This window comes from Promicromonospora thailandica, from assembly GCF_024171955.1.
Lineage (GTDB): Bacteria > Actinomycetota > Actinomycetes > Actinomycetales > Cellulomonadaceae > Promicromonospora > Promicromonospora thailandica.
This window is the reverse complement of record NZ_JAMTCS010000003.1, coordinates 1-57,671: the sequence shown is the minus strand read 5'-3', so window position 1 is coordinate 57,671 and position 57,671 is coordinate 1. Positions and strand designations below refer to the sequence as shown.

The window sequence follows — 57,671 nt, the reverse complement described above, 5'->3', positions numbered from 1 at the left end:
CGCGCGAGGGTTTCCTGCTGACGGGCCACTCGGGCTCGGGCAAGTCGTCGGTGGTCGACGCCGTGGCCGCCGTCCTGACCCCGCCGGAGCACCTCCGGTTCAACGCCGCCGCGGCGGGCACGGGCACGACGGAGCGCGAGGCGGGCGACCGCGACGTCGTCTCCTACGTGCGCGGCGCCTGGCGGCACCGCACGGACGAGAGCACGGGCGAGGTCGTGGCCGACCATCTGCGCCCCGGTGCGACGTGGTCGGGCGTGCTGCTGCGGTACGCGAACGGCGCCGAGGGCCCGGGTTCCGTGGTGACGCTGGTGCGGCTGTTCCACCTGACGCGCGGTTCGTCGGCGCCGGCGACGCTGCACGTCGTGGTGCCCGGTGAGGTGGGGCTGCTGGACCTCGAGCGGTACGTGCGGTCCGGCCCCGACGCCGCGGGCGTGTCCGCCGCATGGCCGGAGGCGACGGTGAGCGAGCGGCACGGGCCGTTCGCGGCGGCGTTCACGCAGGCCCTGGGCATCGGCTCGGAGCAGGCGCTGGTGCTGCTGCACCGCACGCAGTCCGCGAAGAACCTGGGCAGCCTGGACGACCTGTTCCGCGGGCACATGCTGGACGAGCCCGGCACGTTCGAGCTGGCCGCCCAGGCCGTGGAGCAGTTCGCGGACGTGGCACGGGCCTACGCCGACATCGAGACGTCGCGCCGCCAGATCGAGCACCTGAGCCGTCTGGCGTCGCTGACCAAGGCGTACGACGAGGGGTCGGCGGCGGGTGTGCGCGCCGCGACCCTGCGCGGGTCGCTCGAGACGTTCAAGGACGCCTGGAAGCTGGACCTGGCGCACCGGGCGCTGGCCGAGGCCAGGGCGGCCGAGGAGCGGGCGCAGCACCACCGCAAGGCGGCGGACACCGAGGTCGACGTCGCGGCGAACACCCACCAGCAGGCGGTGAACGTGCTGGGCGCCCGCGGCGGGCAGGCCCTGGCCACGCAGGCGGACCGGCTGCAGCGCGCGGGCGAGATCGCGGCGCTGGTGCGGACCCGGCGCGGCGAGCTGGCCACGGACCTGGAGTCCGTGGGCATGAACATGCCGGAGACGTTCGCGGAGTTCGCGGCGCTCAAGGAGAAGGCCCGCTGGGAGCTCGGTGGCACCAAGCCGCCCGCGACCGGCGCCGTGCCGACCCTGACCGGCGCCGTCCCGGCCGTGACCAGCGGGCAGGTGCCCGCGGTGACGGGGGCGACGCCGTCGGTCGAGACGGGGGCCGTGCCGTCGGTGGTGACGGGTTCGCTGCCGTCGGTGGCGACGGGCGCGCTGCCGTCGGTCGCGACGGGGGCCGTGGCGGCCGTCGGCAGGCAGCGGGCCCCCGAGGCGCTCGACGCCGGCATCCGGGAGGCGCTGGCGGCGCGCTCCGCTGTCGGGCTGCGGCACGAGGCCGTGGCCTCGCGGATCCAGGCGGTACGGCAGAACCGCACGAACGTGCCGGCCGACCTGGCCGCGGCACGCCGGGCGGTGGCCGAGCGGGCGGGGCTCGACGTCTCGGCGCTCCCGTTCGCGGCGGAGCTGCTGCGCGTCCGCGAGGACGACGCCGCCTGGCGCCCCGTGATCGAGGCGGTCCTGCGGCCGCTGGCCACGCTCGTGCTCGTGGCCCCGGCCCACCGCGCGGCCGTCGCGGGCGCCGTGGGGGCCGGGCCGGGTCTGCGCTACCGCGTGGTGGGGGTGCGCAACGACGCGCCCCGGTCCGCCGACGACGCCTCCCTGGTGCACAAGATCGAGGTGGCCGAGGGCCCCATGGCGGGCTGGCTGCACCGCCGGCTGTCCGAGCAGTACGACTACCTGTGCGTGGACGACCCGTCGGGCCTCGACCTGCACGAGCGGGCCGTGACCCGCGACGGGCTGGTCAAGCACGGCCCCGAGGAGATCGAGCAGCCCGAGCTGCCCGGTGTCGAGGACTGGGCGCTCGGCTGGGACGCCGACGACCGGCTCGACCAGCTCCTCGAGCTCGCGCGCGCGACCCAGGCCCGGCTCGCGGAGGCCGACGCCGCGGTGGCCGACGCCGTCGCCGAGCAGCGGGAGGCCGTGCGCCGACAGCTCACGCTGCGGCACGTGGCCCGCCGGGAGTGGCGCGAGGTCGACATCGACACCGCCGAGGCCGACCTGACCGACGCGCAGGCGTCGTTCGACCGGCTGCTCGACGGCACGATGGACCTGCTGCAGGCGTCGCAGGACGTCGCGGCCGCCGAGACCCGGCTGGACCAGGCGCGTGCGGCGGCCGCCGAGGCGGCCGACACGCTCGCGGAGGCCCGTGCGCACCGCCGCTCCCTGGAGCGCGTGGTGGCCGAGCTCGGTGACGCACCGACGACGGCGATCCCGCTCGCGCACCGGGAGGAGCTCGAGAAGCGGTACGCCGCCGTGCGCACGACGGTGACCCACGAGGTCATCGACGACGTCTCGCTGGCCGTGTCGCGCACGCTCGACGCCGAGCGGGAGGCCGGGCTGCGCTCGTCCGCCGCCGCGGAGCGGGAGATCGTCGGGCTGCTGTCGGAGTTCCGCCGGCGCTGGCCCGCGATCACGCGCGACCTGACGGCACAGGTGGGCGACCGCACCCGGTACCTGGAGGTGCTGGAGCGCATCCGCACCTCGCGCCTGCCCGAGCAGGAGGCGCGGTTCTCCGACCTCCTGACCGACCAGGCGCGCCGCGCGCTGCGCAAGCTCGCCGCCGAGATCAGGCAGGCGCCCGCGACCATCCGCGAGCGGATCGTGGGGGTCAACACGGCGCTGCGTCGGTCCCCGTTCGACACCGACCGGTACCTGGAGATCCGGGTCAAGGAACGCCGTCCGGCCGCGGTCGAGGAGTTCCTCTCGACGCTCGACACGCTCACGGGCGAGGCCGAGCCCGAGTACGAGGTGCTCGAGCGGCTGGTGCGGCGCCTCGGGTCGAGCGACCCCGCCGACCGTGCGTGGCGGGCGCTGTGCTTGGACACGCGCCGGCACGTGCACTTCACCGGTGTCGAGGTCACGGCGGGCGGCATCGCGCTGGCCGTGCACGACTCCTCGGCGGGCCTGTCCGGCGGCCAGCGCCAGAAGCTCGTGGTGTTCTGCCTCGCGGCGGCGCTGCGCTACCAGCTCGCGGGGACGTCGGACTCGGCCGCCCCGGCGTACGGCTCCATCCTGCTGGACGAGGCCTTCGACAAGGCGGACACCGCGTTCACCCGGACCGCCATGGACACGTTCGCGGCGTTCGGCTTCCACATGATCCTGGCGACGCCGCTCAAGCTGCTCCAGACCCTGGAGGACTACGTGGGCGGCATCGGCCTGGCCACCTGCCGGGAGATGCGGGAGTCGCGCGTGGACGTGGTGCTGCTCGAGAAGCCGCTGCCCGAGGTGGACCCGGTGCCGTCGGCGACGCGCGGCGGGACGGGCACGGCGGCCGGTGGGGTGGGCACGGCGGCCGGCGCGACGGGCACGGCGGCCGGCGGGGTGGGCGCCGCCGAGCCGGCCCGCCCGGGTGGCGACGGCGCCGTCGGGCCGCAGCGCGCGACCGCACCGGTACCGCCGCCTCCCCCGCCGCCCCCGGCCACCGAGGCACCGCGACCGACCGGGACGCACCCGTCGTCGCCGGTGCCTGACCCGGCGGGAGCCGACCGGTCGGCGCCGCCGGGAGGCGCCGGGACCCCGGCGTCGCCGTCGGCTCCGGCCCCTGCGGCGGCGGCTCCGGCTCCGGCCGCGGTTCCGGCTCCCGCTGCGGATACCGACGCCGGGGCGGCCGGCGACGGGCCCGAGCCGGACTGGTCGGTCACCGTGCCGGCACCGACCGACGCCGCCCCGGGGACGGACGAGTCGTCGCCGGTCACGCGGATCACGTCCCGCCGTCCGACGATCTAGCCCCGCCGCCCGATCACCGCACGTCGCCCGGGAGGCGCCTGGACCCGCGCGAATCACCTTCGAGACCGAGGTTGCTTGGCTTTGCGGGCCCGCAAAGCCAAGCAACCTCGGTCTCGAAGGTGAGGGGCGGGCGTCAGTCCCGCGCCGCGCGGCCGTCCGACAGCCCGCGGGCGTAGGCCTCGGCCGATCCCTCCCGGAACAGGTCGTCGGCGCTGCCCCGTACCAGCACGCGGGCGCCCGGGCCGTCGTCGTCGGTCACGTGGTGACCCATGCCGCGGACGACGGCGACCGCCCGCCCGCTCGACTTGCCCCGGACCAGCTCGGACGCCGCGGCGATCTCGTCCACCACCGCGGTGACGGTCACGTTGAGCGGGCGTCCGTGGCTGTCGGCGCTGCCGCGCAGGTCGTCGGTGGGTGCGATGCCCGCGCAGCCGATCGCGATGTCCACCAGCGCGTCGCGCCAGGGCCGGCCGGCGGTGTCCGTGACGACGACGCCGATCCGCCGCAGGCCGAGCCGCTGGGTGAGCGCCGCGCGGATCGTCCGGGCCGACGCGTCCGGGTCGACGGGCAGCAGCAGCACCGTCCCCTCCGGGGTGTTGCTCGCGTCCACCCCCGCCGCGGCCATCACGAGGCCGAGCTTGTTCTCGACGATCCGCAGCGGCGGCTGCCCGGGCCGCTCGCGCCGGGCCACGACCCGCACCGTCTCGGACGTGATCGCCTCCTCGCGGTCGGCGGCGGCCACCACCCGGCCCTCGGCCTTGGACACGATCTTGGAGGTCACGACGACGACGTCGCCGTCCTGCGGCCGGTCCTGCTCGTCGAGCCCGGTCAGGAGGTCGGCGACGAGCCCGCCGAGGTCGTCGCCCGGGGTGATCTCGGGCAGGCCGTCAGGGGCCCAGACGCTGAGTCGTTCCACGGGTCCATCTTTCTACAGCGCAGGCGCTGGCCCGTGCGATATCGTTTTGGGCGCAGAATCCGAATATGTCCGGTTAACACGATCCGACCGTGCCGACCGTGACCGACAGGGGGAACGTCCGTGTTGCAGGATCCGCCCCGGCGGACCGCGTCGATGCCCGAACCTGCGGCACTGCGCTCCGGAGAACCGCGCACGATCGGCCCGTTCCGCGTCCGGGCCCGGCTGGGCAGCGGTGGCATGGGTGACGTCTACCTCGCCACCGGACGCCGCGGCCGCAAGGTCGCCGTCAAGCTGATCCGGGGCGCCCAGCTGCACGACGACGAGTTCCGCGCCCGCTTCCGGCGAGAGGTCCGGGCCGTCGCCACGGTACGCAGCCGCCACATCGCCAACCTGGTCGACGCCGACCCCGAGGCCGAGCTGCCCTGGCTCGCCACCGAGTACGTCGCGGGCCCGACCCTCTCCCAGTCGGTGGCCACCGACGGGCCGCTGGCCGAGCGCGACGTCCTGGAGCTGGTCCGGGGCGTCGCCGAGGCGCTCCGGGCGATCCACCGCGCCGACCTGGTGCACCGCGACGTCAAGCCCGGCAACGTGATCCTCGGGCCCGACGGCCCGCGGCTGATCGACCTGGGTGTGGTCGCCACGACCGACGCGACGCGCGTGACGATGACCGGGCAGCCCGTCGGCACGCCGATGTACATGGCGCCCGAGCAGGCGGCGGGCAGCCGGGCGACGTCGGCCGCCGACGTCTGGGCGCTCGGCGCCCTGGCGTACTACGCCGCGACCGGCCACCACCTGTACGAGGGCGACCACCCCGCCGTCGTGCTGTACCGCGTCTCGGCGCACGACCCGTCGTACGACGACGCGCCCGCCTACCTGCGGCCCTTCCTCGACGCCTGCCTCGTCAAGGACCCGGAGCAGCGCCCGTCGCTGGACGCGATCCTGCGCTCGCTCGGCGTGCCCGACCAGTCGGCGCTCGCGACGCTGCCCGTCGCAGGGCCCGGCCTGCTCCCCTACCCACGGTCCGGGGCACCGGCACGACGTCGCCCGCGCCGCGCCCGCGCGGTGCTGGTCTCCGCGGTCGTGGCGACCGTCGTCCTGGGCGGCGCGGCCGCCGGCCTCTGGGACTCGCTCGGGGACGACCCGCGCGGCGGCGGGGAGCAGGCGGCGACCAGCGGCACGAACAGTGGCCCGGGCGACACGCCGGAGGATCCCGGTGCGTCCCCCGAGCCGAAGGAGACCACCGGGGCGAGCGACGGCGCACCCGCGGCCGACCCGGACGGGAGCGCCTCGTCCCCGTGGCCCCAGGGTTCCGCGCGACGGCTCGGCGACGACTCCTGCTGGATCGCCTCGGTGGCCGCGGTCCAGGGGCCGCAGGCGGTGCTGACCATCTCGTGCGACCAGGCGGGCACCTCGTCCTACGGCACCCCGACGCCGCGCGAGTGGCTGGACGTCTACGCGGTCGGGCAGGACGGGACGGTCGCGCAGGCCACCGCCGCGTCGGCCACCGACTGGGACACGTTCTGGAGCCAGGGGCACCTCACGGACCCCTCGACGGTCACCGTCACGATCACGCTGCCCGACGTCGGCCCCCTGGCCGCCGTCGAGATCCGGCACGGACAGGGCTACGGCTGGCACTGGGCCGCCGGCCGCTGAGCCGGCGGACCCTCCTCCTACCGCACCAGCGCGGGCAGCACCTCGCGTCCGAAGGTCTCGATCCACGCGCGCTGGTTGCGGCCCACGTTGTGCAGGTAGATGCGGTCGAAGCCGAGGTCGACGTAGCGCTGGATCGACGCACGGTGCTCGTCCGGGTCCGCCGAGACGAGCAGCCGTCCCTCGAAGTCCTCGGGGCGCACCATCCGGGCGAGCTGCGCGAAGTCGTGCGGCGAGCGGATGTCGGACCGCGGGAACCGCATGCCGCCCACCGGCCACTCGGTGAGGGCGTTGGCCACCGCCTCCTCGTGCGTCGGCGCCCAGGACAGGTGCAGCTGCAACGCCTTCGGCATGGTCGCCGGGTCGCGGCCCGACTCCTTCGCGCCGTCCGCGAACCGGGTGAGCAGCGCCGCCATCCGCTCGGGCGGGGCCGCCTGCGTGATCAGCCCGTCCGCGGTGCGGCCCGCACGGCGCGCGGTGACGGGTCCCGCCGTCGCGACCAGGATCTCGGGCGCCACCTCGGGCATGGTCCACAGCCGCGTGGACTCCAGCCGGAAGTAGGTGCCCGCATGCTTCACGTCCCGGCCCGCGAGAGACCCGGTGAACAGCTTCCGGATGATCTCGACGGCCTCGAACATGCGGTTGATGCGTTCGGCCGCCTCGGGCCAGTACCCGCCGACCACGTGCTCGTTGAGCGCCTCCCCCGAGCCGACGCCGAGCCAGTGCCGGCCCGGGTTCATCGCCGCGAGGGTCGCCGAGGCCTGCGCCACGACGGCCGGGTGCCACCGGAAGGTCGGGGCGGTCACGGGCCCCAGGTCACCGGTCGTGTGCTCGGCGGCGGCCGCGAGCACGTTCCAGACGAACCCCGCCTGCCCCTGCTGCGGCGTCCACGGCTGGAAGTGGTCGGCGGCCATGACGCCGGAGAAGCCGTGCGCCTCCGCGAGCGCCGCGAGCTCGACGGCCTCGCGGGGCGCGAACTGTTCGAGCATCGCGGCATAACCGATGGTCACCACGCGGGACAGCCTACGGCCCGGCGCACGGACGGGTCAGAGACGTCCGTGCCGCCGGAGCGCCGCCAGGGCCCCGAGGGTGACGATGCCGCGCCAGTCGACGGTCTGACCGGGCGACCAGTGCAGGAAGTCGAACTCCCAGCCGCCGTCGTCGAGCTGCTCGTGCTCGAGCCGGTCCAGCTCCACGGCGATCTGCGCCGTGGTGTACAGGGCGCGGCTGGGGGTGCCGGGACGGGGGGAGATGGTCAGCGGCCGCAGGACCTCGCCGTCCTGCCCGCCGTCCACCGGGATGGTGCCGTCCGCGCGCAGGGCGGGGCGGAGCCGTTCGACGGCGGCGGCCGCGCGGTCCGGTTCGGGCACCGCGTCGAGGAACGCGACCGCGAAGTGGACCGTGTAGCCGCCCACCATGGCCTCGCCGTCGAGCTGTCGCCAGCACCACGCGGTGGCGGCGTCGAGCCACGGGTGCTCCACGCCGAGCTCCCACAGGTGGGCGGCGATGCCGAAGGTGAGCATCCCGCCGTCGTTGGGCACCATCCACGGGGCCGCGGGGTACCCGGCCGCGGTGGGCAGCACGTGCGGTACGCGGCCGTCGGGGAGGCTGACGGAGGACAGCCAGTCTGCGGTCTCGCGGGCCAGGGCCTGGACCTCGGGACCGGTGCCAGGGCCCAGCTCCGCGAGCACCTCCAGCGCGGACAGGGCACCGGAGACCTGGCTGTCGGGGCCGCGCAGGTCGGGTTCGAGGGCGTGCCCCCAGCCGCCGTCGTCGTTCCGGTAGGGACGCAGGGCGTCCAGGACAGGGGCGGCCGGGGCACCGTCGAACAGCACGGCGACGCGGTGCCGCTCCAGGAGTCGGGCGTCGTCGTAGAGGAACCGGCGGGCGGCCGCGAGGTCGATCGTCGTCGGTCCGGTCATGTCTGCGGTCCTGTCTGTGCTCGTGTCCGTGCCCATGTCGGTGACGTTAGGCGGCGGTCAGGGTGGCGTCTTCCAGGAATCGGACGGGGGTGAGCCCGGTGAGCCGGCGCACCTCGTCCGACATGTGCGCCTGGCTGGCGTAGCCGGCGGTGAGGGCGCGCTCCGCGAGCGGCGACGTCCTGCCGAGTCCGACGAGGCGGCGCAGGCGGGCCACCCGGCCGAGCGTCTTGGGCCCGTACCCGACGGCGTCCACGGTGCGCCGGTGCAGGTGGCGCTCGCTCACGCCGAGCTCGGCGGCGACAGCCGAGATCCGGGCGCCGGGCGCGCCGAGCCGTCGCGCGGCGGCGGCCACGAGGCCGTCGCGTTCCGCCCGCCGGCGCAGCACCGCCCGCGCCAGGAGGTCCAGCCTGCCTGCCGGGCCCGCCGCGGCGAGCGCCTCCGCGAGGGCGGGGGCGACGTCGGGCCACACCTCGGCGAGCGGCACCCGCCGGTCGCGCACCTCGGCCGCGGGGAGGCCGAGGACGGCGCCGGCGGCACCCGGGCGCAACCGGATCCCACTGGTGCGCGACGCCGGTGCCGTTCCCGACCGGGCGACCACCGGGCCCGTGTCGGCGCCGACGACCACCAGCTCGCCGTCGAGCCGGACGAGGTCCACGCAGCCGTCGGGGATGATCCGTTGCTCCCCGCCCGGCGCCACCTGGTGCTCCCACAGGCACGCCACGACCGGCAGCAGGCCGGCGGGCGGTGCGAGCTCTCGGTACGTGGTCATGGCCGCCACGGTACGCGCGACCACCGACACGGCATCGCCGGCACGCGTCGGGCCTGGTCGAGGCCGGACGGGGGTGGATGTCAGTGGCGGGTGGCAGGGTCGTGCCGTGCCTCCCCTCCTGCCCCGGCCGAGACGCCGGACCGTGCCACGCCGCGCCGGACGCCGCTCCGTGTGGCGCCGTCGTGCGCTGCGGGTTGCCGCCGTCGCGGTCCCGGCCGCGCTGCTGGCCGCCGGGGCCTCGGCGTACGCGGCGGTCGTGACGGGCCGGATGGCGGCGCACCCGACCCGGGACACGCTGGTGGTGCTCGCGGTGGTGAGCGCCACGGTCGTCGTGCTGGACGCCGTGACGTGGCTCGTGGTGCAGCGTGCGACGGCCCGCGCGGAGGCGGTCCTGCGCGCGGACCTCGCCGCCGCGGCCCTGGGGCAGCCCCTGCCGGAGCTGGAGGAGCAGGCGGTGGGCGAGCTGCTCGACCGGGTGAACGGCGATCCCGAGCGGCTCACCCGGGCGATCAGCGGCATCGGCATCACGCTCGGCCAGGCGGGGATCAGCCTCGTCGTCGGCTGGGTGACCGCGGGCCTCGTGTGGTGGCCGGCGTGGATCGCGTTCCCGGTGGTGGCGGCCGTCGTGCTGGCCCTGGCGCGGCGGTCCGCCCGCCCGTTGCGCGACCTCAGCCGACGCAGCGCGGAGGCGGGCTCGGAGCACATGGCACAGTTCGAGGAGGCCGTGGCGGCCCGGGACGACCTGCGCACCGCCCACGGCCAGCGGTATGTGCTGCGCCGGTACGCCGAGCTCGCCGCGCGGCAGATCCGGCTCCGGGAGCAGTGGTCCGTCACGTTCTCCCGCGTCCGGCTCCGCACGGAGCTACCGCTGGACGCCCTGGTGGGCGCGGTCCTGGTGGGCGGGGTGTGGGCGGTCACCGGGGGCGCGCTCGACGTGGCGCGCCTGGTCACGCTGTGGTTGCTGGTCACCGGGTTCGTGGGCCGCGTCGACGTGCTGGGCGCGCTCCTGCCGCGTGTCGAGGAGGCGATCGGCACGTTCCACCGGGTCCGGGACCTGCTGGGCGCACGCCAAGAGGCCACCGGCGGCGACCCCTTCCCCCGGGCCGCCGACCTGGCCACGAGCGCGTCCGGCGCCAGGGTGGGCGTCGACCTCGAGCTGCGTGACCTGCGCTTCGCCTACGGCGAGGGTTTCACGCTCGGCCCGCTGTCCCTGACGGTCCCGGCGGGCAGCACGTGCGCCCTGGTGGGACGCACGGGATCGGGCAAGACGACGCTCACCAAGGTGCTGTCGCGGGCGGTCGAGCCGCCCACCGGCACGGTGTTCCTGCGCGGGCGGGACGTCACCACTTTCGACGTCGGCGAGCTGCGCAGCCGCGTGGGCGTCGTCGGGCAGCGCACCGAGATCCTGGCCGCGTCGCTGGCCGACAACGTCACCCTCTGGGCGCCCGTCCCCCGCGCCCGGGTCGAGCGTGCGATGGACGCCCTCGGCCTGACCGCGTGGGTCGCGTCGCTCCCCGAGGGCCTCGACACCCGCCTGGGCCCCGACGGCGTCACGCTGTCGGCGGGCGAGGAACAGCTCGTCGCGTTCGCGCGGCTGCTCGTGCGCGACGTCGAGGTGGTCGTGCTCGACGAGGCGACCGCGCGGATGGACCCGGCCACCGCGGAGCGGGTCACGCGCGCCGCCCGGACGCTCCTGGCCGGGCGCACCGCGGTGGTCGTGGCACACCGGCTCGCGACGGCCCGGCACGCCGACGCCGTCGCGGTGCTGGATGGGGGCCGCCTCGTGGAGCACGGCCCGTGGGACCACCTGGCGGCGTCGGAGGGGCACTTCGCCCGGCTGCTGGCGGCAGCGGGGCCCGGCGACGCCGGCACGGTGCCGGCGGGCGCGGCCGCACACTTCGACCGGACGCACGGGCCAGGCACCGACGGTCCGCCGAGAGGCGGGCCGGACGCCGACCGCCTGCCGCGCGGCGGGACGGACGGCGGGACGGACGGCGGGAGCGGCACGTCCACCGGCCCGGGCCGCACGGGACCCGGCCCCGCGCGGCAGCGTGCGGCACTCCCGCGCCGGGCCCTGGCACGGGCCGTGTGGAGCACGCTGCGCGCCCGGCCCGCCGGGCTGGTGCTGCCCGCCGTCGTCTGGGAGGTGGGTGACTACCTGACCTCCAGCGGCCTGCTGGTCGGCTGGCTGTGGGCGTCGCTCGTCGTCGGCCTCGAGCAGGGCGGCGCACCCTGGCTCCCGGCGGTCGCCATCCTCGTGGCGATCGCGGCCAACACCCTGCTGCCGCTCACCGTGCGGCGTACCAGTGCGCGCTGGTGGGCCGACTCACGTCTGCGCGTGCGGCTGGCCCTGCTGCGCGGGCAGACGGCCCAGCGCCGCACCGTGCGCGACGCCCCCGGCGAGATCACGGCCCGGGCCCAGGAGGAGTACCGCCTCACGGGCCACAGCCAGGCGTGGCGCGAGCTGCTCACGGCGCCGTTCACCCTGGCGCTGCTCGTCGTGCTCAGCGACAGCCTCCTGGCGGGCGCGATCGGGCTCACGATGGCGGCGGTGATGTTCGCGACCCAGGTGCTGGGCAGCCGCTACGTCGCGGCCGCCGCCCGCCGGGCGGGCGACGCCGCGGCCGAGCTGGGCCGGCTCCTCGGCTCCGCCCTGGACGCCGTGCGCACCGTCAAGCTCGCGGCGGCAGCCGAAGGCGTGCTCGGTCAGGTCGCCCGGGTGGACGGCCGTCGTGTCGAGGCGTCGCTGCGGGAGGAACGCACCGGGTTCCTGGTCGGGCTCGCGCCGTCCGTGCTGAGCCGGGCGGCGACGGTCCTGGCCTGGGCCCTGCACCTCGGCGGTACGTGGTCGCTGGCCACGACGCTCCTGGTCAGCACCTCGATCGGCACCTTCAGCTGGATCGGGTACGGGCTGGGGCAGCTGGTCACGAGCGGGGCGACCGCCCGGCGCTGGGTCGACGTCAGCGCCCGCTACGCCGGCACGGCGCGGCTGGCGGACGTCCCCCGCGACGTCGACCTGTTCGCGGGCACGGCGATCCCGGACGGCGGCACGCCGTTCGCCGCGCAGGAGGACGCAGGAGCGCTCCGTGAGCTGCGGCTCGACGGCCTGACCGCGGTCCACGACGACGGCACCGTGGGTGTGGCGGACGTCGACCTCACCGTCCGCCGCGGCGAGCTGGTGCTGGTCGTCGGGCAGGTCGGCGCCGGCAAGTCGTCGTTGCTCGGAGCGCTGTCCGGGCTCGTCGACACCGACGGCCGGATCGCGTGGAACGGCGCCGCTGTCGACGACCCGGAGACCTTCCTGCGCCCGCCCCGGGTGGCGCACGTGGCGCAGGTGCCGCACGTCGTGTCGGGCTCGCTCGCGGACAACGTGCGCCTCGACCACGACCGGCCCGTCGAGGAGCCGCTGCGGTCGGCCGGGCTGGAGCGCGACGTGGCGGAGGCGGGCGGCACCGGCACCCTGGTCGGCCACCGCGGCCTGCGGCTGTCGGGCGGTCAGGTGCAGCGCCTCGGTCTGGCCCGGGCCCTGGCCACGGGCTCCGACCTGCTCCTCGTGGACGACGTGTCCTCCGCCCTCGACGCCGTCACCGAGGCGGAGGTGTGGGCGGGGCTGCGCGCGACAGGCACCACCGTGCTGGGCACGACGTCGCGCGCCGCGACCCTCGCCGTGGCCGACCGCGTGGTGGTGCTCGACGGCGGGCGCGTGGCCGCCGTCGGACCATGGCACGATCTGGCCCCGCGGTGGTCCCACCTGGCCGGCTGACAGGCCGCCTCGTCCCCGGCCGCGCCTGTGGACGACGTGCTCTCGGCTTGCCCGGATCTGGGACACTGGTGCGCATGAGCATTCCCTCCTCCTCCGGGCCGACGGACCCGGCAGCGACCACACCCGCACACGAGACGACACCGATCCCCGCCGCGCCCGCGGTACCGGGCACCGACGTCGTACGCGCGGTGGTCAAGGAGGTACCGGACAAGGTCAGCACGGACGGTCTGGAGACCAAGTTCGACGAGCGCTGGACGGCCGAGCGCACCTTCGCGTTCGACCGCACGCGCACGCGCGACGAGATCTACTCGATCGACACCCCGCCGCCCACGGCCTCGGGCTCCCTGCACGTGGGGCACGTGTTCAGCTACACGCACACCGACATCGTGGCGCGCTACAAGCGCATGCGCGGCCTCGAGGTCTTCTACCCCATGGGCTGGGACGACAACGGCCTGCCCACCGAGCGCCGCGTGCAGAACTACTACGGCGTGCGCGTTGACCTGTCGCTGCCCTACGACCCGGACTTCACGCCGCCGTTCGAGGGCACGGACAAGAACGTCAAGGCCGCCGACCAGGTGCCCGTCAGCCGACGCAACTTCGTCGAGCTCTGCGAGCGCCTCACGGCCGAGGACGAGAAGCAGTTCGAGGAGCTGTGGCGGCGCCTCGGCATCTCGGTGGACTGGGCGCAGACGTACCAGACCATCGGCGACTCGTCGCGGGCCACGGCGCAGCGTGCGTTCGTGCGCAACCTGCGTCGCGGTGAGGCGTACCAGGCCGAGGCCCCGGGCCTCTGGGACGTCACGTTCCAGACCGCCGTGGCGCAGGCCGAGCTGGAGGCCCGGGACTACCCGGGGCACTTCCACAAGGTCGCGTTCCACCGGGCGGACGGCGAGCCCGTCTACATCGAGACCACGCGCCCGGAGCTGATCCCCGCGGTGGTCGCCCTCATCGCGCACCCGGACGACGAGCGCTACCAGCACCTGTTCGGCACCACGGTGACGTCGCCGCTGTTCGGCGTCGAGGTCCCGGTGCTCGCGCACCACCTGGCCGAGCCGGACAAGGGCGCGGGCATCGCGATGTGCTGCACCTTCGGCGACCTGACCGACGTGCAGTGGTGGCGCGAGCTGCAGCTGCCGACGCGCTCGATCATCAACCGCGACGGCCGCATCACCCGCGAGGTGCCGGAGTGGCTCGCGGGCGGTCCGGGCGTGGAGCTGTTCGAGGCCGAGGTGGCGGGCAAGACCACGTTCAGCGCCCGCAAGGCGATCGTGGAGGCGCTGACGGCGTCGGGCGACATGCCCACCGAGCCTGTGCCCACGCAGCGCAAGGCCAACTTCTTCGAGAAGGGCGACAAGCCCCTCGAGATCGTGACCTCGCGCCAGTGGTACATCCGCAACGGCGGCCGGGACGAGGCGCTCCGGGAGGAGCTGCTGGGCCGGGGCAAGGAGCTCGACTTCCACCCCGACTTCATGCGGGTGCGGTACGAGAACTGGGTGAACGGCCTGAACGGCGACTGGCTGGTGAGCCGCCAGCGGTTCTTCGGCGTCGCGATCCCGCTGTGGTACCCCGTGGGCGCCGACGGCGAGGTCGACTACGACAACCCGATCGTGCCCGACGAGGCGTCGCTGCCGGTCGACCCGACGTCGCAGGCGCCCGCCGGGTACACGGAGGACCAGCGCGGCCAGGCCGGCGGTTTCGTCGGGGACGCCGACGTCATGGACACGTGGGCCACGTCGTCGCTGACGCCGCAGATCGTCTCCGGCTGGGAGCGCGACCCGGACCTGTTCGAGCGCGTCTACCCGATGGACCTGCGCCCGCAGGGCCAGGACATCATCCGTACCTGGCTGTTCTCCACCGTGGTGCGCTCGCACCTGGAGAACAAGGTGCTGCCCTGGAAGAACGCGACGATCAGCGGCTGGATCCTGGACCCGGACCGCAAGAAGATGTCGAAGTCCAAGGGCAACGTGGTCACGCCCATGGACCTGCTCGTCGAGCACGGCTCCGACGCGGTGCGGTACTGGGCGGCGTCGGCCCGTCTGGGCACGGACGCGGCGTTCGAGGTGGGCCAGATGAAGATCGGTCGCCGCCTGGCGATCAAGGTCCTCAACGCCTCGAAGTTCGCGCTGTCGTTCGGCGGCGGAGCGGGCAGCGAGATCGCGCTCGACCCGGCGGCGGTCACGGTCGCCCTGGACCGGTCGATGCTCGCCGGGCTGGCGGGTGTGGTCGAGCAGGCCACGGCCGCGCTCGAGACGTACGACCACACCCGCGCGCTGGAGCTCACGGAGACGTTCTTCTGGACGTTCTGCGACGACTATCTCGAGCTCGTCAAGGACCGTGCCTACGGTGCGGGTGCCGACGCCGCGGAGGTCTCCGCCGATACTGCCTCGGCGCGGACGGCGCTGGCGATCGCGCTGGACACCATGCTCCGCCTGCTGGCGCCCTACCTCCCGTTCGCCACGGAGGAGGTCTGGTCCTGGTGGCGCGAGGGCTCGGTGCACCGCGCGCCGTGGCCCGTGGCCGAGCCCCTGCGCGCGGCCGGCGGCGACGCCGACCCGGCGGACCTCGCCGCGGCCGGCCACGCCCTGGCAGCGCTGCGCAAGGTGAAGTCCGAGGCCAAGGCGTCGATGCGCACGCCGATCCTCGCGGCGGAGCTGGCCGTGCCTGCCGCGTCGCTGGCCGCGGTCGAGACCGCGGTCGAGGACGTCAAGGCCGCTGGACGCGTCACCGGCACGCTCGGCCTCGTGGCCGCGGCCGACGGTCAGGGCGACCCGGCGGTCCAGGGCGGCATGGTGGTGACCTCCAGCGAGCTGGGTGAGGCCCCGCCGCGCAACAAGGGCTGACCCCCTCGCCGAAGTAGAACCGTGGCGAAGTAGAACTGGGGCGAGGTAGAACGGGGGCGGAGGTGCTGATCAGCACCTCCGCCCCCGTTCTACCTCGCCACGGTTCTACTTCGCCGTAGTTCTATCTCGCCACGGTTCTACCTCGGCGGGGTCAGTTGAGCATCAGCACCACGGCGTCGCCGGCCTCGGCCGCCGCGCCGTAGAACGCCGTCAGCTCCCCGTAGGCCTTGCCGAGCCGCTCGGCGTCGGTCTCGGCGGTGTGCTCGGCCGGGTCCGGGCAGACGTCCTCGTCGCAGACGTGCCGGGCGTCGGCCAGCGGCGCCAGCGTGTCGAACGACGTGCCGACCAGGAACGCGGCAGCCTTCGCCACATCCTGGGGGCTGAGGTACCGCACGGGCGTGATCCCGTCCGCGGGCCCCAGCTCGACACCGCCCTGGACCGGGTCGACGGGCATTTCGCCATGCACCCGCAGCACGGTGTGGAGCGGGCCCCACACCGTGCCGATGCTGAAGTATCGCGCCTCCTGCACCGGGAGGTCTTTCTGCACCCATTCCCCGGCGAGCTCGTCGATGTGCTCCAGCGCCCAGGTCAGGTCGGTCCGTGCCTTGTCGAAGTCGTCGGCGGCCAGCCGCGCGTACTCACAATGAATCATCCCCATGGCCCGAGACCGTACCGATAATGCGTTTCCGTGTGTATGGGCAAACCGGACACATTTCGATGCAACAAAGTCTCATACGCGGTAAAACGGAAATACCAGCCGATTCGCTGTCCGTTCTGGGGGCTTTTCACCGCGCGCGGCTGGCCGACAATTGACGCCGATTTAACAAGCGGCCGTCAGGAGAGCCTGCGGTCGTCGCCCGACATGCTCGCGAGCGCCTCCGTCGGCGTGCCGTCGTCGCGCCACCGGAGCGTGGCCGCGACGCCGTCGATGAGCCCCACCGACCCCTCGGGGGCGAACGTGAGGCCGGCGTCCTGCCCCACCGCCGCACGCACCAGGGCCACCGACGCCGGCAGCTCCTCCAGGCCCTCGGTCACGCCGAGGTCCTCGAGGTCCGAGCGGTACGCGGCGATGTGCTTGGGGTCGGGGCCGATCCAGAGCTTGCGCCCGTTCGTCGCCGCGCCGGTGCCGTACTCCTCGGCGAGCACCAGGTCCTTGACCTGGCCGCGCGCCAGCACCGCGACGACGTCGTCCACCGAGGTCACCGCGTTCGACTCGCGACCCAGCTCCTGACGCAGCTCCGCCAGCACGCGCTCACGCCGTCGTTCGCGGTAGGAGTCGAGCGCCTCCCCCACGCGCTCGGCGAACGCGCTCTCGTTCACGCCGCCCGCGCGCCCGCCGCCGGGCACCTCCACGACCATCTCGGCGGTCGGCGCCGTCAGCGCCCCGCGGGTGAGCGACACGGCCCGCACGTCCCCGGTGAGCAGCACCAGCTCCGGCCGGGTCTCGGACACGTGGCGCTCGATCTCCGCCGCGATGGCCGCAGCGTTGCGCGCCCACGAGTCCTCCGCGCGCGACTCGATCCTGGCCCGCTTCGTCCCCGGGGACCCCGTCTTCTCGATCTCGTCGTGGGGCGCCTGGAAGGTGCTGTGCACCTTGCCCTCGGGGCCGACGCGCGCGAAGTCCGCGCCCGCACGGTCCACCGCCACCTTGAGCAGCTCGACCGACTCGTCGGCGGCCAGCGCGGCCTGCAGCAGCGCCGGCACCTGGGCCCAGGAGCACGTCGTCCCCGTGGGCGGATTGCTCACCACCCGGTCCACGAGCACGCCCGACTCGTCGGCGATCACGACCCGGCCGTGCGGGCCCGGGACCCTCGTGGGTCGCAGCACCACCTCGGCGATCGCGTCCAGCACGGCAGGGGTGGCACCCTGCTGCGCCAGCTCCCTGCGGGCGGCGTTCCACCGGCCCTCGACGTCGCGTTCGGCGGCCTGCTCCGACGGCGTGGCGTCGAGGTGCAGGGTCGCGAACGGACCCTGGTGGCCGAGGAGGGGCTTGAGCCAGTCGATCTTCATTCGAACCTCCGCGTCTCCGCCGAGGTCGAGGACATGCCCTGCCGCACGCCCTCGCCCCGACATCCCCTCCAGGAAACGACGGATCTCGGGCGCGCGCCACCCTTGTGCCGGAAATGGTTGTGACCTGCGCACCGAATTTCCACGCCTCGGCGTCGACCCGCATTCAAGAGCGGGCAAAGTTGCACCAAGGGGGCTTCACCTTCAAGCGTAGGTGTCGACCTCGGGCAGGTTGTCCCCCTTGTGCTGCGCGGCGATCAGCTCGTGGTGGCGGATCACCTCGCTCACGATGAACTGACGGAACTGCTCGGCGAAGTCGGGGTCCAGGCCCGACTCCTCGGCGATCCGGGTCAGCCGCGCGATCTGCTCCTGCTCGCGCGAGGGGTCGGCCGGGGGCAGGCCGCCCACCGCCTTGAGCTCGCCGACCCGCCGCGTGACCCGGAACCGCTCCGCCAGCAGATAGACCAGCGCCGCGTCGATGTTGTCGATGCTCCCGCGCAGCCGGATGATCTCGGACGGCATCTCGGGGGGCACCGGAGCGCCGGTCGGTTCGTTGTCAGACACAGGTAGACACTAACCCTCCTCGACCGTCCCCCGACGAAGGCTGTTCCGACCTGAGACGCCGATCGGCTACAGTCTGCCGAGCAGGCACGCAACTTGGTGAAGGCCATGAACTTCGGCTCACACCTTCAATGACTTCAACGGAGAGCAGCAGATGACACTCGTCTCGTCGCCGGCCTTGGTGGAGGTGCCCGAAGGCACCAGCATCAACACCATCCTCGCGGACCGCGTGGCCCGCACCGGGGACGAGACGCTCATCGAACGGCGCGACAGTGCCGACGGCCCGTGGATCGAGGTGAGCGCTCGCCGGTTCGAGGACGAGGTGCTCGCCGTCGCGCGCGGCCTCGTCGCCCGCGGCATCGAGCCCGGCGACCGCGTCGCCATCATGTCGCGCACACGCTACGAGTGGACGCTGCTCGACTTCTCGATCTGGGCCGCCGGCGCCGTGGCCGTACCCGTCTACGAGACCTCGTCCGCCGAGCAGGTGCAGTGGATCCTGTCGGACGCCGACGTCCGGCTCGCCGTCGTCGAGACCGCCGCGCACGCCGCGACGGTCCAGCAGGTGCGCCACTCCCTGCCCGGCCTGGAGGACGTGCTCGTGCTCGACGACGGCGCCCTGGCAGCCCTTCGCACGGCGGGTGCGGGCATCTCCGCCGGCATCGTGGGCGAGCGCCGCACCGCCGTCCGCCGCGACGACCTCGCGACCGTGATCTACACCTCCGGCTCGACCGGCCGGCCCAAGGGCGTCGAGCTCACGCACGGCAACTTCGCGCACCTGACGATGAACTCCGCCGTCGGCATCCCGGAGGTGCTGCAGGCGCCGGGCGCCCGCACGCTCCTGTTCCTGCCGCTGGCGCACGTGTTCGCGCGCTTCGTCGAGGTGGCGACCGTCGCGGGCAACGCGGTGCTGGGCCACGCCCCGGACATCAAGAACCTCGTGGGCGACCTCGGCTCGTTCCGGCCCACCTACCTCCTGGCCGTGCCGCGCGTGTTCGAGAAGGTGTACAACAGCGCCGAGCAGAAGGCGTCGTCGGGCCTCAAGGCCACGATCTTCGCGTGGGCCGCCCGGACCGCCGAGGCCTGGTCGCGTGCCCTGGACACGCCGTCCGGCCCGGGGGTGGGCCTCAAGGTGCGGCACGCGATCGCGGACCGCCTCGTCTACGCCAAGCTCAAGGCCACCATGGGCGGTCAGCTCCGGTGGGCCGTCTCCGGCGGGGCGCCCCTGGGCGAGCGCCTGGGTCACTTCTTCCGCGGCTCGTGCGTGACCATCCTGGAGGGCTACGGGCTCACGGAGTCCACGGCGCCGACGTCGGTCAACCGGCCCGGCCAGATCGTGATCGGCTCCGTGGGGCCCGCTTTCTTCGGCACCGACATCTCCATCGCCGACGACGGCGAGGTGCTCCTGCGCGGGCCCCACATCTTCCGGGGCTACCGCAACCAGCCCGAGCTCACCGCCGAGGTGCTCGTCGACGGCTGGTTCCGCACGGGTGACCTCGGGCGCCTGGACGAGCACGGGCACCTGCACATCACGGGGCGCAAGAAGGAGATCATCGTGACCGCGGGCGGCAAGAACGTCGCCCCGGCGGTGCTCGAGGACCGGATGCGCGCCCACCCGCTCGTCAGCCAGGTCGTGGTCGTAGGCGACCAGCGGCCGTTCATCGGCGCGCTCGTGACGCTCGACGCCGAGATGCTGCCCGGCTGGTGCGCGGCGAACGGCCTGCCCGCGCTGTCCGTCGAGGAGGCTCGCGTGCACCCGACGGTCCTGGCGGAGCTCGACAAGGCGGCCGCGGTGGCCAACGAGGCGGTGTCCAAGGCCGAGTCGATCCGCAAGATCACCGTGCTCGACATCGACTTCACCGAGGCGAACGGCTACCTCACGCCGTCGATCAAGGTGAAGCGTGCCCAGGTGCTGGCCGACTTCGCGGACACCATCGACACCCTCTACGGCGCGGCCGCCCCGGCGGCGAACACGCTTCAGCCGAGGTAGAACTGTGGCGAGATAGAACGGGGGCCGGAGCGCTGATCAGCGCTCCGGCCCCCGTTCTATCTCGCCACAGTTCTACCTCGCCACGGTTCTATCTCGGCGGGGGGCTACGCGCTCTTCTCTCGGGGCTGGCGGCCGCGGACCGGGCTCTTGCGCGGGACGACCGTCGGGTTCACGTTGTCGAGCACCACGTCGCGCGTGATGACCACGCGCTCGACGTCGTCGCGGCTCGGCACGTCGAACATGACCTGCTGGAGCACCTCTTCCATGATCGCTCGCAGGCCGCGCGCCCCGGTGCCCCGCAGCAGGGCCTGCTCGGCGATCGCCTCGACGGCCGGCTCGTCGAACTCGAGCTCCACACCGTCGATCTCGAACATCCGCTTGTACTGCTTCACGAGCGCGTTCTTCGGCTCCGTGAGGATCCGGACCAGCGCGTCACGGTCCAGCGGCGAGACCGAGGCGATGACGGGCAGGCGCCCGATGAACTCGGGGATCAGGCCGTACTTCTGCAGGTCCTCCGGCCGCACCTCGGCGAACAGGTCCTCGTCGCGGGCGATGGACTCCATCGGGGCGCTGAAGCCGATGCCGCGCTTGCGGGAGCGGGCGGCGACGATGTCGTCCAGGCCGGCGAACGCGCCGGCCACGATGAACAGCACGTTCGTCGTGTCGATCTGGATGAACTCCTGGTGCGGGTGCTTGCGCCCGCCCTGCGGCGGCACCGAGGCCGTGGTGCCCTCGATGATCTTCAGGAGCGCCTGCTGCACGCCCTCGCCGGAGACGTCCCGCGTGATCGACGGGTTCTCCGCCTTGCGGGCCACCTTGTCGACCTCGTCGATGTAGATGATGCCCGTCTCGGCCTTCTTGACGTCGTAGTCGGCCGCCTGGATGAGCTTGAGGAGGATGTTCTCCACGTCCTCGCCCACGTAGCCCGCCTCGGTGAGCGCTGTCGCGTCGGCGATGGCGAACGGCACGTTCAGCATCTTGGCGAGCGTCTGCGCGAGGTAGGTCTTGCCGGTGCCCGTGGGGCCGATCAGCAGGATGTTGGACTTCGCGATCTCGACCGCGTCCTGGTCGTCCGGGCTGATCGACCGGCCGGCCTCGCCCGCCTGGATGCGCTTGTAGTGGTTGTAGACAGCCACCGCCAGCGCACGCTTGGCCGGGTCCTGGCCGATGATGTACTGCTCGAGGAAGTCGAAGATCTCGCGCGGCTTGGGCAGCTCCGTCAGGCCGAGCTCGGCCGCCTCACCGAGCTCTTCCTCGATGATCTCGTTGCAGAGCTCGATGCACTCGTCGCAGATGTAGACGCCCGGACCGGCGATCAGCTTCTTCACCTGCTTCTGCGACTTGCCGCAGAAGTTGCACTTCAGCAGCTCCGCGCCGTCACCGATTCGCACCACTACCTGTCTCCTCGCCTTGTGCACCCTCACGGAGTCCCGCACAGGCCGGTTGACCCAGCAGATCCGCAACGTCGAGCGGTCTCAGATCCATTCCACACCACCCGTGGCCTGTTGTCAGCCCGGCGACCCGGCGGGTCGTCGAGCCGACTTTCACCACTTCATGACAATTTTGTCATGAAGTATGCAGCAGGTCCCACAATGCCCGACGCCGGGGCCCGCGTCCAACCACTGCTGGTGGAGCTGCCCCGGCGTCCGCCGGCCTCGACAGGCGGCCGCGGACGTCAGTTCGTGACGACCGTGACCGGCTTGCGCGACTGGAGCACCTCGTCGACCAGGCCGTAGTCCTTCGCCTGCTCGGCCGTGAGGATCTTGTCGCGCTCGATGTCCTCGCGGACCTCCTCGACCGACTTGCCGCTGTGGGTCGCGAGAGTCAGCTCGAGCCACTCGCGCATGCGGATGAGCTCGTTGGCGTGGATCTCGATGTCGGAGGCCTGCGCGTAGCCGCCGCCCTCCATCGCGGGCTGGTGGATCAGCACGCGCGAGTTGGGCAGCGCCAGACGCTTGCCCGGCTGGCCGGCCGCGAGCAGCACGGCAGCGGCCGACGCCGCCTGGCCCAGCACCACCGTCTGGATCTGCGGCTTGATGAACTGCATGGTGTCGTACAACGCCGTCATGGCCGTGAACGAGCCACCCGGCGAGTTGATGTACATCATCACGTCGCGGTCCGGGTCCTGGGTCTCGAGGACCAGGAGCTGGGCCATGACGTCGTCCGCGGACGCGTCGTCGACCTGGACCCCCAGGAAGATGATGCGGTCCTCGAACAGCTTGGTGTACGGGTCCTGGCGCTTGAAACCGTACGCGGTGCGCTCCTCGAACTGCGGGAGCACGTAGCGGGCGGACGGCATCGCGCCGGCGGCGCCGTAGGGCAGCCCCGCACCCGACTGGGCGCGCACGCCGGCGAGGCGCTCTGCTGCTGCGACGAACTGGGCTTCAGGACTCACGGTGGGTCTCCTCTGAGAAAGTCTGGTGTACGTGTCGGGGGGACGGTCAGCTGGCCATACCGCCGCCGCCGGCCAGCGCCGCGGTCTCGACGACGTGGTCGACGAAGCCGTACTCCAGCGCCTCAGTGGCCGTGAACCAGTTGTCCCGGTCGTTGTCCTTCATGATCGTCTCGACGGTCTGCCCGGTCTGCTCGGCGGTCAGCTCGGCGAGCACCTTCTTCATGTGCATGATGAGCTGCGCGCCGATCCGGACGTCCGTGGCGGTACCGCCGACGCCACCGGACGGCTGGTGCATGAGCACCCGGGCGTGCGGCGTGATGTAGCGCTTGCCCTTGGTTCCCGACGACAGCAGGAACTGGCCCATCGATGCCGCCATCCCCATCGCGACCGTGGCCACGTCCGGCTTGATGAACTGCATCGTGTCGTAGATCGCCATGCCGGCGGTGATCGAGCCGCCCGGCGAGTTGATGTACAGCCAGATGTCCTTGTCGGGGTCCTCGGCCGCGAGAAGCATCATCTGCGCGCTGATCGCGTTCGCGTTCTCGTCGCGCACCTCCGACCCCAGCCAGATGATGCGCTCCTTGAGCAGCCGGTTGTAGATGGAGTCGTTGAGCCCGAAGCCAGCACCCTCCGCCCGCGCTACCGGCCCAGCATCCATCCGCAGCAGATCGTTCACGTCCATCTCCTCGGTTCTGACTCTCGTCTGTGGACCACGTCCTAAGACGTCGTGTCGCTCGACCCTAACGTGCCGCTGCCCGCCAGAACTCCCGATCCGGCGACCGTTTCGCCTACAGCGCACCGGTGCTGCCCAGGGCGAAGGCGGCCGGGACGCAGACGGCGGTCCGCACCCCCTCGGAGGGGGTGCGGACCGCCGTCCGACGTCGTCCCGGGGCCGCGCGCGGCGGGGTCCGGGTCAGGCCTTCGCGGGCTCCGAGGCCTCGGCGTCGGCGCCCTCGGCGGCGTCCGCGTCCTGCGCCTGGGCGACGGCGTCCGCGAGCGCGGCCTGGGCCTCGTCGGCCTCGTCCGAGCCGATGAACTCGCTCAGGTCGACGACGTTGCCCTCGGCGTCCTTGACCTCGATCTGGCGCAGCGCGACCGCGAGCGCCTTGGAGCGCGCGACCTCGCCGACCATGGCCGGGATCTGACCGCCCTGCTCGAGCGTCTTGATGAACTCGCCCGGCTCCATGCCGTACTGCTGCGAGGCGCTCACCAGGTACTCGACGAGCTCGCCCTGGCTCACCTGGACCTTGAGCTTCTCGGCGAGGGTGTCGAGCAGGATCTGGTTCTTGATCGCCTTGGTGGCGTCCTCGCGGACCTCCTCGCGGTGCGTGTCGTCCTCGAGGCGGTTCTCGGACTCCAGGTGACGGTGCACCTCGGCCTCGACCACGCCGGTCGGCACGGGGACCTCGACGGTCTCCAGCAGCTTCTCCATGAGGGCGTCGCGCGCGGTGACGGCCTGGTTGGAGGTCTTGATGCCGGCGACCTGGGTCTTCAGGTCCTCCTTGAGCTCGTCGATGGTGTCGAACTCGGAGGCGAGCTGGGCGAAGTCGTCGTCCACCTCGGGCAGGTCGCGCTGCTTGACGGACGTGGCGGTGACGGTGACGTCGGCCTCTTCGCCCTCGTGGTCGCCGCCCGCGAGCGGCGCCTTGAACGTGGTGGTCTCGCCCGCCGACAGGCCCGTGAGCGCCTCGTCGAGGCCCTCGAGCATGTTGCCGGAGCCGATCTGGTACGAGACGCCCGACACGGAGTCGACCTCCTCGTCGCCGATGACGGCCTTGAGGTCGATGACGACGTAGTCGCCCTCGACGGCCGGGCGGTCGACGCCCACCAGGGTGCCGAAGCGCTCGCGCAGCGCCTCGAGGCGCTCGGCGACGTCCTCGTCGGTGACGGTCGTGGAGTCGACGGTCAGGTCGACGTCCGACAGCTCGGGGAGCTCGATCTCGGGGCGGACCTCGACCTCGGCGGTGAACTTCAGCTGGCCCTCGCCGGCCTTGGCCGGGATCTCGGTGACGTCCACCTCGGGCTGGGCGAGCGGGCGCAGCTCGGTCTCGCCGAGCGCCTGCTGGTAGAAGCCGGAGAGCCCGTCGTTCACGGCGTGCTCGATCACGGCGGCCCAGCCGACCCGCTGCTCGATGATGCGCGGGGGCACCTTGCCCTTGCGGAAGCCCGGGACGTTCACCTGGTCCGCGATGTGCTCGTAGGCGTGATCGATGCTCGGCTTGAGCTCGTCGTAGTCCACCTCGACGGTCAGCTTGACCTTGGTGGGCTCCAAGGTCTCGACGGCGCTCTTCACTTCGATGGTCTCCAGAATGTCGGGGGTGCGCGCACGCCGGCGTACTGACTCCCGGGTGGCGCGGGGATGCTCAACTCAGTTGCAGCTGCTCGCTGACAGCGTGTGCGGCAGGCGCACGGGCAACCCGTCAATGGTACGCCTCATGGCCACGGGAGCCGAACGGAGCTCACCGCCCCATCCCGGCCGTGAGCCCCGCCACGATCTGCCGCGTCGCGACCAGGAACAGCACCACGAGCGGCAGCGTCGCGATGACCAGCCCGGCGAACAGCGTGGACCACGAGGTCTGGTACTCCCCGAAGAACGTGGTCAGTCCCACGGGCAGCGTGTAGCTCGCCCGGTCGCGCACCAGGATCAGCGGGTAGAAGAAGTCGTTCCAGATGGGCACGAAGCGGAAGACCACCACCGTGGCGACGGCGGGCCGCACGAGCGGCAGCAGCACCGACCAGAACGTGCGCAGCGGGCCCGCGCCGTCGATCCGCGCGGCGTCCTCCAGCTCGTCGGGGAGCTGGCGCAGGAAGGTGGCCAGCACGAACACCGAGAACGGGACGGACACCGCGGCGTAGACCAGGATCAGGCCGGTCCGGGTCGAGGCGAGACCGATCGTGTCGAGCAGGTAGAAGATCGGCACGATCATGAGGAACACGGGCATCATGAGGCCGGAGACGAACACCTGCTCGATCACGGCCATGAGCCGCGAGCGCGACCGGGCCAGCGCGTACGCCGCCAGCAGCGAGACCGCCGTCGACAGCGCCACGGACGCCACGGTGACCAGCACCGAGTTGAGGAAGTAGGTGGAGAAGGACGCCTCCACCCAGGCCGCGCGGTAGGCGTCGAACGACGGCGCGTGCGGCAGCCCCAGCGGCTCGGAGACGAGCTCCTGGTCGGACCGGACCGAGTTCCAGACCATGACCAGCAGCGGCACGAGGGCCACGACCGCGTAGCCCCAGAGCACGACGTTCACCACCACCCGGTTCAGCACCGGGCCGGGCCGCCTCACGTCAGCCTCCGCTCGACGCCGCGGAACCAGCGCGTGAACGCGACGGACACCCCGACGATGACGAGGAACAGCACGATGGCGACCGCCGACGAGACGCCGATCGCGTTGGACGCCCCGGAGTGGAACGCGGTCCGGTAGAAGAGGAGCGACATGACGTCGGTCGCTCCGGCCGGGCTGCCGCTCGACCCGCCCAGCGCGTACGGGATCGGGAACGCCTCCATGGAGAAGATGAACGTGAGCACGCTGACGGTGCCGATCACGGGCGTCAGCAGCGGCAGCGTGACGTGCCAGAACCGCTGGGCGGAGCTCGCGCCGTCGAGCATCGCGGCCTCCTGGGTGCTCGGGTCGAGCGCACCGAGCGCGGCGCCGTAGACCAGCAGCGGGAACCCCACCCACTGCCATGCCGTGACCAGCACGACCACCCACAGGGCGGTGTCCGGGTCGCCCAGCCAGGGCTGGGCCACCGCGTCCAGCCCGACGGCGCGCAGCAGCGCGTTCACCGGCCCGAACAGGGGCGAGAGCAGCAGCGACCACAGGTAGCCGACCACGAGCGGCGACACCAGGTACGGCATGGTGAACAGCACCTGGAACAGGCGGCGGAACCGCGCGCGCTGGTGCAGCACGTACGCCAGCAGCAGACCGACGGTGTTCTGCGCCACCATGGCGCCGGCGAACAGCAGCGCGTTGTGCCCGAACGCGCGCGGGAGCTGGCTGCGGTACGGCTCGGTGGTGAACAGCGCGACGAAGTTGGCCGCGCCGACGAACTCCTCCTGCGCGGTGCCGCGCCACGAGAACAGGGAGTACGTCAGCGCCGTCGCCATCGGGTACAGCACGAAGACGGCGAACAGCGCGGCGGCGGGCAGCAGGAAGAGCAGGGCGACGGGCGTGGGCAGCGCCGCGGTACGACGGCGGCTCACTCGCCCGGCGTCCACCAGGCCGACAGCCCGTCCTGGACGATGTCCGCGGCACCCGCGGCGTCGGTGTCGCCGAGGAACAGCTTCTGCCCGGCCTCGCCCATGAGGTCGGTGCCGACCGGGTCGCCGTAGCGGTAGTCGACCAGCAGCAGGTACGGCGCCGGGTTCTCCTGGTACAGGTCCCACATCTCCTGCTGGAGCGGGTCGGCGTACTCGACGCCGGGGATCGGCGAGAACTGCTTGAGCTCGTCGGCCACGAGCTGCCCGAACTCCGGCGTGGCCAGCCAGGTCAGCAGCGTCTCGGACTCCGCGCGGTGCTGCGTGGTCGCCGACAGGCCCCAGTTGCCGTCCGCGTACCCCGGCGTGACCGGGTGGTCGAGGGCCGAGCCGGGTGGCGGCGGCACCTGGAACACGCCGAGCTCGAGGTCCGGGTTCGCCTCCTGGAAGAAGGCCTGCTCGTACGAGCCGCCGGCGAACATCGCGGCCTGGCCCGACGTGAACAGCACCTGCGCGTCCGTGTACGCCACGCCGGTCACGTCGTCGGGCATGTACTGCTGCAGGTCCTTCAGGGTCTGGATCGAGTCCACGTAGGCGGGGTCGGTGAAGTCGGTCTCGCCGTCGCGCAGCGCCTGCTGGAAGTCGGCGCCGCCGTACTGCGCGGCCGTGAGGGCGTCGTGCACCGTGGGCACGAACCAGCCGTCGCGCGCGCCGACGGCGAGCGGCGTCACGTCCGCCTCCAGGAGCGTGTCGTTCAGCGCCACGAAGTCGTCCCAGGTCTCGGGCTCCTCGAGCCCGTTCTCCTCGAAGATCGCGGTGTTGTACCAGACCTGGATGGTCTGGGTGGCCAGCGGGACGCCGTACACGGCGCCGTCCTCGCGGCCGCGCGCGCCGTCCAGCGCGGCGTCGTCGAACTCGCCGAGCGCCGGGACCACGTCGTCCAGCGGCTCCAGGTTGCCGCCCTCGACGAGCGGCTGGAGCAGGCCGTAGGACCGCACCTGCGCGATGTCGGGGCCGTCCGAGCCGGTCAGGCCGGTACGCAGGATCTGGTCGTACTCGGTGTTGAGGTGGGCCTGGAAGTTCACCGTGATGCAGGGGTTGGCCTCCTCGAAGACGTCGAAGATCCGGTCGTAGGTCTTCACGTCCTCGGTGCGCCAGGACCAGACGTCGAGGGCCACGGCGTCGCCGTCGCACCCCTGGCCCGGTGCCGCGCCGGGCTCGGGGCTGTCCGCCGACGGCGCGCACGCGCCGAGGGTCAGTGCCACGAGGGCTGCGCTGGCTGTGGCACGGGTGATTCTGCGGCTCATGCGCCGGACGCTGCCGTCCCGGGGACGGGGTGTCAAGCATTTGGCCCTCGCCGGAGCGGCGTGTCCCGGCCGGCCGGGGGTGCGATCCTGGCGACGCCGGGGCTGCGGCGGCCGGATCGTCGTCCGCCGGGCCACCGCCCGCCGCTCCCCTTCGAGACCGAGGTTGCTTGCCTTTGGAGGCCCGCAAAGCCAAGCAACCTCGGTCTCGAAGGTGAAGGGGTGATCCCGGCCGGCCGACCTGCCGGCTCAGGGCAGGGGCGGCCCGGGCAGCAGCTCGTGGTCGCGCAGCACGAACGCGTCCGCCGTCGTCTCGACGATGACGGCGAGCAGGTCGGTGGTCGCCGTCGTCTCGTGGATCTCGCCGGGCTCCCAGATCGCGGCCTGGCCCGCCTGGACCGGCTGCTCGTCGACGGCGCCGTCGGCCGCCTTCGAGGTGACGACGCCCTCTCCCGCGAGCACCGCGAAGACCTGCAGCGTCGTGGCCGGGTGCTCGCCCAGCACGCCGCCGGCCACGATCCGGGCGACGTGCACGGTGGTGCGCTCGGCGTCGGGCACCACGGGCAGGAAGTCCATGTCGACGCCCGAGCTGCCGTAGCGCGTGATCTCCCGCGCGGGGAGCTGGATGATCCGCATCCGGCCATCCTCTCGCGGGGGGGCTCCCCCGCCGCACCCACCTTCGAGACCGAGGTTGCTTCGCTCTGGAGGCCCTCGGAGCGAAGCAGCCTCGGTCTCGAAGAGAATCCGGGCGGCGAGAATTCGGGCGGCGCCGCTAGAACGCGTCCGGGGTGCGGATGCGGTCGCGGATCCAGGTGCCCGCCTGCTTGAGGCGGTGGGCGCCGAAGTCGCCGCTCGCGCAGGTGCCCTCGGTCCACACCGCGCCGGAGCGGTGGTCGTCGGAGTAGTTCCAGTTGACCCAGCTGATCTTCTTCGACGCCGCGAGGTCGAGGTAGCGCTGCGCCATCGCGAAGTCGTTGGCGCCCTCGCCCGCGTAGTCCTGGGTGCCGAACTCGGTGATGAACACCGGGATGCGGTCGGCCGCGCGGGACAGGGCGCTCAGGTACTCCTCGCGGTGCGACGCCGCGTAGAAGTGGAACGTGTACATGACGTTCGAGGCGTTCACCGGGTTGTTGACCACCTCGGACTCGTTCGCGCCGTCCGAGACGCCGAGCGACGACCACGCGCGGGTGCCGAGCAGGACCACGGCGTCGGGGTCCTTGGCGCGGATCACCGGGACGATCTGCTCGTGGTAGCTCTTGATGGTCTGCCACGAGACACCGTTCGGCTCGTTCGCGACCTCGTAGATGATGTTGTTCTTCCCGTTGTTCCGCTCCGCGATCGCCGTGAAGAACGTCTTGGCGCGCTGCAGGTTGAAGTGCGGGTCGCCCGGGTCGAGCATGTGCCAGTCGACGATCGCGTACATGCCGCGGGCCGTCAGCTTGTCGATGTAGGTGTTCACCAGCGCGGTGAAGCGGGCGGGGTCGGTCTCGTAGCCGCCCTCCTGCACGTAGGTGGAGATCCGCACGACGTCGGCGTTCCAGTCGTGCGCGAGGGTGTCGAGCGAGCCGTCGGTGACGCACTGCGAGTACCACTGCGTGCCGTGCGTGCTCATGCCGCGCAGCTGGATCCGCGTGCCGCGCTCGTTGCACAGGCCCGTGCCGCAGACCCTGAGCTGCCCGTTCGCCGCGACGGGGGTGTCGGCCTCCTCGCCGGGACCGGTCGGGTCGGGGTCCGGGTCCGGTGCGCCGTCGCACGTGCCGTCGAGGGTCCACAGGGTCGGCGTCGACGCCGGGTCCCATCCGGCGCCCGGGTGCGCGGTGTGCGACACGAGGGCGGTGTAGCCGCGGCCGGCGTGCGTGACGTGCTGGCCCGCCGTGTAGCTCCGGCCCTCGGCCCAGGCCGGTGCGGAGCAGTCGACCGCGGCGGCGGCCTGCGGGGCGGCCGTGGCGGGCAGCAGCGGGACGAGAGCCGTTCCTAGGGCCAAAGTCGCTGCCGTGAGCACGGCGACGACGATCGGGGCGCGTCGGGAGACCATGGGGACCACCTCGGGTTCGTGGACGAGTCGACCGACGTTATCCGCCGAGCACCCCGGAGAACATCGGGGTTTCCCACATGCCGCGCCCCCGAGGACCAGCGCGGGACCGGCGCGGGATCAGCGCGCCGCCAGGCCGTTCTGGTAGGCCCACACCACGGTCTGGAGCCGGTCACGCGTGCCGATCTTCGCCATCGCGCGCCCCAGGTGGGACTTCACGGTGCTGGTCTCCACGACGAGCTCCCGCGCGATCTCGGCGTTCGACAGCCCGCGGGCGAGCTGCCGCACGATCTCGGCCTCGCGTGCCGTGAGCTGCGCGACCAGGTCGGTGGCCGGGGCCGGCGGCGCCGTGCGGCGCGCGAACTCGGTGATCACGCGGTGCGTCACCGCCTGGTCGATGAGGCCCTGGCCGTCGGCGAGCCGGCGCACGGCGTCGACGAGCTCCTCCGGCTCGCAGTCCTTGAGGATGAACCCGCCGGCCCCCGCCTCCAGCGCGCCGAAGACGTACTCGTCCAGGTCGAACGTCGTGACCACCAGGACGGCGGGCACCGCGCCGGGCCCCGCGACGATCTGCCGGGTCGCGGCCAGGCCGTCGCCGCCGGGCATCCGGACGTCCATGCAGACGACGTCGGGGGCGTGCCGGCGCACCAGCTCGACCGCCGTCGGCCCGTCGGACGCCTCGGCGACCACCTCGATGTCCTCGACCTGCTCCAGCAGGTACCGGAACCCCGCCCGGACCACGGCCTGGTCGTCGACCAGCACGACCCTGATCATCCCTGTCCCCTCGTCGTCCGCCTCGTCCGGTCCCGGTCCCCGTGCCGGACGCCGGCTCGCAGGGCGGTCGCCCCGTACGATACCGACGCCGCGGGCAGGCGGGCCCGGCCCGGGCTACGCCCCGCCGAGCATCACACGGAGAGCATCACACGGAGCTGGAGCATCGCGGCGAACCGCGCCTCCGGGTCGTCGAGGTCGATGCCGCTGACCTGCCCCACCCGGCGCAGGCGGTAGCGGAACGTGTTGGGGTGCACGAACTCCGCCGCCGCCGCGGCGGGCACGTCGCCGAACGCGTCGAGCCAGGCCCGGAGGGTGGCGACCAGCCCGGCACCGTGCTCGGCGTCGTACTCCAGGAGGCGGGCCAGGGGGCCCGCGATCTCGTCGCCACGCGCCGCGACCAGGTCGCGCAGCTCCAGCACGAGGGACGCGGCCTGGACGTCGCTGAACCGGGCGACGCGCAGCCCGCCCCCGGGCTCGGTGCCCGGCCCGCGGTAGGGGTCGCTCGCCCGCAGCACGCGCAGCACGCGGTCGACCACCTCGCGCGAGCGGGCCACGCCGCGCACGTCCGGCGCCACGGGTCCCACGGCCGCCACGACGCTCGATCGCCGGCCCACCTTGTCGGCGAAGGCGCGGGCGATCCGCCCGGCGCGGTCCTCGCCGTCGGGCCCGCACGGCAGCAGGCCGTAGGCCACGTCGCCCACGAGGGCCACGGCGGACGCCGGGTGCGCCGACTGCAGGTGCAGGGCGAAGGCGTCCGACAGCCGCTCGCGCACGCTCGCCTCGACCACGTCGCCCGCGGCGGAGCGCTCGCCGTCGTCGGCCCGGGCGGTGACGCCGAGCACGACCACCGCCTGCCTGCCGAGGCCGAGGCGTTCGAGCGCCTCGCGCGCGCCCGTGCCGCCCTCCAGGGCCGTGCTGAGCAGGTCGGTGCGCACGCGGCGGCGCACGTCCGACCCGGCGCGCACCCGCAGCAGGTGCAGGGCGGTCAGGGTCGCGGCGTCGCGCAGCGCGTCCACCCGGCGGTCGTCGAGCGGCACGTCCATGACCGCCCAGATCGACCCGAGCACCTCGTCGCCCGCGCGGACCGCGATGGCCACGCGCGGCAGGGTCCGCGCCTCCCCGTCGATCGGGATGGGGTCCACGCGGACGGGGTCGGTGCTGCGGTACAGGTCCCGGAACACGCCCCGCTCGGTGAGGATCCGGGCGTACCGCTCGGGCACGCGACGGCCGAGCACGGTCTCGACCCGCGGGTCGTCCGCCTCGTCCTGCCGCACGGAGAACGCGAGCACGCGCGAGCTGCGGTCCTCGATGGTCACGGGTGCGTCCAGCAGCGCGGCGACGGCGTTCGCCACGGCGAACAGGTCGCCCGACGGCAGCCCGCCCAGCGACTCGGCGTCGTCCACGCCCACGTCGCCCTCGGCCAGGACCGTGCGCAGCAGGGCCGCGAGCTGCGCCCACGTGGCGCCGCGGCTCAGGCCCAGGAGCGCCACCCCGCTCGCGCGCGCGGCCTCCAGCACCGCGGGCGTCGCCGGGACGGGCTCGCGCACGACCAGCCCGGCCGCGTCCTGCTCGCCCAGGCGGCGCAGCAGCGCGACGACGTCGGCCTCCTGCGCCAGGCCCACGCCGAGCACCAGCGCGCACGGCGGGTACACCGCCTCCTCCAGCGGGTCGTGGATCACGAGGCCGCCCACCTCGCGGCCGTCGTCCGGCCCCTCGCGCACGACGTCGAGCAGGGTCGCCCCGAGGTCGTCGAGCACCCTGCCGAGGCTCGCCCGTGGCCGCCGGCTCATGCCGGGAGGATAGGCGCTCCACGTGTCGCCCGTGTCAGCGGCAGGCCACGGCACCGTCACACGTCGGCCAGCGGGAGCCACTCCGTACGGGTGGTGAGCTCGTCGAGCACCTCGGGAAGCGGGGCGACGCCGAGCCCCGGGCCGGTCGGCACGGCGAGGTGACCGTCGTCGAGCACGAACGGCTCCGTGACGTCGGTGCGGTAGAACCGGCCCGACCCGGACACGTCGCCCGGCAGCGTGAACCCCGGCAGCGCGGCGAGCGCCGCGTTGGCCGCCCGCCCCAGGCCCGTCTCCAGCATGCCGCCGCACCAGACCGCGACGCCGTGCGCGACGGCGAGGTCGTGGATGCGGCGCGCCTCCAGGTAGCCGCCCACGCGGCCCGGCTTGATGTTGATGACCGAGCAGGCGCCCAGCGTGATCGCGGCCGCGGCGGTCTGCGCCGAGACGATCGACTCGTCCAGGCACACCGGCGTCCGCAGGGCCCGGGCGAGCTGGGCGTGGCCCAGCACGTCCTCCTCCTCCAGCGGCTGCTCGATCAGCAGCAGGTCGAAGGGGTCGAGCTGCGCGAGGTGGCGCGCGTCGGCCAGCGTGTAGGCCGTGTTGGCGTCCACCTGGAGCAGCACGTCGTCGCCGAACCGCTCGCGGACGGCCCGCACCGGCTCCACGTCCCAGCCCGGCTCGATCTTCAGCTTGATCCGCACGTACCCCTCGTCGAGGTAGCCGCCCACGGCGTCCAGCAGCTCCGGCACCGAGTCGTGGATGCCCACGGACACGCCGCTCGGCACCCGGTCGACCACGGCACCCAGCTCGGTCGCGAACGACCGGCCCAGGGCGCGCAGCTCGGCGTCGAGCACCGCCATCTCCAGCGCCGCCTTGGCCATGCGGTGCCCCTTCACGGGCGCGAGCGCGTGGCCGACGGCGTTCGCCGTCAGCCCGCCGCCGGACTCCTGCCGGCGCACCAGCGCGGGCAGCAGGAACCGCCGCACGACGTCGGCCGCCGCGTCCACGTACTCCGCGGAGTACAGCGGCTCCGTCATGGCCACGCACTCGCCCCAGCCCTCCGCGTCGTCGGTGACCACGCGCAGCAGCAGGATGTCGCGCTCGCGCTGCGTGCCGAACGAGGTCCGGAACGGTGCCACGAGCGGCATGGTGATCCGGCGCAGCTCGATTCCCTGCAGCTTCGTCCCCTGCTTCATCAGACGTCTCCCGTGGTTGAGGCGGCCCCGGTGCGGGCCGGGACATGGACCAGGTAGCCGCGCTCGCGGTCGTAGCCGACGGCGGCGCCCGCCGCCAGGTGCGGCGCCAGGCTCTCGCGCACGCGCAGCCGCCAGTCGTGCGCCGCCGCGGGGTCCGTGGCGCGCAGGCGCTCGATGTCGGGCGGCACGGGCACGACGGCGTCGGGCGGGACGCCGTCCGAGCCGCCGGGCACGGAGCGCCAGGCGGCGCCGGGGGCGGCCGCGCGGATCACGGCGGGCGCCCGCAGGTCCCAGCGCACCAGCAGCCGGTCGGTGTCCTCGTCGCCGTTGATCGCGTCGGCCATGGGCCCGTAGAAGTTGGTGAGGTACTCCGTGGGCCGGGCCGCGAGCTTGACCACGTTGAAGTGGGCGTTGCGGGCCACGAGCGGGTCGTAGGTCCAGGCGATCTCGTCCACGCCGTGCCGCAGCGCCCAGGCCCGCTGGTGCACCTTGAGCGCGAAGCCGACGCCGCGTCCCCCGGTGCCGGGCGTCACGCCCGCGATGTGGCTGTGCAGGGAGCGCAGCCGCGGCGCCGCGTGGAACGCCACGCACGCGCCCACGAGCGCGCCGTCGCGGAACGCGCCGCCCACGTAGCTCTGCGTCTTGCTGAAGGCGCGCAGCAGCTCGGTCGAGACCGACGGCCTGCCCCAGATGCGGGTGAACAGGTCGCCGACGGCGGCCAGCTCGCCCAGGCCGGAGACCTCCCGGACGACGACGTGCGCCGCGTCGGCCGCCGTCCGGGCGTCGCGGCCGGCCTGCTCGACCAGGGGATCGGCCAGGGGATCTGCTCGGGGGTCGGCGTCGGCGAGCGCGTCGTTCACCGTGCGGTCCCGGGGACGCTCTGCGGCGCGGCCTCGCGCGCCGCGGTGCCGGGCAGCGGCTCGGCGTGCGGCACCTTGGGCGTCGCGCGGACGCCGAAGTGCAGGTACTCCTCGCCGGAGTCCAGCGTGTAGAAGGTCACGGGGAACCAGGTCTGCGTGCCCTCCGGGCGCACCACGTAGAGCCCGTCCGCGACGGGCACCAGCGGGTACTCGTCCACGGGCTGCTCCTCGAGCTCGGCCAGCGGGCCCAGCAGCTCGGAGCGCAGGCGGGGCCCGCCGTCGCTGTCGAGCACGTCCATCCGCACCGACTCGCGCCGGTACGTGCCGAGGTACGGCGTGATGTCGGTGGTGACCGGCTCGGCGGGCGGTGCCAGGGGGCGGGGCATCTCGACGTCGGCGAGCTCGGCGAAGATCTCGCGGTAGAGGTCCTCGTACAGGTCGCGGGTGTGCCCGCCGTTGGTCAGCAGGGTCACGGCCAGCCCCTCCTCCGGCAGGACCCGCAGGAACGCGGCCTGGCCGATGGTGTTGCCGTCGTGCCCGATCACGCGCCGGTCGTCCCAGCCGAACCGGATCCAGCCCAGGCCCCAGGAGTCGCCGAGCGAGTACTTGTCGGGCAGCTCCGCCTGGTGCCGGGCCATGGCGGCCGCGGCGCCCGAGGAGAGCAGGCGCGCGCCGTCGGCCGCCACGCCGCCGGTCAGGTGGAGGCGCGCGAACGCGAGCACGTCGGCCACGGGCGCCGTGACGAGCCCGGCGGGCCCGAGCGACCGGGGCAGCTGCCACACCGGGGCGGTCGCGCCGCCCTCGACGTGCCCGACGGCCGCGCCGTGCAGCAGCGCCTCCTCCGGGAGCGTCACGGTGCGGGCCAGCCCGAGCGGCGTGAACAGGCGCTCGCGCATCGCGGCGTCCCACGTCTGCCCCGTGACCTGCTCGATGACCCGGCCCAGCAGCGAGTAGCCCGAGTTGCAGTACGACCAGGTGACGCCGAGCGGGTGGTTCTGCGGCGCGTCGGCCAGCAGCGCCACGTACTTCTCCAGCACGTCGTCGCCGCGGCCCGTGTCGGTGAAGATGTCACCGTCGATGCCGCTGGTGTGCGTGAGCAGGTGGCGCACGGTCACGCCGGCGGTCACCTCGGGGCTCGACAGCTCCAGGCCCGGCAGGATCGTGGCCACGGGCGTGTCCAGGCCGAACGCGCCCTCGTCGACCAGCATCATCACCACGGTCGCGGTCCAGACCTTGGTGATCGACCCGATCTGGAAGATCGAGTCCACGGTCACCGGCTGCCCCGTGGCTGCGTTGAGCACGCCGGTCGCGGCGCGTACCACCTCGTCGGGCCGTCCGCCCGCGCCGACCCGCAGGATGCCGAGCTGCGCGCCCGGCACCTGGTGCCGCTCGGCCAGCACGGCCAGCCGGCGCTCCCAGTGGGCCGCGTCGAGGGCGGGCCGGGCCCGGTCGACGTCGAGCACGTGCTGGTCGAGCCACGCCACGGTGCGGCGCGCGTAGTCGAGGCGGTGGGACGGGCGTCCGGCGAGCGGGAAGATGTGGCTCCCGCCCGGGTAGAGCACGAGCTGGGTGGGCACGCCGCGCTCGCGCAGCGCGGTGTGCCACTGCTGCGCCTGGCCCACGGGGCAGCGCAGGTCGTCGGTGCCGTGCAGCACGAGCGTCGGCGTGGAGACCTGGTCCACGTTCGCGAACGGCGACATCTCGACCAGGCGCGCGGCGTCGGCGCCCCACGGGAAGGCGCCCAGCTCGATCTCGCTCATGAAGTGGGCCTCGTCCGAGGTGCCGCCCATGCTCGACAGGTCGGCCACCACCCCGCCCGCCACCGCGGCGGCGAACCGGTTGTCGCGGGCCGTGAGGTAGCAGGTCATGAACCCGCCGTAGCTGTACCCGCCCACGGCGAGGCGGTGCGGGTCGGCGTACCCCTCCGCCACGAGGGAGTCGACGGGCTCCAGGAAGTCGCGGGCGTCGGCCGTGCCCCAGGCGCCGCGCACGGCGTCGTAGAACCGGGCGCCGTAGCCGTCGCTGCCGCGCGGGTTGACCAGCAGCACGGCCCAGCCGCGGGCGACCAGGTCGTGGTGGTACAGGTGCATCTCGTCCGCGGCGCCGTTCCAGGCGTTGTGCGGGCCTCCGTGGACGTCCACGTACAGCGGCCGCGGGCCCACCTCGTCCGCGGGCTGCGGCGCGTGGCAGAGCCACGCCTGCACGCGCGTGCCATCGGAGATCTCGAACCAGCGCTCCTCGCGCACGAAGCCGGTGACGTCGGCCAGGGGCGCGCCGAGGTCGGTCACCACGCGCTCGGCGCCGACGGCGTCCAGGTCGATCGTCACGACCTCCCCGAACGAGGCGGGCGTGGCGAGCACGACGGCGGCCGTGCCGTCCGCCACGGACAGCCCCGAGACCACCCGGCCCGAGCCGCCCAGCACGAGGCGGGGCACACCGCCCGCCAGGGGTACGGCGTAGAGGTGGGTGCACCCGTGGTCGCGCACGCAGAACAGCACCTCGTCGCCCACGACGACGGGCTCGGCGCCCGGGTAGGCGGGGGCGCCCGCCATCACGTTGCGGTCCAGCGGCGCGGCGAGGTCGGCGACCTCGCCCGTGCCGACGCCGTCGGCGTCCAGCGTGATCCGGAGCAGGCCCGCGTGCCCGCGCGGGGCCCCGGCGTAGCCCACGACCAGCAGGTGCGCACCGTCCGGCGTGTACGAGACGGTCCCGGCCAGCCCGTCGGCGAGCGCCACCAGCACGGGCGGGGCCGCGGGGTCGGTCACCTCCAGCGTGTGCACCGCCGCGACGGGGTCGAGGTCGGAGGCGTCGGCGGGCCGGGTCGTGAAGGCCAGCCGGGCGCTGTCCGGGTGCCAGCCGACGGCGCCCACGTGCGTGTCGCCGAAGGTGAGCTGGCGGACGGCGGGGCCGGTGAGGTCCACGACGTGCACCTGGGTGCGCACCGTCGGCAGCAGGCCCGCGCCGTCGACGGCGTAGCCGAGGCCCTCGGTCACCAGGGGTCGCGCCGGGTCGGGCCCCGCGGGGTCGACGGGCGCGACGAACGCGATGCGTGTGCCGTCCGGGCTCCACACGGGTGCGCCGGCGCCCAGGGGTAGGTCGGTCAGGGCGGTCGCCTCGCCGCCCGCGGCGGGCAGCGTCCACAGCTGCGGCGGGCCCGCGGGTTCGGCGCGCAGGAAGGCGAGCGTGCCGCCGTCGGGCGACCAGGCGGGCGCGGTGTCGGCGCGGCCGTGGGTGAGCCGGCGCGGCGCGGCGTCGCCGGGGCCGGCGAGCCAGATGTTGTGCACGGCCGTGTCGGCCTCGGTGTCCAGCGTGCGCACCACGTACGCGAGCGCGCCGCCCGGCGCGAGCGCGGGCTGGGACGGGACGGCGATCGAGGGCAGGTCCTCGAGCGTGAGGTGACGGGTCACGTCGTACTCCTTGTGCTGGCGGGCTCGGTGCTGACTGGCTCGGTGCTGACTGGCTCGGTGCTGGTCAGTGGTGCCGGCACGGCGGCCAGCAGACTGCGGGTGTAGTCGTGCCGTGGCTCGCCGAGCACCTGGGCGGTCGTGCCCTGCTCGACGACCCGGCCGTGGTGCAGCACGGCCACCTGCGTGGCGACGTACCGCACGACGGCGAGGTTGTGGGAGATGAACAGGACGGTGAGGCCGAGGTCGCGCTGGAGCTCGCGGACCAGGTTGAGCACGGCGCCCTGGATGGAGACGTCGAGGGCCGACGTGATCTCGTCGGCGACCACGAGGCGCGGCCGGGCGGCCAGCGCGCGGGCGATCGCGACGCGCTGGCGCTGCCCGCCGGAGAGCTGCCCCGGGTAGGCACCGGCGCGGTCGGGGTCCAGGTGCACCAGCGTGAGCAGCCGGGCCACCTCGGCCCTCAGGGCCGCGGCTCCGCCGCCCGTCCGGTGCGGCACCGCCTCCGCGATGCTCTCCCCCACCGTCATGCGGGGGTCGAGCGACGAGGCCGGGTCCTGGAAGACCATCTGCACGGGGCTCGGGCCCCTGCGGCGGCGGGCCACGGGCTCGCCGTCGAGCAGCACGCGGCCGGAGTGCACGGGCACGAGCCCGACGGCGGCGCGTGCGAGCGTCGACTTGCCCGACCCCGACTCCCCGACCAGGCCCACGACCTGGCCCGGTGGCACGACCAGGCGCACGCCGTCGACGGCTGTCGTGGCCCTGCGCCCGGACCCGTACCGCACGGTCACGTCGTCGAAGCGGAGCTCGCTCACGCGACCACCACCGCGGGCTCGGCGGGCCGGCGCTCGCCGGGGTGCCAGCAGGCCACGCCGTCGACGAGCTCGGGGTCCTCGGTGCGGCAGCGCGCGTCGGCGAGCGGGCAGCGCGGCGCGAAGGGGCACCCGGCGGGCACGTCGGCGGGGTCGACGGGGCGGCCGGGGATCACGGTCAGGGGCCGGTCCAGGTCGGTCGCGAGGTGCGGCACCGCGGACACGAGCGCGCGGGTGTAGGGGTGGCGGGCGCCGGTGGCGAGGTGGGCGGCGGGCAGGTCCTCGACCACGCGGCCCGCGTACATGACGAGCACGCGGTCGCAGACGTCGGCCACGACCGACACGTCGTGGCTGATCAGCAGCAGCGCGACGGCGTCCTGGGCGCGCACCTCGGCGAGCAGGTCGAGCACCTGCCGCTGCACGGTGACGTCGAGGGCAGTGGTGGGCTCGTCGGCGACGATCAGCGCGGGGCTGCCCATCAGGCCGAGCCCGATCATGGCGCGCTGCCGCATGCCGCCGGAGAACTCGTGCGGGTACTGGCCGGCGCGCCGGTCCGGGTCGGGGATGCGTACGGCGCGCAACCGGTCGACGGCGCGCTCGCGGGCCGCCCGGCGTCCGAGCCGCAGGTGGTGGCGCGCGCCCTCGGCGAGCTGGGTGCCCATGCGCCGCACCGGGTTGAACGACGACATGGGGTCCTGGAAGACCATGGCCAGCTCGGTGCCGAGCAGGGTGTCGAGCAGGGTGCGCTGCGCGGCGGTCAGGTCGGTGGCCAGCAGGTCGGCGCCCTGGAACCGCAGGGTGCGGGCCGTGACCGTCGTGGGGGCCTCCAGCAGGCGCGCGACGGCGAGCGCCGTGAGCGTCTTGCCGGAGCCGGACTCGCCGACGACGCCGACGGCCTCGCCGCGGCCGACCCGGAACGTCACGCCCCGCACGGGCCGCACGGGGCCGCCCGGGGTGGGGACGGTGACGACGAGGTCGGCGACGTCGAGCACAGCGCCGGAGGCGCCGTCGGGCCCAGCGCCGGAGGCGCCGCCGGGCCCAGCGCCGGAGGCGCCGTCGTCGGCCACCGTCGGGTCCGGGGCGACGGCCCCGGGCGCCGTCCGGGACGCAGCGGCCCCGGCGGCACGGTCCCGGCGGGCGCGGCCGCGCCGCGTGCGGACGGCGCCACCGGCCAGCAGCGACACCCCGCCGAGTCCGTCGGCGGTGTCGATGCTGAACCCGCGGGCCACGGCCTCGCCGGTGAGGTTGAACGCGAGGCCCGCGACGACCACGGCGAGGCCGGGTACGAGCGCGGCGAGGGGGTCGAGGTAGATGCGGTTGAGGCCGTCCTGCATGAGGCGGCCCCAGTCGTAGGCGGGCGCCTGGACGCCGAGGCCGAGGAAGGACAGGCCCGCGAACGACAGCAGGGCGCCGCCCGCGCCGATGGTCGCGTTGACCACGAGCGGTCCGCCCACGTTGGGCAGCACGTGGCGCAGCAGGATGCGCAGGCGCCCGACGCCCGCGAGCCGGGCGGCGGCCACGTAGTCCCGGCTCGCGACGCCGGCCACGAGGGTCTGGCACAGGCGGGCGAACGCGGGGGCGCCGGCCAGCCCGATGGCCAGCACGGAGCCGACCTGCCCCACGCCGAACACGACCGCGAAGAAGAGGGCGAGCAGCAGGCCGGGGAAGGCGACGGCGATGTTGACGCCCGCGGTGACGAGCCGCCCGGCCCGGGCGCCGAGCAGCAGGGACGCGGTGCCCAGCAGCAGCCCGACGGCAACGGCCAGCGCGGTGGCGGCGAGTGCGAGCACCAGCGACAGCCGGGTGGCCACCAGGGTGCGCAGCATGAGGTCGCGGCCCAGGTTGTCGGTACCGGCCCAGTGGTCGGCGGAGGAGCCCTGGAGCATGGCGGCGGTGTCGATGGCCTCGGCGGCGTCGCCCCACAGGACCGGGGCCAGCACGGCGACGGTGAGCAGCAGCGTGAGCAGGCCGGTGCCGGCCAGCCCCACGGGGGTGCGCAGCACGGCGGGCAGGCGGCGCGGCGCGGACGGGCGGGCGGGCATCAGCTCTCCCCGATGGCGGAGCGGGGGTCGAGCACGGCGAGCGCCACGTCGACCAGGGTGTTCACGAGCAGCACGCCGACGCCGTAGACCAGCACCGTGCCCTGCACGAGCGGGTAGTCCTTGGCGAGGATGGAGCTGACGATGGTGCTGCCCAGGCCGGGCCAGGCGAACACGCTCTCGACCAGCACGGTGCCGGCCACGAGCTGGCCGAGCAGCAGGCCGCCGAGCGTGAGGCTCGCGGTGACGGCGTTGGGCAGGGCGTGCCCGAGGTGCACCACCACGGGTGGCAGCCGCTTGGCGCGCGCGGTGCGCACGTAGTCGGTCTCCAGCACGGCCAGCATCTCGACGCGCACGATGCGCGCGAGGATGGCGGCGGGCCCGACGGCGAGCGCCAGCACCGGCAGCACGAACGACCCGGCACCGTCCTGCCCCGCGATGGGCAGCCAGCCGAGCGTGACGCCGAAGACCCAGACGAGGGCGACGGCGAGCAGGAAGTCGGGGATGGTGGCCAGCAGCACGCTCGTGGACGCGAACCCGAGCTCGGTGCGCGGCGCCCGGCCGCGCCGGGTGGCGACGGCGACGGCCACGCCGACGGGTACCGCGACGAGCACGGCGGTGAGGAACGCGAGCAGCGCGAGGCCGGCGGTGGCGGGCAGGCGCTGCGCGATCGTGTCGGCGACGGGCAGGTGGGAGCCGAACGAGGTGCCGAGGTCGCCGGTCAGCAGGTGGCGCAGGTAGGTGAGGTACTGCTCCCACAGCGGCTGGTCCAGGCCGAGCGACTCGCGCCGCGCCGCGACCAGCTCCGCCGAGGCGGTGGGGCCGAGCGACGCGCGCACGGGGTCGCCCGGCACCAGGTGGATCATGCCGAAGGCGGCGGTGACGAGCACCCAGAGGGACACCAGCAGCCGCCCGGACCGGCGCACGGCGAACCGCACCCACCGGTGGTGGGCGAGGGCGGGCACGCGGTCCGGGAGGGCGGCCGCCGGTGCCGTCGGGGTCGTCATGGTCGCCGCCCTCAGCCCAGCACGCGCACGCTGGTCGGGACGATCGAGCCGTTGGAGAGGAACTCGGCGCCGCTGCCGTAGACCGTGACGACGCTGTTGGCGAACGCCGTCAGGTTGGTCTCCTCGATGAGGGCGGTCTCCGCGGCGAGCCAGGTGTCGCAGCCCTCGGTGCCCTGCATGGCGGTGGCGCGCTCGACGGCGTCCGCGTACTCCGCGTTGTCGATCGCGGCGAAGTTGCTGCCGCCGTCCGCGATCGCCGGTCCGGACAGGAAGCCGACGAGCTGGTCGGGGCTGTTCACGTTGATGGGTTCCCAGGCCACGTCCCAGGCGCCCGAGCCGAACAGGATCTCGGACAGCTCGGTGGTGTTCTTGCCGGAGACCTGCACGTCGACGCCGAGCTCGGTCCAGGCGGCCGTGGCGAGCTCGGCGGCGGACCCGCCGCCCGTGCCGAGGCCGGTGTCGTGCAGGAACGTCACGGTCAGCGGCTCGCCGTCCTTGGCACGCACCCCGTCGGCACCCAGGGTCCAGCCCGCCGCGTCCAGGGTGGCGGCCGCCGCGGCGGGGTCGTGGTCGGGCAGGGCCGCCGTGATCGAGTCGCCCGTGCAGGCCGCGGGGCTCACCGTCGCCAGGGTGGTGGGCGGGCCGCCCTTGCCGGAGGTGAGCACCTGGCCCAGCTCGTCGAGGTCGAGCGCCTGGGCCAGCGCCGCGCGCACGGCCGGGTCCGCGGTGACGTGCCCCTCGGCGTGGTTGTACCACTGCTCCCCCAGCACCGACGCGGACTCGACGGTGTACAGGCCCGCCGCGTCCAGCCGCTCGGTGTCGGGGCCGATCACCTGCGCCGCGTTGACCTCGCCCGAGAGCAGCAGGTTGGCCACCGTGGTCTCGTTGGCCACCACGCGCACGCTCACCGTGGCGGGCGTGCCGGGCTCGACGGTGCCCGCGCCGTCGGGACCCCACACGTAGCCCTCGCGGACGGTGTACGTGTAGTGGTCGTCCGGCACGGCCTCCTGCAGCACGAACGGGCCCGTGCCCGCCGTCGCCGCCGCGAGCAAGTCGCGGTCGGCCAGCCCCGCGTCGCAGACCATCGCCAGGTTGGACAGACCCTCCAGCAGGAACGGCGCAGGGGCGGCGAGCTCCAGCGTCAGCGTGTCCCCGTCGGCCGACGCCGTGACCCCCGCCGGCAGGTAGGCGCCCAGGTACGGGCTCTCGTTCGCGGGGTCGGCCACGTAGGTGATGTTCGCCGCGGCGGTCTGCGCGGTGAACGGCTCGCCGTCGGAGCACGTCACGTCGTCGCGCAGCGTGAAGGTCGCCGTCGTGCCCGCGACCGTCCACTCCGTGGCGAGCGACGGCACGATCTCGGCGGAGTCCGCGTCGACGCCCACCAGGGAGTCGTACGCGAACCGGCTCATCGTCACCACGGCGCTCGCGGCGGACGCGTGCGGGTCCAGCGCACCCGGGTCGGTGGCCACGGCGAGCGTGAACGTGCCGTCGGTCGCGTAGGACGCCGGCCCGGTGCCGCCGTCGTCACCGCCGGAGCAGGCGGCGAGCGTGGTCGAGGCCGCCGCGAGCGCCAGCAGCAGCACGGCGGGGCGCGCGGCCCGTCCGGGCGGGGAGGTCAGTCGTCTCACGGGAGTCCCTCTCGTCGGAATGTCGTCGACGGCGCCGTACCGGTCGTGGTCCGGCGCCGGAGGTCGGTGTCAGCCCGGCACGCGCGCGACGGCGCGGCCGTGGTGCAGGTACGCGGCCCGGCCGGCGCCGTCGTCGCCCACGAACGCGTAGACGGTGTGCCCGCCGCCCGCCTCGTCCACGGAGATCAGGGCGTCGGCGGCGTAGCGGACCAGCTCGGTGCGGGCGGGCGTGTCGCCCAGCTCCGCCGCCATGCCCTTCGGGGTGCGGTCCAGCCACACGCGACCGTCGTCGTCCCCGCTGACCGCCAGGTCGTACAGGCTGTCCGCGTACCGCCCCGCGTAGCGCCCCGGGTCCACGGGTCCGGGGGCGGACGGCGGCACCGGCCGCCCGGGCAGCGTGACGCCCGCCAGCTCGTGCACCAGGTGCCCCACCACGTCCTCCGCCAGCCCGAGCACGTCGCCCCCGTTGGTCAGCAGGGCCACTGCCACACCCGCGGCGGGGACCACCCGCAGGAACGCCGCCTGGCCCACCGTGCCGCCGTCGTGGCCGACGACGGCCCCGGCCTCGGCAGCCGCGTAGTGCGACCAGCCCAGACCCCACGCGGCCTCCCCCGACCCGGTGTCCGGGACCGCCACCTGGACCTGCCGCGTCGCCGCGACCGACGCCTCGCTCAGCACCCGCGTGCCGTCCGGGGCCACACCGCCCGCCAGGTGCATGCCCGCGAACGCGACCAGGTCCCGCGCCCGCATCGCCAGCATCGAGCCCGCCGGCGCGTTCGACCGGGCCAGCGCCCACACGGGCGCGGGCGTCCACCCGCCGTCAGGCCCCGGGACGTGCCCGACCGCCGCGCGGTGCAGGATCGCCTCGTACGGGCTGGGCGACACGTGCGTCAGCCCCAGGGGCTCGGCCAGCAGCCGCGTCAGCGCCGCGTCGTAGGGCAGGCCGTGCAGCACCTCCGCCAGCCGGCCCAGCACCACGAAGCCCGCGTTGTTGTAGGAGAACAGCGCACCCGGGGCGAACAGCTGCGGCAGGTCGCCCAGGCTGTCCACGTAGCGCTCCACGGCGTCGTCGCCGCGGCCCGTGTCGGTGAACACGTCGCCCTCGAAGCCCGCCGTGTGCGACAGCAGGTGCCGCGTGGTGATCGCGGCGCTCGCGGACTCGTCCCCGACCCGGAAGCCGGGCAGGTAGGTGCGCAGCGGCGCGTCGAGGTCGAGCGCGCCGTCGTCCACCGCGCGCAGCACCAGGGCCGTGGTCCACAGCTTGGTGATCGAGCCGATCTGGAACACGGAGTCGGTCGTGGCCGGCACGCCGGTCGCGCGGCTGAGCACGCCCGCCGCGGCGTCCACGACCTGCCCGTCCGCGAGCACGGCGACGCTCGCGCCGGGCACCCCGCGGCGTCCGGCCAGGTCAGCGAGGTGCTCGTCGAGCCAGGCCGCGGCGCGGGGCGCCGCTGCGGGGGTGCCGTTCGGGGTACCGGGGGACGTCATGCCGACACGCTAGGGAAAGCCCGATCCGGGGTGTTCGTCCGGTCGGACAAGGAGAAATCGGACCAGTTGTGCGTCAGGACGAACCGGCGGGGGTCGCGCGTCCCTGACCAGGGGCGACGGGTGCGCGGTGTGACCTATCCCATACCTCGTAGGACCGTCAAGCGGTGCAACACGCCAGGCCGCGACCGTGACGCGATTGTGACTATTCGCGATCGGGGGTTACGGTCGTTCCCGCTCCCGGGCAACTCCGCGAGCTCTCGAGGCGGACGCCGAGCCCTGTCACCGCCGAGGGACCTGCTCCAGAACCATGACAGGGACGGGGGACCCACGATTTGCGGGCACCATCCGGTGCCCTTGGGGTGAAGCCGCGCAGCACGTCTCGCGGCCGGGTCAGTTCTCCGACCCGAATCCGACAGCTGACCTCGTAGGCGCCAGGAGAAGACCGACGTGACCACTCGCACGCCCGGGCGCCATCGTGCTGCCCACGCACCCATCACCCCCCTCACACCCTTGACCCGCGCCGCCGCGCGTGGCCTCACGGCCACCGCCCGCCGCGGCGCCCTCGTCGCAGCGGGCTCCGGCCTCGTGGTCTCGCTGCTCAGCGTCCCCGCCGACGCCGCGCCCGTCTCCGACGAGAACACCGCCACCGCGGAGCTCGAGACGGTGAAGGACGCCGCCGCGCGGGCCGTCGCCGACGCCCCGCAGGACGCCGTCGTGGGCGACACCGTCGCCGCCGCCGCCGTCGAGGCCGCCACCGTGGCGCCGGCCGTACGTGTCGCCGCCGACAGCACCTTCGAGCTGGAGACCGGCACCATCTCGGTGACCCCGGCACCCGAGCCGGAGCCGGAGCCCGAGCCCGTCGTCGAGCCGGAGCCCGTCGTCGAGGCCGAGCCGGTCGCCGCCGCGGCCGAGGAGCCCGCTCCCGAGCCCGCCGTGGCCCCCGCGGCCGCCGGGTCGGACGTCGTGTCCATCGCCATGCAGTACCTGGGCGTGCCCTACCTGTGGGGCGGCTCGACCCCCGCCGGGTTCGACTGCTCCGGCTTCACCTCGTACGTGTACGCCCAGGTCGGCATCAGCCTGCCGCACAGCTCCTCCGCCCAGCGGAACGTGGGCACCGCGGTCTCGGCCGCCGAGGCGCAGCCGGGCGACCTCATCTGGACCCCCGGCCACGTGGCCATCTACGCGGGCGACGGCATGCAGATCGAGGCCCCGGTGCCCGGCGAGACCGTGCGCTACACGTCGATCTGGCAGAACAGCCCGACGTTCCTCCGCGTCGGCTGACCGGCGCCACCCGAAAGGGCCCCGCTCCCTCTGGGTGCGGGGCCTTTTCGTCTGCCCGGGGCCGACCCGTGTGACGCACGGCCACGTGACGGGGCGCGGGCGCGGTGGGAAGATCCCGGAATGAGCTCACCCACGAGCGTGGAGACCAACGCGCTCAACACCATCGACGAGTCCGAGCGCAAGGGCTCGCCGCGCAACCTCTTCTGGCCCTGGTTCGGCGCCAACGTGTCGGTGCTCGGCCTGGGCTACGGGTCCTACCTGCTCGGCTTCGCCGTCTCGTTCTGGCAGGCCGTCGTGGTCGGCGTCGTCGGCATCGTCGTCTCGTTCCTGTTCTGCGGGTTCATCTCGCTGGCGGGCAAGCGCGGCTCGGCGCCCACCATGGTGCTGTCGCGCGCCGCGTTCGGCGTGCGCGGCAACACGCTGCCCTCCCTGCTGTCCTGGATCCTCACCGTCGGGTGGGAGACCGTGCTCGTGGCGCTGGCCACGCTCGCGACCTCCACCGTGCTCGGCGCGCTCGGCTGGGGCGGTGGCACGGTCACCAAGGTCGTGGCCCTCGTCGTCGTGGCCGGCATCGTGGTGGTGGCGGGCATCTTCGGCTTCGACCTGGTGATGCGGCTCCAGGTGGTCATCACCGTGCTCACCGCCGTCCTCACCGTCGTGTACGTGGTGCTGGTGGCCGACCACGTCGACTGGGCCGCCGTCGCCGCGCTCCCCGCGGGCGGCACGCCGCAGGTGATCGGCGGGCTGGTGTTCATGATGACCGGCTTCGGGCTCGGCTGGGTCAACATGGCCGCCGACTACTCGCGCTACCTCCCCCGCAGCGCCTCCGGACCGCGCATCGTCGCCTGGACCACGTTCGGCGCGTCGCTCGCGCCCGTGGCGCTGCTGGTCTTCGGCCTGCTGCTCGCGGGCTCCGACCCGACGCTCGACGAGGCCATCGGCGCCGACCCGATCGGCGCGCTGTCCACGCTGCTGCCCACGTGGTTCCTCATCCCGTTCGCCGTGGTCGCGCTCGCCGGGCTGATCGGCGGCGCGGCGCTCGACATCTACTCGTCGGGCCTGGCGCTGCTCTCCCTGGGCCTGCCCGCCCCGCGCTGGGTCGCCGCCGCGATCGACGGCGCCCTCATGGTGGTCGGCGCGGTCTACGTGGTGTTCGTCGCCGACTCGTTCATCGGGCCGTTCCAGGGCTTCCTCATCACGCTCGGTGTGCCGGTCGCCGCCTGGTGCGGGGTGCTGCTCGCGGACATCCTGCTGCGCCGCCGGGACTACACCGACGCGGACCTGTACGACGCGGCGGGCCGTTACGGCGCCGTGCGCTGGCCCGCCGTCGTCCTGGTGCTCGCGGGCACCGCCGTGGGCTGGGGCCTGGTCACCAACACCTACGCCCCCTGGCTCCAGTGGCAGGGCTACCTGCTCGGGCCGCTCGGCGGGGTCGACGGCGACTGGGCGTGGGCCAACCTCGGCGTGCTCGTCGCGCTGGTGATCGGCTTCGCCGGGACGCTCCTGCTCAGCGCCCGCGCCGTCCGCCGCCAGGAGGCGCGATGAACGCCGGGACGGACGCCGCGCTCGTCATCATCGACATGCAGGACGTCTTCGCGCGGCCGCCCAGCCCCTGGGCCTCCCCCGACTACCCCACCGCACTGACCGGCACCCGGCGCCTGCTGCACGCGTTCGAGGGCCGCACGGTGCTCACGCGGTACGTGGCACCCACGGTGCCCGACGGCGCCTGGCGCGCCTACTTCGAGGAGTGGCCCTTCGCGCGGGTGCCGGAGGACGACCCGCTGTACGAGATCACCGACCTCTCCGACGTCGCGGCGGCCGGCGCCCCGGTGGTCACCCGCACGACGTTCGGCAAGTGGGGCCCCGAGCTCGACGCCGCGACGGGCGGCGCGGGCGAGCTGGTGCTCACGGGCGTGGCCACCGACTGCTGCGTCATCTCGACGGCTCTGGCCGCCGCCGACGCGGGCCGCCACGTGCTCGTGGTCGAGGACGCCTGCGCGGGCTCGACCCCGGAGAACCACGAGCGGGCCCTGGAGATCATGCGCCTGTACGCCCCGCTCATCGAGGTGACGACGACGGCGGAGGTCCTCGCGTCGCACTGAGGCCGGACGCGGGGGTCGACCGCCGTCCGGGTTCCTCCCCTTCGAGACCGGACGTGCACCGCCGCCGGCCGGGTTCTTCCTCTTCGAGACCGAGCCGCTCTCTGCCTACGCGTTCCCGGAGAGCTCCCAGCGTGCCCGTCCGCGCGGCCGCCGCCGTCGGCCCGAGTCCCTCCTCTTCGAGACCGAGCCTGCTTCGCTTTGACGGGCGTCAAAGCGAAGAAACGTAGGGTTCGAAGAGGAGGGGCGCCGGTCGCGCCCGGACGAGCATGCCGACGAAGGAGACGATGTGGCCCTGGACAGGATCCGCGTGCAGTGGGAGCGGCACGACGAGCGGTTCGCGCCCGTGCGCGGCGACCGGTTCGCGAGCGTCTTGTACGACGACGGGGCCTGGCTGGAGGGACCCGCCTGGTCGCCGGCGTGGCGCACGGTGCTGTTCAGCGACATCCCGAACGACCGGGTGCTGTCGTGGGACGAGGCCACGGGCGCCGTCGGCGTCTGGCGCAGCCCGGGCGGGTACGCGAACGGACGCACCGTCGACCGCGCCGGGCGCATGCTCCAGTGCGAGCACGGCAGCCGCTCCGTGACCCGTACCGAGCCGGACGGCACCGTGACGGTGCTGGCCGACCGGTGGGCGGGCAAGCGGTTCAACAGCCCCAACGACCTGGTCGAGCACAGCGACGGCAGCGTCTGGTTCACCGACCCGACCTACGGCATCCAGAGCGACTACGAGGGTTTCGCGGCCGAGTCCGAGACCGCCGGGAGCCACGTCTACCGGCGCGACCCGGACGGTGCGGTGACCCGCGTCGCCGACGACTTCGCCGGACCCAACGGCCTCGCGTTCTCCGCCGACGAGCGCACGCTGTACGTCTCCGACACCGAGCGCGCGCACCTGCGGCGGTTCGACGTCGCGCCCGACGGGACGCTGTCCGGCGGCGAGGTGCTCGCCACGTGCGACGCCGGGGCGTGGGACGGCGTGCGGCTCGACACGGCCGGCCGCATCTGGGGTGCCGCCGCCGACGGCCTGCACGTGCTGGACCCCGACGGCACGCTGCTCGGCAAGCTGCTGCTGCCCGAGACCTGCTCCAACCTCGCCTTCGGCGGCGCCAAGCGCAACGTGCTGTTCGTGACGGCGACCCACCTGCTCCTCTCGATCCGGGTCACGGCCACCGGCCTGCGCTGACGGACCCGGACGCGGGCCGGCCCGGCACGATCGTGTCGTGCCGGGCCGGCCCGGGTCGAGCGGCGGCCGGGATCACCGGCCGCCGGTCTCACCGTGGGGTCACTGCTCGTCCGGCAGGCGCCCGGCCGCGGTCGCCAGGGCCATCGCGACCTCACGCCGACGTCGGATCAGCAGCGCGCCGAGGCCGAGCAGCAGGAGCGTGCCCGTGACGAGGGTGGCCACGTCCGCGCCGGTCGCGGCGAGGCCGTCGCCGTAACCCGAACCGTCGCCGGAGCCGGAGCCACTGCCGTTGCCGGAACCGTCGCCCGACCCCGCGCCCGTGGGGCCGGCCCCCGAACCGCTCCCGGCACCGTCGCCCGCACCGTCGCCGTCACCGTCACCGTCGCCCGCACCGTCGCCGTCACCGTCACCGTCGCCCGACGGCACGGCCACGACGTCGAACTCCGCCGTCGCCGAGTCGCCGAGCACCACGCTGGTGGCGATGCCGGTGTGCTCGCCCGGTGCGAGGTCGGCCAGCACGGTGAAGGTCCACTCGACCGTGCCGGACTCGTCCGCGGCCACCGCGGCGAGCGCGATCGGCGTGGACCGGATCTGGCCGACCACCATCTCGCCCGGCTCGAAGCCGGACGCGAGGAAGGTCTGGCTGTCGCCCGCCGTCACGGAGTCCTCCTCGAACCAGGCCGTGAGATCCCGGGCGTCCGGCCCGGTCACGACCAGCGGCGCCTCGGCCGGTGTCCCGGTCTCGTCGTCCGTGGCGACGACGGTGTGGTCGCCGGGCTCGGCGTCGTCCGGCACGCACAGCTCCACCGTGAACGCACCGGCCTCGTCGGCCTCCGCGGTGACCGGCTCACCGACGGGGTTGCCGTCGGCGTCCGTGAGCTGCACCGTCACCGTGCTGTCCGGGGTGTACCCGGTCCCGGTGACCTCCGTGCACTCGCCCGGGTCCACCTCGGCCGGGTCCACCGTGATCTCCGGGGTCAGGTCCGAACCCTCGACCACGATCGGCGTCGAGGCGCCCTCGCCGCCGTCCTCGGGCTCGGCCACGACCTCGTAGTCACCCGGCTCGGTACCCTCCGGCACCGTGTACTCCGTGGTGAAGCCGCACGCCTCGTCCGGGGTGACCGTCACGGGTTCCCCGACGGGGTTGCCGTCGGCGTCCGTGAGCTGCACCGTCACGGCCGCACCGGCCGGGAAGCCGGTACCGACCACCGTCACCGTCCCACCGGCCTCGACCGACGACGGTGCCACCGTCAGCGCCGGCTCCGACTCGCACTGCTCCGCCGCCGTGATCACGGTCAGCGGCGCCTGTGCGGCCGTACCCGTGGTGTCGTCCGTGCCGACGACGGTGAAGTCGCCCGGCTCGGCGTCCTCCGGGACCACCAGCGGCGTCGTGAAGGCGCCGGTCTCGTCGGTGTCCACGACCACCGGCTCACCGACGGGGTTGCCGTCGGCGTCCGTGAGCTGCACCGTCACGGTCGAGTCGGGCGTGTAGCCCTCGCCCGTGACCGTCGTCGTGCCGCCCGCCGCCACCTGCGACGGGTCCACCGAGATCTCCGGGGTCAGGTCCGCCGCCTCGACCGTGATCGGCGTCGAGGCGCCGTCACCGCCGTCCTCGGGCTCGGCCACGACCTCGTAGCCGCCCGGCTCCGTACCCGCCGGGACCGTGTACTCGGTGCTGAACGCGCACGCCTCGTCCGGCGTGACGGTCACCGGGTCGCCCACGGGGTTGCCGTCGGCGTCGGTGAGCTGGACCGTCACCTCGACCCCGGCCGGGAAGCCCGTGCCCTCGACGGTCACGGTCTCGCCCGCCGGGACCGACGACGGGGTCACCGTCAGCGCCGGGTCCGAGTCGCACTGCTCGGCGGGAGCGGTCACGGTCAGCGGCGCCTCGGCCGGCGTTCCCGTGGTGTCGTCCGTGCCGACGACGGTGTGGTCGCCCGGCTCGGCGCCGTCGGGCACGCACAGCTCGACCGTGAACGCGCCGTCCGCGTCCGTGCCGGCCGTGACCGCGTCGCCCACCGGGTTGCCGTCGGCGTCGGTCAGCTGCACGGTCACCGTGCTGTCCGGGGTGTAGCCGGTCCCGGTGACCTCCGTGCACTCGCCCGGGTCCACCTCGGCCGGGTCCACCGTGATCTCCGGGGTCAGGTCCGAACCCTCGACCGTGATCGGCGTGGAAGCGCCCTCGCCGCCGTCCTCGGGCTCGGCCACGACCTCGTAGTCACCGGGCTCGGTGTCCTCCGGCACCGTGTACTCGGTGCTGAAGCCGCACGCCTCGTCGGGCGTCACGGTCACCGGCTCGCCCACCGGGTTGCCGTCGGCGTCGGTCAGCTGCACCGTCACCTCGACTCCGGCAGGGAAACCCGTACCGACCACGGTCACCGTGCCACCAGCCTCTACCGACGACGGCGTCACCGTCAGCGCCGGGTCCGACTCGCACTGCTCCGCCGGCGTGATCACCGTCAGCGGCGCCTCGGCCGGGGTACCCGTCGTGTCGTCGGTCGCCACCACCGTGAAGTCACCCGGCTCGGCGTCCTCCGGCACGCACAGCTCCACCTCGAACGCACCATCCGCATCGGTCTCCGCCGACACCGGCTCGCCCACGGGGTTGCCGTCGGCGTCCGTCAGCTGCACCGTGACCGTCGAGTCCGGCGTGTACCCGGTACCCGAGACCACCGTGCACGCCCCCGGCACCACCTCGGACGGATCCACCGTGATCTCCGGCGTGACCGCCGTGCCCTCGGCCACCGTCAGCGGCGCCTCGGCGGGCGTGCCCGTCGTGTCGTCGGTGCCGACCACGGTGAAGTCACCGGGCTCGGCGTCCTCCGGAACCACCAGGTCGGTGGTGAAGGCGCCGTTCTCGTCGGTGTCCACGACCACCGGGTCGCCCACGGGGTTGCCGTCGGCGTCCGTGAGCTGCACCGTCACGGTCGAGTCGGGCGTGTAGCCCGCACCCGTGACCATCGTCGTGCCGCCCGGGGCCACCTCGGACGGGTCCACCGTCAGCGTGGGCGCGATCGCGGCCAGGTCGCACGCGTCGATGCGCACGCCCGCGTTGCCGAGGCTGATCCGGCCGGCGTCGGCCGACTGCACCAGGCCCAGGCTGAGCGCGGAGACCTCGACCTGCCCGAGCAGCTCGGCGCCGTCGGCCGTGGTGCAGACCGCCGTCTCCTGGTGGTTGATCTGCAGCGAGACGAACTGCACCAGCACGTCGAACACGGGTGACAGGGCCGCCCCGATGGTCGAGGTGATGCCGGTCTTGAGGTCGTTGATCAGCAGCTCGAAGATCTGGTCGCCCGCGTCGCTGATGATCAGGTCGTAGACCGTGCCGAAGAGCGGTGCCGCGGCGGTGCCCAGGCCGTTGATCGTGGTGGCCAGCAGCGTGCCGGTGATCGCCTGCGTGCCCGTGCTGTTGTTCTCCACGAGCGGGAAGTCGCCGTTCACAGCGTCGGCCAGCGGTACGGACCACGACACGTCGAGCGTGCCGAGCACGGACTCGTCGTAGAAGGCGATGTTGATCGTGACGGCGTCCAGCGAGTCCTCGATGGCGCCGATCAGGATGCGCGTGGCCTCCTGCATGATCTCGTGCACACCCTCGGCGATCTGCGGGTAGGTCTGGTCGTCGAGCACCTCGTAGTTGGGCGCGAGACCGTTCATGCCGACGTCGTCACCGCCGCCCCACGGGTCGTTGCCCTCCACCAGGTGCTCGAGGTGCACCTGCAGCTCGCCCGTGGACAGGTCGAGCGTGACGAGCTGGTTCGCCGACGTGATCGGCTCGCCCACCACGGACTGGAACAGGGTCTCCTGCAGGTCGGAGTCCACGGTCAGCGTCGGCTCGGGGATGCCGGGCACGGCCGCCAGCAGGGCGGTGAGCGCCGACAGGTCGAACGTCTCGTTGACCAGGCTCTCGATCTGCGCGTCGATCGCGCCGCCGATGTCGTAGATCCCGGCCGCTGCGTCCTCGACCAGGGGCGAGTGCACCAGCAGCGTGCCGTCACCGAGCCGGTACTGCCCTGGGCCCGTGACGCCGCCGTCGGGGTCGAGGATCACGCCGTCCTCGGCGATCACCTCGGCACCCAGGGCGCCGAGCTCGATCGTGAGCTGGTCGACCACGGCGTCGGTCAGGCCGTCGACGCCCGCGAGCCGGGCCAGCGAGAGCACGTCGATGCTCGCCGTGCCGAACGCGTCCTCCGCTCCGTCCAGCGTGACGCCGCCGTCGGCGCCCAGCAGGCCGGACACCGCGTGCGCGTCGGCCGGACCCGACGCCTCGCTCGTGCTGGCCAGCGCGCCGATCTGCCCGAAGTCGAGGAGCTGGTCCACGGGGAGCTGGATGTCGCCGATCTGGATGAGCTGGGACCCCAGCAGGTCGACGTCCAGGTTCTCCGTGTTCGGCCCGGGGTTGCTCACCGACCCCGCGTCGGAGCTCGCGGCGCCCAGCAGCGCCTGCTGCAGGAGCTCGGCCGCCAGCACGCTCGCGGCGGCCTCGGCCGGCTCGTCCGGGTAGTTGTCGACGGCGACGGCCGGCAGGCCTGCCGCCGTGACCAGGAAGGCCGAGGCGGCCACCGCGGCGAGGCCCCTGCGCACCGTCGCGCGGGCTCGCTCTCGCCTCCTCGTGAACGGCACATGCGTCGAGATCACCACGAGCACTCCTCACGTTCGCGCCCTGTCCCAGCGGCGTCGGAAATGACGAAGGGCGGCGCTCGGTACGAAGCGCGCCCCGTGCCAGAAGACCTATGCCGGGGCCTTTCCGCCACGCGGGAACGGCACGTCTGCATCAGCGCAGTGGAGTGCAGCACACCGTGCACTCGTGCAACCGCCGACAATTCACCCCACAAGGGCGTCGCCATTTCGGGTGCATTCCCGCGTCATGGAAAAAGGGGCGAAAAAGGGTGGGTGAAAAATACCTCATGCCGAACCGGCGAGCCAGCCGGGCGGATCCACCTGGGCCCGCTCGACCAGGTCTCGCCGGTCGCGCAGGCCAAGGAGCAGATAGATGGCGCGCAGCCGGTTCGCCACCGACCGCACCGACAGGTACGCGGCGGACGCGATCTGCGCGTTGGTGGCGCCGCCGAGGGCCAGCCGGACGATCTCGCGCTCGTCGTCGGCCAGCCGGTCCCAGGCGAGCGGGGCCGACCCTCCCTCGCCCGCGGACGTCGTGTCGACCCGCGTGCGCCAGCCGGGCGCGCCGCTCAGCCGGGCGAGCGTGGCCGCCTCGCGGAGCGCCGGCTCTGCGGCGGTGTGGTCGCCGTACGCCACGCAGTGCCGGGCGTAGGCGACGAGCGAGCGCAGGCGCTGCCACAGCGACACCGGGGACGGCGCGTGGGGCAGCCAGCCCTCCACGCCGGCCGTGAGCGCGGCCCGCCCGGCCAGCAGCGCCCGTGTGCGGACGTAGGCGGCCGCGGCATCGGGCGCGGCCCGCTCCTCCGGATCCACCGGGGGCTCCACCAGCCGGCGCACCCGCGCCGGGATGCCGTCGCGGATGCGACCCGCGGCCACGACCGCCTCGACCAGGTCGGCCCGGATGTGGGCGCGCCCCCGGTAGGGCCACGAGCAGCGTTCCAGGCCGATGGTCAGGAGCTCGGCGGCCCGCTCGGCCTGGCCGACGGCGAGATGGGCGAGGCCCAGGTCCGCGGCGAACTCGCCGAGCGCGCGCGACGACGACGCCCCCGCCGGCGCGGGCAGGTCACCCTCTGGCACGCGCCCGTCGAGCAGCGCGTCGACCACGATCCGCAGCCCTCGCACGGGCAGCCAGTCCTCGACCGCCGGCCGCAGCTGCGCCGCGTGCCAGAGGTGCGCCCGCACGTCCGCCGCGCGGCCCTCGACCACGGCGACCCGCGCCTCGGCCACGTCCCGCGCCACGATCTCGGCGACGCTGCGCCCCTCGGCGGGGCGTGCCCGGTCCAGCAGGTGCCGCGCCCCCTCGACGTCGCCCAGCAGCAGGTGGGCCCGCACCTGGACGCAGACCCCCACCCAGTGCAGGCCGGGCGTGCCGGCGAGCACGCCGAGGTCGGCGCGCAGCCGTTCGGGGTCGGCCACCTCGCCGAGCCGCTCCAGCGCCACGAGCTCCGTGGCGACGCGCACGCCCGCGGCGCGCGCGCCGTCGTCGGCGCCGCCCGTCCACCACAGGTGGTCGGACCACTCCGCGACGGTCGCCGCGTACCGCCACGGCTCCGCGACGCCGGCCCACGCGGTCCCCGTCAGGAGCACCACGCCGACGGCGCGGGCGACGGCCCGGGGGTCGTGGTCGGCCGCCGGGAGACCGGGGAGGTCGTCCAGGTGTAGCCCCTCGAGCACGGCCTCGACCGCGGCGTCGGGGGCGAGACCCGCCGGGTCCCGCCCGGCACCCGATCGCTCGCGGCACAGCAGCGCCAGCAGCGGGTGGGCGGCGCCCACCGTCGCCGCGAGGCGTTCCGCCTCGGCCGGGGTGAGCCCGTCCAGCAGCACGCGGTAGGCCCGCCGCGCCACCGGGCCGACGGCGTGCGGCCCCGCCCACTCGGCGCTGCCCCGGAGCTGGGCCGCGCTGAGCGGGTCGGCCAGCTCCAGGGCGACCCGCACGTTGCCCGCGCTCCACCGGTGGAGGCGCTGCGCGACGTCGGCGGCCACCGGCTGGCGGAGCGTGCCCGCCACCACCCGGCGCAGCGACGGCTCGTCGAGCGGCCCGAGGGCGAGCACGTCGAGGTCGTCGGGCAGCACGCCGTCGGGCACGTGCCGCACGGCGGCGATCACGCGCCAGCCACGCTCGTACGCCGCGTCGGACACACGCTGCAGCCACGCGGCACGCGCCGGGGACAGGGTGTCGAGGTCGTCGACGACGAGCACGCGCGGCCCGGGGCCGAGGTCGCCGCCGAAGCCGCCGGACACGGCGTCCACCAGCCCTACCGGGTCGAGCCGGTGCTCGCCGTCCGGCCCGGGCGCCGTCCATGCCGCCAGGTCCAGGCGGGGCAGACCCGCCGGGCCCTGCGCGCCGGGCCGCGCCGAGGCCGACCGCACCACACGCACGACGCCGTCCCGCATCCCCGCCCGCCCCAGCGCGGCCAGCACCGTGACGCTCTTCCCGCTCCCGCTCAGACCGCTCACGACCAGCGTCGTGGGGTCCACGCCCGTCGCGAACGCGGCGATCGCTCGCAGCTCGCGCTCCCGGCCGTGAACCACGCGGTCCAGCCCCCCGTCGCCCTCGACCGCGCGCTCCGGTGCGACCACCGGACGTATCGCGGCGGAGGGCCCGCTCTCCGGACCCACGCCTGATTCCTTCCAGCCAGCTCCATGAATGGTGATGGTTCTGCCACGGGCAGCCTAAGTCAGTTATCGGCTCGCGCGATCCGAACTCGGACAGGATTCCCGGGGCCTTTTCCGTATGCTGTGTCATCGACCCCGTGTCGCATTTCCGGGGTGCAATTGGGACATAAACCCCTTCTGTGAATCAAAGGGTGTGGGCAGTGCCGTGCCGGGGGAAGGAGGAGCCGTGAGCATGCCGGAAGGCGGGGTGCACGACTGGGTGGTGCATCGCCGGAACGTCGTGCGCTCGGTCGCCGCCCGCGTACCCGGCATCGACGCCGAAGAAGCCACCAGCCGCGCCCTGGAGAAGATGGTCCGCCTGCACACCACCGGCGCCACCATCACCGACCCCGCCCCCTACTGGCGACGCGCCGCGGTCAACGAAGCCATCTCCATGACCCGCGAAGCCGGCCGCACCACCCCCGTCCAGGACGACACCCTCGAGGACCTGACCCCACCGGCCCACGGCGCCGAGCTGGACACCGAACGCCAGGCCGACGTCACCATGCTGCGCACCGCCCTGGCCGACCTGGCCGACGAGGACCGCCAGCTCCTGTTCGACCGCCACGTGCACGACAAGGCCGTCACCGACATCGCCACCGGCCTGGGCGTCCGCCCCCACGCC

38 protein-coding genes and 1 riboswitch (1 of these 39 running past the window's edge) are annotated in these 57,671 nt (G+C 74.0%); of the genes, 10 read left to right on the top strand and 28 right to left on the bottom strand.

The genetic code is table 11. From position 1 onward, the window contains the following. A protein-coding gene (locus APR03_RS05550) for an ATP-binding protein (RefSeq protein ID WP_253833539.1) crosses the window boundary here: on the top strand, positions 1-3,866 show its 3' portion. It extends 91 nt beyond the left edge of the window; 3,866 of the gene's 3,957 nt are visible here — the last part of the coding sequence; the start codon falls outside the window, past its left edge; its stop codon occupies positions 3,864-3,866. A 133-nt stretch (positions 3,867-3,999) separates the two neighbouring features. On the opposite strand, the gene cofE is transcribed toward APR03_RS05550, so the two are convergent. Continuing rightward, the gene (cofE, locus tag APR03_RS05545) at positions 4,000-4,782 is read right to left on the bottom strand and encodes a coenzyme F420-0:L-glutamate ligase (protein WP_253833538.1); all 783 of its coding nucleotides are present in this window, start codon (positions 4,780-4,782) and stop codon (positions 4,000-4,002) included. Between the two features lie 153 nt (positions 4,783-4,935). Here cofE and APR03_RS05540 point away from each other — a divergent pair, with 153 nt between their 5' ends. Continuing rightward, positions 4,936-6,435 (top strand): serine/threonine-protein kinase, encoded by a 1,500-nt coding sequence (locus APR03_RS05540; protein WP_253833537.1) that lies wholly within the window; start codon positions 4,936-4,938, stop codon positions 6,433-6,435. A gap of 17 nt (positions 6,436-6,452) precedes the next feature. Here APR03_RS05540 and APR03_RS05535 read toward each other — a convergent pair whose 3' ends face one another. From APR03_RS05535 to APR03_RS05525, 3 genes are read right to left on the bottom strand one after another with little or no spacing between them, the layout of a single operon-like run. Further along, a complete protein-coding gene (locus tag APR03_RS05535) occupies positions 6,453-7,445 on the bottom strand; it encodes a TIGR03557 family F420-dependent LLM class oxidoreductase (RefSeq protein WP_308216444.1) in 993 nt (330 codons plus the stop codon). Positions 7,446-7,478: 33 nt separating this feature from the next. Beyond that, positions 7,479-8,354: a hypothetical protein gene (locus APR03_RS05530; RefSeq protein ID WP_253833536.1), complete on the bottom strand. Its 876-nt coding sequence runs from the start codon at positions 8,352-8,354 to the stop codon at positions 7,479-7,481. A gap of 46 nt (positions 8,355-8,400) precedes the next feature. Then, the gene (locus APR03_RS05525) at positions 8,401-9,123 is read right to left on the bottom strand and encodes a DUF6597 domain-containing transcriptional factor (protein WP_253833535.1); all 723 of its coding nucleotides are present in this window, start codon (positions 9,121-9,123) and stop codon (positions 8,401-8,403) included. 142 nt (positions 9,124-9,265) lie between these two features. Between APR03_RS05525 and APR03_RS05520 the strand changes: the two genes are divergently transcribed. Further along, positions 9,266-12,886, top strand: coding sequence for an ATP-binding cassette domain-containing protein (locus tag APR03_RS05520; RefSeq protein ID WP_253833534.1), 3,621 nt, complete (start codon positions 9,266-9,268; stop codon positions 12,884-12,886). A gap of 74 nt (positions 12,887-12,960) precedes the next feature. After that, positions 12,961-15,726, top strand: coding sequence for a valine--tRNA ligase (gene valS / locus APR03_RS05515; RefSeq protein ID WP_253833532.1), 2,766 nt, complete (start codon positions 12,961-12,963; stop codon positions 15,724-15,726). Between the two features lie 151 nt (positions 15,727-15,877). Here valS and APR03_RS05510 read toward each other — a convergent pair whose 3' ends face one another. The 3 genes from APR03_RS05510 to APR03_RS05500 form a co-directional block, all read right to left on the bottom strand. Continuing rightward, positions 15,878-16,378: a DUF1877 family protein gene (locus APR03_RS05510; protein WP_253833530.1), complete on the bottom strand. Its 501-nt coding sequence runs from the start codon at positions 16,376-16,378 to the stop codon at positions 15,878-15,880. Positions 16,379-16,560: 182 nt separating this feature from the next. Then, the gene (locus APR03_RS05505; protein ID WP_253833528.1) at positions 16,561-17,736 is read right to left on the bottom strand and encodes a baeRF2 domain-containing protein; all 1,176 of its coding nucleotides are present in this window, start codon (positions 17,734-17,736) and stop codon (positions 16,561-16,563) included. 201 nt (positions 17,737-17,937) lie between these two features. Next, complete coding sequence (locus APR03_RS05500; RefSeq protein ID WP_253834031.1) at positions 17,938-18,255, bottom strand: chorismate mutase; 318 nt, start codon at positions 18,253-18,255, stop codon at positions 17,938-17,940. A gap of 193 nt (positions 18,256-18,448) precedes the next feature. Between APR03_RS05500 and APR03_RS05495 the strand changes: the two genes are divergently transcribed. After that, on the top strand, positions 18,449-20,281 hold the full coding sequence (locus APR03_RS05495; protein WP_253833527.1) for an AMP-dependent synthetase/ligase: 1,833 nt from the start codon (positions 18,449-18,451) through the stop codon (positions 20,279-20,281). Between the two features lie 104 nt (positions 20,282-20,385). On the opposite strand, the gene clpX is transcribed toward APR03_RS05495, so the two are convergent. The 19 genes from clpX to APR03_RS05400 all read right to left on the bottom strand — a co-directional run bounded on the left by clpX (position 20,386) and on the right by APR03_RS05400 (position 45,211). Next, positions 20,386-21,675: an ATP-dependent Clp protease ATP-binding subunit ClpX gene (clpX, locus tag APR03_RS05490; protein ID WP_253833525.1), complete on the bottom strand. Its 1,290-nt coding sequence runs from the start codon at positions 21,673-21,675 to the stop codon at positions 20,386-20,388. A 281-nt stretch (positions 21,676-21,956) separates the two neighbouring features. Then, on the bottom strand, positions 21,957-22,676 hold the full coding sequence (locus APR03_RS05485; RefSeq protein ID WP_308216442.1) for an ATP-dependent Clp protease proteolytic subunit: 720 nt from the start codon (positions 22,674-22,676) through the stop codon (positions 21,957-21,959). Positions 22,677-22,722: 46 nt separating this feature from the next. Further along, entirely contained in the window at positions 22,723-23,358 is a 636-nt protein-coding gene (locus APR03_RS05480; RefSeq protein WP_275977173.1) for an ATP-dependent Clp protease proteolytic subunit, read from the bottom strand. Between the two features lie 231 nt (positions 23,359-23,589). After that, positions 23,590-24,969 (bottom strand): trigger factor, encoded by a 1,380-nt coding sequence (gene tig / locus APR03_RS05475; protein ID WP_253833523.1) that lies wholly within the window; start codon positions 24,967-24,969, stop codon positions 23,590-23,592. A 166-nt stretch (positions 24,970-25,135) separates the two neighbouring features. Next, entirely contained in the window at positions 25,136-25,966 is an 831-nt protein-coding gene (locus APR03_RS05470) for a carbohydrate ABC transporter permease (RefSeq protein ID WP_253833521.1), read from the bottom strand. After that, positions 25,963-26,883 carry a carbohydrate ABC transporter permease gene (locus APR03_RS05465; RefSeq protein ID WP_253833519.1) on the bottom strand — a complete coding sequence of 307 codons (921 nt, stop codon included), beginning with the start codon at positions 26,881-26,883 and terminating at the stop codon, positions 25,963-25,965. The genes APR03_RS05470 and APR03_RS05465 overlap by 4 nt, the downstream gene beginning before the upstream one ends. Then, positions 26,880-28,184, bottom strand: coding sequence for an ABC transporter substrate-binding protein (locus APR03_RS05460; RefSeq protein ID WP_253833517.1), 1,305 nt, complete (start codon positions 28,182-28,184; stop codon positions 26,880-26,882). The genes APR03_RS05465 and APR03_RS05460 overlap by 4 nt, the downstream gene beginning before the upstream one ends. A gap of 246 nt (positions 28,185-28,430) precedes the next feature. Then, positions 28,431-28,817 carry a cupin domain-containing protein gene (locus APR03_RS05455; protein ID WP_253833515.1) on the bottom strand — a complete coding sequence of 129 codons (387 nt, stop codon included), beginning with the start codon at positions 28,815-28,817 and terminating at the stop codon, positions 28,431-28,433. A 136-nt stretch (positions 28,818-28,953) separates the two neighbouring features. Further along, positions 28,954-30,216, bottom strand: coding sequence for a cellulase family glycosylhydrolase (locus APR03_RS05450; RefSeq protein ID WP_253833513.1), 1,263 nt, complete (start codon positions 30,214-30,216; stop codon positions 28,954-28,956). A 117-nt stretch (positions 30,217-30,333) separates the two neighbouring features. After that, the gene (locus APR03_RS05445) at positions 30,334-30,987 is read right to left on the bottom strand and encodes a response regulator (protein WP_253833511.1); all 654 of its coding nucleotides are present in this window, start codon (positions 30,985-30,987) and stop codon (positions 30,334-30,336) included. A 131-nt stretch (positions 30,988-31,118) separates the two neighbouring features. Beyond that, positions 31,119-32,777 carry a PucR family transcriptional regulator gene (locus APR03_RS05440; RefSeq protein ID WP_253833509.1) on the bottom strand — a complete coding sequence of 553 codons (1,659 nt, stop codon included), beginning with the start codon at positions 32,775-32,777 and terminating at the stop codon, positions 31,119-31,121. Between the two features lie 56 nt (positions 32,778-32,833). Continuing rightward, the gene (gene menC / locus APR03_RS05435) at positions 32,834-33,973 is read right to left on the bottom strand and encodes an o-succinylbenzoate synthase (protein ID WP_253833507.1); all 1,140 of its coding nucleotides are present in this window, start codon (positions 33,971-33,973) and stop codon (positions 32,834-32,836) included. After that, positions 33,973-34,833: a GNAT family N-acetyltransferase gene (locus tag APR03_RS05430; protein WP_253833505.1), complete on the bottom strand. Its 861-nt coding sequence runs from the start codon at positions 34,831-34,833 to the stop codon at positions 33,973-33,975. Before APR03_RS05430 ends, menC begins: the two co-directional genes overlap by 1 nt. Next, positions 34,830-38,240, bottom strand: coding sequence for a serine hydrolase (locus APR03_RS25170; protein WP_253833503.1), 3,411 nt, complete (start codon positions 38,238-38,240; stop codon positions 34,830-34,832). Before APR03_RS25170 ends, APR03_RS05430 begins: the two co-directional genes overlap by 4 nt. After that, a complete protein-coding gene (locus APR03_RS05420) occupies positions 38,237-39,052 on the bottom strand; it encodes an ABC transporter ATP-binding protein (protein WP_253833501.1) in 816 nt (271 codons plus the stop codon). The genes APR03_RS25170 and APR03_RS05420 overlap by 4 nt, the downstream gene beginning before the upstream one ends. Further along, the gene (locus tag APR03_RS05415) at positions 39,049-41,091 is read right to left on the bottom strand and encodes a dipeptide/oligopeptide/nickel ABC transporter permease/ATP-binding protein (protein ID WP_253833499.1); all 2,043 of its coding nucleotides are present in this window, start codon (positions 41,089-41,091) and stop codon (positions 39,049-39,051) included. Before APR03_RS05415 ends, APR03_RS05420 begins: the two co-directional genes overlap by 4 nt. After that, a complete protein-coding gene (locus APR03_RS05410; protein ID WP_253833498.1) occupies positions 41,091-42,095 on the bottom strand; it encodes an ABC transporter permease in 1,005 nt (334 codons plus the stop codon). Before APR03_RS05410 ends, APR03_RS05415 begins: the two co-directional genes overlap by 1 nt. A gap of 11 nt (positions 42,096-42,106) precedes the next feature. After that, a complete protein-coding gene (locus APR03_RS05405) occupies positions 42,107-43,723 on the bottom strand; it encodes an ABC transporter substrate-binding protein (RefSeq protein WP_253833497.1) in 1,617 nt (538 codons plus the stop codon). Between the two features lie 69 nt (positions 43,724-43,792). Further along, on the bottom strand, positions 43,793-45,211 hold the full coding sequence (locus tag APR03_RS05400; RefSeq protein ID WP_253833496.1) for a serine hydrolase domain-containing protein: 1,419 nt from the start codon (positions 45,209-45,211) through the stop codon (positions 43,793-43,795). Positions 45,212-45,498: 287 nt separating this feature from the next. Then, positions 45,499-45,656, top strand: a riboswitch (cyclic di-AMP (ydaO/yuaA leader). A 65-nt stretch (positions 45,657-45,721) separates the two neighbouring features. On the opposite strand from APR03_RS05400, the gene APR03_RS05395 reads away from it, so the two are divergent. From APR03_RS05395 to APR03_RS05380, 4 genes are all read left to right on the top strand, one after another. Continuing rightward, positions 45,722-46,492 carry a C40 family peptidase gene (locus tag APR03_RS05395; protein WP_253833495.1) on the top strand — a complete coding sequence of 257 codons (771 nt, stop codon included), beginning with the start codon at positions 45,722-45,724 and terminating at the stop codon, positions 46,490-46,492. 120 nt (positions 46,493-46,612) lie between these two features. Continuing rightward, the gene (locus tag APR03_RS05390) at positions 46,613-48,037 is read left to right on the top strand and encodes a purine-cytosine permease family protein (RefSeq protein WP_253833494.1); all 1,425 of its coding nucleotides are present in this window, start codon (positions 46,613-46,615) and stop codon (positions 48,035-48,037) included. Beyond that, positions 48,034-48,594: a cysteine hydrolase family protein gene (locus tag APR03_RS05385; protein ID WP_253833493.1), complete on the top strand. Its 561-nt coding sequence runs from the start codon at positions 48,034-48,036 to the stop codon at positions 48,592-48,594. Before APR03_RS05390 ends, APR03_RS05385 begins: the two co-directional genes overlap by 4 nt. 286 nt (positions 48,595-48,880) lie before the next feature. Then, on the top strand, positions 48,881-49,774 hold the full coding sequence (locus tag APR03_RS05380; protein WP_253833492.1) for an SMP-30/gluconolactonase/LRE family protein: 894 nt from the start codon (positions 48,881-48,883) through the stop codon (positions 49,772-49,774). 99 nt (positions 49,775-49,873) lie between these two features. On the opposite strand, the gene APR03_RS05375 is transcribed toward APR03_RS05380, so the two are convergent. Together APR03_RS05375 and APR03_RS05370 are read right to left on the bottom strand one after the other, a co-directional pair. Beyond that, positions 49,874-54,409, bottom strand: a complete 4,536-nt coding sequence (locus APR03_RS05375; protein WP_253833490.1) for a choice-of-anchor G family protein — start codon at positions 54,407-54,409, stop codon at positions 49,874-49,876. Positions 54,410-54,676: 267 nt separating this feature from the next. After that, a complete protein-coding gene (locus APR03_RS05370; protein ID WP_253833488.1) occupies positions 54,677-57,010 on the bottom strand; it encodes a helix-turn-helix domain-containing protein in 2,334 nt (777 codons plus the stop codon). A gap of 223 nt (positions 57,011-57,233) precedes the next feature. Between APR03_RS05370 and APR03_RS05365 the strand changes: the two genes are divergently transcribed. Beyond that, on the top strand, positions 57,234-57,671 hold a 438-nt coding region (locus tag APR03_RS05365; protein ID WP_253833486.1), incomplete at its 3' end, for an RNA polymerase sigma factor.

Excerpts from the sequence above, each read along its gene's own strand:
- APR03_RS05540 (WP_253833537.1), top strand. The coding sequence starts at position 4,936 with ATGCCCGAACCTGCGGCACTGCGCTCCGGAGAACCGCGCACGATCGGC.
- APR03_RS05530 (WP_253833536.1), bottom strand. The coding sequence starts at position 8,354 with ATGACCGGACCGACGACGATCGACCTCGCGGCCGCCCGCCGGTTCCTC.
- APR03_RS05525 (WP_253833535.1), bottom strand. The coding sequence starts at position 9,123 with ATGACCACGTACCGAGAGCTCGCACCGCCCGCCGGCCTGCTGCCGGTC.
- valS (WP_253833532.1), top strand. The coding sequence starts at position 12,961 with ATGAGCATTCCCTCCTCCTCCGGGCCGACGGACCCGGCAGCGACCACA.
- APR03_RS05510 (WP_253833530.1), bottom strand. The coding sequence starts at position 16,378 with ATGATTCATTGTGAGTACGCGCGGCTGGCCGCCGACGACTTCGACAAG.
- APR03_RS05505 (WP_253833528.1), bottom strand. The coding sequence starts at position 17,736 with ATGAAGATCGACTGGCTCAAGCCCCTCCTCGGCCACCAGGGTCCGTTC.
- APR03_RS05500 (WP_253834031.1), bottom strand. The coding sequence starts at position 18,255 with ATGCCGTCCGAGATCATCCGGCTGCGCGGGAGCATCGACAACATCGAC.
- APR03_RS05495 (WP_253833527.1), top strand. The coding sequence starts at position 18,449 with ATGACACTCGTCTCGTCGCCGGCCTTGGTGGAGGTGCCCGAAGGCACC.
- APR03_RS05480 (WP_275977173.1), bottom strand. The coding sequence starts at position 23,358 with ATGGACGTGAACGATCTGCTGCGGATGGATGCTGGGCCGGTAGCGCGG.
- APR03_RS05460 (WP_253833517.1), bottom strand. The coding sequence starts at position 28,184 with ATGAGCCGCAGAATCACCCGTGCCACAGCCAGCGCAGCCCTCGTGGCA.
- APR03_RS05455 (WP_253833515.1), bottom strand. The coding sequence starts at position 28,817 with ATGCGGATCATCCAGCTCCCCGCGCGGGAGATCACGCGCTACGGCAGC.
- APR03_RS05450 (WP_253833513.1), bottom strand. The coding sequence starts at position 30,216 with ATGGTCTCCCGACGCGCCCCGATCGTCGTCGCCGTGCTCACGGCAGCG.
- APR03_RS05445 (WP_253833511.1), bottom strand. The coding sequence starts at position 30,987 with ATGATCAGGGTCGTGCTGGTCGACGACCAGGCCGTGGTCCGGGCGGGG.
- APR03_RS05440 (WP_253833509.1), bottom strand. The coding sequence starts at position 32,777 with ATGAGCCGGCGGCCACGGGCGAGCCTCGGCAGGGTGCTCGACGACCTC.
- menC (WP_253833507.1), bottom strand. The coding sequence starts at position 33,973 with ATGAAGCAGGGGACGAAGCTGCAGGGAATCGAGCTGCGCCGGATCACC.
- APR03_RS05415 (WP_253833499.1), bottom strand. The coding sequence starts at position 41,091 with ATGCCCGCCCGCCCGTCCGCGCCGCGCCGCCTGCCCGCCGTGCTGCGC.
- APR03_RS05410 (WP_253833498.1), bottom strand. The coding sequence starts at position 42,095 with ATGACGACCCCGACGGCACCGGCGGCCGCCCTCCCGGACCGCGTGCCC.
- APR03_RS05400 (WP_253833496.1), bottom strand. The coding sequence starts at position 45,211 with ATGACGTCCCCCGGTACCCCGAACGGCACCCCCGCAGCGGCGCCCCGC.
- APR03_RS05390 (WP_253833494.1), top strand. The coding sequence starts at position 46,613 with ATGAGCTCACCCACGAGCGTGGAGACCAACGCGCTCAACACCATCGAC.
- APR03_RS05385 (WP_253833493.1), top strand. The coding sequence starts at position 48,034 with ATGAACGCCGGGACGGACGCCGCGCTCGTCATCATCGACATGCAGGAC.